This is a genomic window from Streptomyces sp. NPDC051677 (genome assembly GCF_044453465.1).
Taxonomy (GTDB): Bacteria; Actinomycetota; Actinomycetes; order Streptomycetales; family Streptomycetaceae; genus Streptomyces.
Window position 1 is genome coordinate 285,872 of sequence record NZ_JBITCT010000001.1, and the last position, 57,333, is coordinate 343,204.

At 70.8% G+C, this 57,333-nt stretch carries 47 protein-coding genes (2 of these 47 only partly in view); 27 read left to right on the forward strand and 20 right to left on the reverse strand.

The annotated features are described in order from the left end of the window. On the reverse strand, nt 1-1,145 hold the 5' portion of the coding sequence (locus ACIBAF_RS01290) for a CynX/NimT family MFS transporter (RefSeq protein WP_399461012.1). 121 nt of this gene lie to the left of the window's left edge; 1,145 of the gene's 1,266 nt are visible here — the first part of the coding sequence; the start codon lies at nt 1,143-1,145; the stop codon falls past the left edge of the window. Nucleotides 1,146-1,256: 111 nt separating this feature from the next. Between ACIBAF_RS01290 and ACIBAF_RS01295 the strand changes: the two genes are divergently transcribed. Beyond that, complete coding sequence (locus ACIBAF_RS01295; protein WP_399461013.1) at nt 1,257-1,934, forward strand: FadR/GntR family transcriptional regulator; 678 nt, start codon at nt 1,257-1,259, stop codon at nt 1,932-1,934. Nucleotides 1,935-1,954: 20 nt separating this feature from the next. After that, the gene (locus ACIBAF_RS01300) at nt 1,955-2,701 is read left to right on the forward strand and encodes an alpha/beta hydrolase (protein WP_399461014.1); all 747 of its coding nucleotides are present in this window, start codon (nt 1,955-1,957) and stop codon (nt 2,699-2,701) included. Nucleotides 2,702-2,703: 2 nt separating this feature from the next. Here the strand turns inward: ACIBAF_RS01300 and ACIBAF_RS01305 are convergent, their stop codons facing one another. After that, the gene (locus ACIBAF_RS01305) at nt 2,704-4,044 is read right to left on the reverse strand and encodes a DUF2252 domain-containing protein (protein ID WP_399461015.1); all 1,341 of its coding nucleotides are present in this window, start codon (nt 4,042-4,044) and stop codon (nt 2,704-2,706) included. Between the two features lie 323 nt (nt 4,045-4,367). On the opposite strand from ACIBAF_RS01305, the gene ACIBAF_RS01310 reads away from it, so the two are divergent. Further along, entirely contained in the window at nt 4,368-5,564 is a 1,197-nt protein-coding gene (locus ACIBAF_RS01310; protein ID WP_399461016.1) for a winged helix DNA-binding domain-containing protein, read from the forward strand. Nucleotides 5,565-5,909: 345 nt separating this feature from the next. Here ACIBAF_RS01310 and ACIBAF_RS01315 read toward each other — a convergent pair whose 3' ends face one another. Further along, entirely contained in the window at nt 5,910-6,224 is a 315-nt protein-coding gene (locus ACIBAF_RS01315; protein WP_334580752.1) for a hypothetical protein, read from the reverse strand. Between the two features lie 140 nt (nt 6,225-6,364). Here ACIBAF_RS01315 and ACIBAF_RS01320 point away from each other — a divergent pair, with 140 nt between their 5' ends. The 9 genes from ACIBAF_RS01320 to ACIBAF_RS01360 all read left to right on the forward strand — a co-directional run bounded on the left by ACIBAF_RS01320 (nt 6,365) and on the right by ACIBAF_RS01360 (nt 16,384). Further along, nucleotides 6,365-6,724 carry an arsenate reductase family protein gene (locus ACIBAF_RS01320; protein WP_399461017.1) on the forward strand — a complete coding sequence of 120 codons (360 nt, stop codon included), beginning with the start codon at nt 6,365-6,367 and terminating at the stop codon, nt 6,722-6,724. Nucleotides 6,725-6,828: 104 nt separating this feature from the next. After that, a complete protein-coding gene (locus ACIBAF_RS01325) occupies nt 6,829-7,647 on the forward strand; it encodes a hypothetical protein (RefSeq protein ID WP_399461018.1) in 819 nt (272 codons plus the stop codon). A gap of 124 nt (nt 7,648-7,771) precedes the next feature. Then, a complete protein-coding gene (locus ACIBAF_RS01330; protein ID WP_399461019.1) occupies nt 7,772-8,476 on the forward strand; it encodes a hypothetical protein in 705 nt (234 codons plus the stop codon). 327 nt (nt 8,477-8,803) lie between these two features. Then, nucleotides 8,804-9,835 carry a glutamine synthetase gene (gene glnII / locus ACIBAF_RS01335; RefSeq protein ID WP_399461020.1) on the forward strand — a complete coding sequence of 344 codons (1,032 nt, stop codon included), beginning with the start codon at nt 8,804-8,806 and terminating at the stop codon, nt 9,833-9,835. A 70-nt stretch (nt 9,836-9,905) separates the two neighbouring features. After that, nucleotides 9,906-11,723, forward strand: coding sequence for a HEAT repeat domain-containing protein (locus tag ACIBAF_RS01340; protein ID WP_399461021.1), 1,818 nt, complete (start codon nt 9,906-9,908; stop codon nt 11,721-11,723). Between the two features lie 295 nt (nt 11,724-12,018). Then, on the forward strand, nt 12,019-12,606 hold the full coding sequence (locus ACIBAF_RS01345; RefSeq protein ID WP_399461022.1) for a winged helix-turn-helix domain-containing protein: 588 nt from the start codon (nt 12,019-12,021) through the stop codon (nt 12,604-12,606). A gap of 103 nt (nt 12,607-12,709) precedes the next feature. Next, complete coding sequence (locus ACIBAF_RS01350; RefSeq protein WP_399461023.1) at nt 12,710-13,984, forward strand: sensor histidine kinase; 1,275 nt, start codon at nt 12,710-12,712, stop codon at nt 13,982-13,984. Next, complete coding sequence (locus tag ACIBAF_RS01355; protein ID WP_399461024.1) at nt 13,969-14,625, forward strand: LuxR C-terminal-related transcriptional regulator; 657 nt, start codon at nt 13,969-13,971, stop codon at nt 14,623-14,625. The genes ACIBAF_RS01350 and ACIBAF_RS01355 overlap by 16 nt, the downstream gene beginning before the upstream one ends. Nucleotides 14,626-14,797: 172 nt before the next feature. Beyond that, on the forward strand, nt 14,798-16,384 hold the full coding sequence (locus tag ACIBAF_RS01360) for a DUF1996 domain-containing protein (protein ID WP_399461025.1): 1,587 nt from the start codon (nt 14,798-14,800) through the stop codon (nt 16,382-16,384). A gap of 65 nt (nt 16,385-16,449) precedes the next feature. On the opposite strand, the gene ACIBAF_RS01365 is transcribed toward ACIBAF_RS01360, so the two are convergent. Further along, nucleotides 16,450-16,893, reverse strand: coding sequence for a hypothetical protein (locus ACIBAF_RS01365; RefSeq protein ID WP_399461026.1), 444 nt, complete (start codon nt 16,891-16,893; stop codon nt 16,450-16,452). An 83-nt stretch (nt 16,894-16,976) separates the two neighbouring features. Here ACIBAF_RS01365 and ACIBAF_RS01370 point away from each other — a divergent pair, with 83 nt between their 5' ends. The 3 genes from ACIBAF_RS01370 (at nt 16,977) to ACIBAF_RS01380 (ending at nt 20,252) form a co-directional block, all read left to right on the forward strand. Beyond that, nucleotides 16,977-17,498, forward strand: coding sequence for a tetratricopeptide repeat protein (locus tag ACIBAF_RS01370; RefSeq protein ID WP_399461326.1), 522 nt, complete (start codon nt 16,977-16,979; stop codon nt 17,496-17,498). A 45-nt stretch (nt 17,499-17,543) separates the two neighbouring features. Next, nucleotides 17,544-19,475: a hypothetical protein gene (locus ACIBAF_RS01375; protein WP_399461027.1), complete on the forward strand. Its 1,932-nt coding sequence runs from the start codon at nt 17,544-17,546 to the stop codon at nt 19,473-19,475. A gap of 87 nt (nt 19,476-19,562) precedes the next feature. Further along, nucleotides 19,563-20,252 carry a TetR/AcrR family transcriptional regulator gene (locus ACIBAF_RS01380; RefSeq protein WP_399461028.1) on the forward strand — a complete coding sequence of 230 codons (690 nt, stop codon included), beginning with the start codon at nt 19,563-19,565 and terminating at the stop codon, nt 20,250-20,252. 19 nt (nt 20,253-20,271) lie between these two features. Here the strand turns inward: ACIBAF_RS01380 and ACIBAF_RS01385 are convergent, their stop codons facing one another. The 10 genes from ACIBAF_RS01385 to ACIBAF_RS01430 form a co-directional block, all read right to left on the reverse strand. Next, nucleotides 20,272-20,634: a 5-carboxymethyl-2-hydroxymuconate Delta-isomerase gene (locus ACIBAF_RS01385; protein WP_399461029.1), complete on the reverse strand. Its 363-nt coding sequence runs from the start codon at nt 20,632-20,634 to the stop codon at nt 20,272-20,274. Between the two features lie 36 nt (nt 20,635-20,670). Next, nucleotides 20,671-22,284, reverse strand: coding sequence for a SpoIIE family protein phosphatase (locus ACIBAF_RS01390; RefSeq protein ID WP_399461030.1), 1,614 nt, complete (start codon nt 22,282-22,284; stop codon nt 20,671-20,673). Nucleotides 22,285-22,354: 70 nt separating this feature from the next. After that, nucleotides 22,355-27,772 (reverse strand): pullulanase-type alpha-1,6-glucosidase, encoded by a 5,418-nt coding sequence (gene pulA, locus ACIBAF_RS01395; RefSeq protein ID WP_399461031.1) that lies wholly within the window; start codon nt 27,770-27,772, stop codon nt 22,355-22,357. 106 nt (nt 27,773-27,878) lie between these two features. Then, on the reverse strand, nt 27,879-29,294 hold the full coding sequence (locus ACIBAF_RS01400; protein WP_399461032.1) for a glycoside hydrolase family 30 beta sandwich domain-containing protein: 1,416 nt from the start codon (nt 29,292-29,294) through the stop codon (nt 27,879-27,881). A gap of 100 nt (nt 29,295-29,394) precedes the next feature. Next, entirely contained in the window at nt 29,395-30,780 is a 1,386-nt protein-coding gene (locus ACIBAF_RS01405) for an alpha-amylase family protein (RefSeq protein WP_399461033.1), read from the reverse strand. Nucleotides 30,781-30,928: 148 nt separating this feature from the next. Continuing rightward, nucleotides 30,929-31,705, reverse strand: a complete 777-nt coding sequence (locus ACIBAF_RS01410; protein WP_399461034.1) for an Fpg/Nei family DNA glycosylase — start codon at nt 31,703-31,705, stop codon at nt 30,929-30,931. A gap of 579 nt (nt 31,706-32,284) precedes the next feature. Further along, the gene (locus ACIBAF_RS01415; RefSeq protein ID WP_399461035.1) at nt 32,285-34,027 is read right to left on the reverse strand and encodes a glycoside hydrolase family 13 protein; all 1,743 of its coding nucleotides are present in this window, start codon (nt 34,025-34,027) and stop codon (nt 32,285-32,287) included. A 281-nt stretch (nt 34,028-34,308) separates the two neighbouring features. Further along, nucleotides 34,309-35,217 (reverse strand): sugar ABC transporter permease, encoded by a 909-nt coding sequence (locus ACIBAF_RS01420; RefSeq protein WP_399461036.1) that lies wholly within the window; start codon nt 35,215-35,217, stop codon nt 34,309-34,311. Between the two features lie 13 nt (nt 35,218-35,230). Further along, nucleotides 35,231-36,235 carry a carbohydrate ABC transporter permease gene (locus ACIBAF_RS01425; protein WP_399461037.1) on the reverse strand — a complete coding sequence of 335 codons (1,005 nt, stop codon included), beginning with the start codon at nt 36,233-36,235 and terminating at the stop codon, nt 35,231-35,233. Nucleotides 36,236-36,354: 119 nt separating this feature from the next. Next, a complete protein-coding gene (locus ACIBAF_RS01430; RefSeq protein ID WP_399461038.1) occupies nt 36,355-37,632 on the reverse strand; it encodes an extracellular solute-binding protein in 1,278 nt (425 codons plus the stop codon). Nucleotides 37,633-38,033: 401 nt separating this feature from the next. Between ACIBAF_RS01430 and ACIBAF_RS01435 the strand changes: the two genes are divergently transcribed. Both ACIBAF_RS01435 and ACIBAF_RS01440 read left to right on the forward strand, forming a co-directional pair. Beyond that, entirely contained in the window at nt 38,034-39,068 is a 1,035-nt protein-coding gene (locus tag ACIBAF_RS01435; RefSeq protein WP_399461039.1) for a LacI family DNA-binding transcriptional regulator, read from the forward strand. 131 nt (nt 39,069-39,199) lie between these two features. Continuing rightward, nucleotides 39,200-40,036 (forward strand): phosphatase PAP2 family protein, encoded by an 837-nt coding sequence (locus tag ACIBAF_RS01440; RefSeq protein WP_399461040.1) that lies wholly within the window; start codon nt 39,200-39,202, stop codon nt 40,034-40,036. 96 nt (nt 40,037-40,132) lie between these two features. Here ACIBAF_RS01440 and ACIBAF_RS01445 read toward each other — a convergent pair whose 3' ends face one another. Continuing rightward, a complete protein-coding gene (locus tag ACIBAF_RS01445) occupies nt 40,133-41,050 on the reverse strand; it encodes a LysR family transcriptional regulator (protein WP_399461327.1) in 918 nt (305 codons plus the stop codon). A gap of 89 nt (nt 41,051-41,139) precedes the next feature. Here ACIBAF_RS01445 and ACIBAF_RS01450 point away from each other — a divergent pair, with 89 nt between their 5' ends. Further along, nucleotides 41,140-42,093: a DMT family transporter gene (locus ACIBAF_RS01450; RefSeq protein WP_399461041.1), complete on the forward strand. Its 954-nt coding sequence runs from the start codon at nt 41,140-41,142 to the stop codon at nt 42,091-42,093. A gap of 185 nt (nt 42,094-42,278) precedes the next feature. Here ACIBAF_RS01450 and ACIBAF_RS01455 read toward each other — a convergent pair whose 3' ends face one another. Then, complete coding sequence (locus ACIBAF_RS01455; RefSeq protein WP_399461328.1) at nt 42,279-45,272, reverse strand: bifunctional [glutamine synthetase] adenylyltransferase/[glutamine synthetase]-adenylyl-L-tyrosine phosphorylase; 2,994 nt, start codon at nt 45,270-45,272, stop codon at nt 42,279-42,281. Between the two features lie 193 nt (nt 45,273-45,465). On the opposite strand from ACIBAF_RS01455, the gene ACIBAF_RS01460 reads away from it, so the two are divergent. Then, a complete protein-coding gene (locus ACIBAF_RS01460) occupies nt 45,466-45,972 on the forward strand; it encodes a VOC family protein (protein ID WP_399461329.1) in 507 nt (168 codons plus the stop codon). Between the two features lie 43 nt (nt 45,973-46,015). Continuing rightward, nucleotides 46,016-46,939 (forward strand): alkaline phosphatase family protein, encoded by a 924-nt coding sequence (locus tag ACIBAF_RS01465; protein ID WP_399461042.1) that lies wholly within the window; start codon nt 46,016-46,018, stop codon nt 46,937-46,939. 146 nt (nt 46,940-47,085) lie between these two features. On the opposite strand, the gene ACIBAF_RS01470 is transcribed toward ACIBAF_RS01465, so the two are convergent. Next, the gene (locus ACIBAF_RS01470; RefSeq protein ID WP_079662771.1) at nt 47,086-48,447 is read right to left on the reverse strand and encodes a glutamine synthetase family protein; all 1,362 of its coding nucleotides are present in this window, start codon (nt 48,445-48,447) and stop codon (nt 47,086-47,088) included. Nucleotides 48,448-48,850: 403 nt separating this feature from the next. Between ACIBAF_RS01470 and ACIBAF_RS01475 the strand changes: the two genes are divergently transcribed. Then, entirely contained in the window at nt 48,851-50,059 is a 1,209-nt protein-coding gene (locus ACIBAF_RS01475) for a globin domain-containing protein (protein WP_399461043.1), read from the forward strand. Nucleotides 50,060-50,099: 40 nt separating this feature from the next. Here ACIBAF_RS01475 and ACIBAF_RS01480 read toward each other — a convergent pair whose 3' ends face one another. Next, the gene (locus tag ACIBAF_RS01480) at nt 50,100-50,678 is read right to left on the reverse strand and encodes a hypothetical protein (protein WP_399461044.1); all 579 of its coding nucleotides are present in this window, start codon (nt 50,676-50,678) and stop codon (nt 50,100-50,102) included. 198 nt (nt 50,679-50,876) lie between these two features. Here ACIBAF_RS01480 and ACIBAF_RS01485 point away from each other — a divergent pair, with 198 nt between their 5' ends. Beyond that, entirely contained in the window at nt 50,877-51,098 is a 222-nt protein-coding gene (locus ACIBAF_RS01485; protein ID WP_327314594.1) for a CarD family transcriptional regulator, read from the forward strand. A gap of 369 nt (nt 51,099-51,467) precedes the next feature. Here ACIBAF_RS01485 and ACIBAF_RS01490 read toward each other — a convergent pair whose 3' ends face one another. Next, a complete protein-coding gene (locus ACIBAF_RS01490) occupies nt 51,468-51,734 on the reverse strand; it encodes a DUF6959 family protein (RefSeq protein WP_399461045.1) in 267 nt (88 codons plus the stop codon). A gap of 83 nt (nt 51,735-51,817) precedes the next feature. Between ACIBAF_RS01490 and ACIBAF_RS01495 the strand changes: the two genes are divergently transcribed. Further along, a complete protein-coding gene (locus ACIBAF_RS01495; protein WP_399461046.1) occupies nt 51,818-52,006 on the forward strand; it encodes a hypothetical protein in 189 nt (62 codons plus the stop codon). A gap of 41 nt (nt 52,007-52,047) precedes the next feature. Here ACIBAF_RS01495 and ACIBAF_RS01500 read toward each other — a convergent pair whose 3' ends face one another. Further along, a complete protein-coding gene (locus ACIBAF_RS01500) occupies nt 52,048-52,494 on the reverse strand; it encodes an RrF2 family transcriptional regulator (protein ID WP_399461047.1) in 447 nt (148 codons plus the stop codon). 251 nt (nt 52,495-52,745) lie between these two features. Between ACIBAF_RS01500 and ACIBAF_RS01505 the strand changes: the two genes are divergently transcribed. From ACIBAF_RS01505 to ACIBAF_RS01520, 4 genes are all read left to right on the forward strand, one after another. Beyond that, nucleotides 52,746-53,411 (forward strand): DUF3105 domain-containing protein, encoded by a 666-nt coding sequence (locus tag ACIBAF_RS01505; protein WP_399461048.1) that lies wholly within the window; start codon nt 52,746-52,748, stop codon nt 53,409-53,411. An 11-nt stretch (nt 53,412-53,422) separates the two neighbouring features. After that, nucleotides 53,423-54,025 carry a DUF305 domain-containing protein gene (locus ACIBAF_RS01510; RefSeq protein WP_399461049.1) on the forward strand — a complete coding sequence of 201 codons (603 nt, stop codon included), beginning with the start codon at nt 53,423-53,425 and terminating at the stop codon, nt 54,023-54,025. 458 nt (nt 54,026-54,483) lie between these two features. After that, nucleotides 54,484-55,452 carry a hypothetical protein gene (locus ACIBAF_RS01515; protein WP_399461050.1) on the forward strand — a complete coding sequence of 323 codons (969 nt, stop codon included), beginning with the start codon at nt 54,484-54,486 and terminating at the stop codon, nt 55,450-55,452. Nucleotides 55,453-55,642: 190 nt separating this feature from the next. Beyond that, nucleotides 55,643-57,333 carry the 5' portion of a protease pro-enzyme activation domain-containing protein gene (locus ACIBAF_RS01520; protein WP_399461051.1) on the forward strand. 253 nt of this gene lie beyond the right edge of the window, so the window shows 1,691 of its 1,944 coding nt (coding positions 1-1,691); the start codon lies at nt 55,643-55,645; its stop codon lies beyond the right edge, outside the window.

Here is a 57,333-nt window from a genome sequence, read left to right on the forward strand (position 1 = left end):
ACGACGGGTCCCGGCATCGAGAGCAGATAGCCGAAGCTCTGCACGAACCCGGAGAGCCGGACCACGGTGGCGCTGTCCCGGCCGCGCATGCTGATCATCGTCAGGGCCAGGGGGAAGGAACAGTTGGCGACGCCGAGCAGGAACGCCCACAGCCAGGGCGCGTCGGCGGGCGCGGCCCACAGGCCCGCGTAGCCGGCCAGTCCGCACAGGCCGATGGCCGCCGCGATCCCGCTCTGGTCGCGCAGTCTCCCGGCGACTGCGGACAGGGCGAAGGACAGGGGGACCCCGAGGAGCGAGGTCCCGGAGAACAGCAGGCCCGCGGTCCCGGCGGACAGTCCGGCGTCCCGGAACATCTGGGGCAGCCAGCCGATGATGATGTAGGCGGAGCTCGCCTGGAGCCCGAAGTAGGCCGTGAGCGCCCAGGCGGTGGGGTCACGGGAGATCCGGCCCCCGGCCGCAGCATCCGCCGCCGCACCCCTCGCCGCCGCATCCGCCGACCGCTGTGCCGCGTCCCGGGCCGGCCCGTGGTGGCGGGCGAGGGCGAGCCAGGGAGGGACGGCCACGGCGGCCAGGACCGCCCAGGCCCCGAGGCCGTACCGCCAGTCGCCGCCGAACGCCTCGGTCAGCGGAACGGTGACGGCGGCGGCGCTGGAGGCGCCGACGTTCAACGCCATGGAGTACAGCCCGGTCATCGCGCCCACCCGGTCGGGGAAGCGCTGCTTGACGACGGCCGGGAGCAGCACGTTGGCGATGGCGATGCCCGCCAGCGACAGGGCGGTCAGGACGACGAACAGGACGGTGCCGGCGGCGAACGGCCGCAGCGCGAGGCCGACCGTCAGCACCGCCGCGCCGGCCGCGATGGCGCCGCTCGCCCCGTACCGCCGGGCGAGCGCGGGGGCCGTCGAGCCGATCAGCGCGAAGCAGACGGCGGGGATGGAGGTCAGCAGTCCGGCGACCGTGCCGCTCATGGCGAGGGTGTCGCGGACCTCTTCGAGGACGGGCCCGAGGCTGGTGACCCCCGGGCGCAGGTTCAGCGCCGCGAGTACGAGGGCCACCACCGTCAGCCGGCGCGTCCCCCGGGAAGTGCTGAGGGAAGCTGCCTGGCCGGTGCGCGAGACGCGGTTCTTGAGCTCATCCTTCGGCATGGACCTCATCGTAGACTCATCCCATGACTCGATGTCTAGTGTTTTCGTCATCCAGTTGTAGGACGACTTTTACGCGGAGTCGTAGGATGAGTGCTGACATAGACTGACGGGATGAATCTGGATCCCGTTCGTCGAGAAGCGCTCTCGGACAAGGTGATCGCCCAGCTGCGGCGGCAGATCACCTCCGGAGCCTGGCCGGTGGGCTCACGCATCCCCACCGAGACGGAGCTGGTCGAGCAGCTCGGAGTGGCCCGCAACACGGTGCGTGAGGCGATCAGGGCCCTGGCGCACACGGGTCTGCTGGACATCCGCCATGGCTCCGGCTCCTATGTGCGGGCGACCAGCGAACTCGCCGGCATGATGCGGACGCGCTTCGCGAAGGCCCACACCGATGACGTCGCCGAGGTGCGCGGCGCCCTGGAGATCCGTGCCGCGCGGCTGGCCTCCGCGCGCCGTACGCCAGAGGACCTGGAGCGGCTCGACGCGCTGCTGGTCCAGCGGGAACAGGCCTGGTCGGCCGGTGACCGGGTCGGCTTCGTCAACGCGGACGTGGCGTTTCACCTGGCCGTCGTCTCGGCGTCCCACAACACGGTCCTGGCCGAGCTGCACGCGGACCTCGGCGAGGTGATCCGGGACTCGCTCCTGGACCACTTCGGCGACGCGTTGCGCCCCGAGCAGTTCCAGGACCACGCCCGTCTCGTCGACGCCATCCGCGCCCGCGACAGCGACAAGGCGGCGTACGAGTCCGGCTCCTACATGGACTGCGCTCCCACACAGTCCGGCGAATAGACGCGGCCTACGCTCGGCGCATGAGCGAACTGACCTCTTTCACGCACGAGTTCGACGGTGAGCGACTCAGCGGCGTCCACGGCGGCGGTGAGGCTGACGGCGGTGGTCCGGGGGGCGCCACCGCCGTCGTGCTGCACGGTGCGGGCAACGGCAGCAAGGAGCGACTGCTGCCGCTGGTCCGGGAGTTCGCGGCCCAGGGGCGCCGTGTCCTCGCCTTCGACTTCTCCGGGCACGGCGAAAGCAGCGGCGCGCTAGGGGAGTTGAGCCTGCGCCGACGCTTCGAGCAGGCGGTCTCGGTGATCGACGCGCGCGTTCCGGCGCCCGCACCGCTGGCGCTCGTCGGGTTCAGCATGAGCGGACAGACGGTGGCCGACCTCGCCGCGTATTACGGCCCCCGGGTGACGGCCCTGGGGCTGTGCTCGCCCGCGGTGTACGCGGCGCAGGCGTGGGAGGCGCCGTTCGGGCGGGGGGACGGGGAGTTCAGCGCGATCATCCGACGGCCCGGGAGCTGGCGGGAGGCGCCCGCGCTCGGCGTGCTGCGGGCGTACGAGGGACGGGCGGTGCTCGCCGTGCCGGGCGCCGACGCGGTGATCCCGCCGGAGGTGACCGCGGCCGTCCAGGACGCGCTCGCCGCCCGCGCCCGGTACACGAGGTTCGAACTCCCCGACGCGGGCCACCGTCTGGGACTGTGGTTCCACGACCATGCCGACGACCGGCGGGAGTTCGTGACGCCCCTGCTGAAGCAGCCGCAACCGACGCGGAGTTGACCTCAGACTCCCGGCGTGGCCGTCACCACCCGCGCGTCGATCGCCGCGGCCAGCGCCGTCTGGTCGGCGACGGTCTGGGTGGCGTAGGCGAGGGCGAAGTCGGCGACGGCGCGTTCGAAGGTGTCGGAGCCGCCCAGGTAGCCGGCGATGGCCAGACGGTCGCCGGAACGGGCGTGCGCGCGGGCCAGGGCGGTGCCGCACAGCCGGGCGTAGATCAGGAGGTCGGCCGGGGACATCCCGGCGACGTCGGCGGAGCCCTTCATGTCACGCAGTTGGCGCCAGTAGAAGGCGCGGCCCTGCGGACCGGTCATCCAGCCGAGGAAGATGTCGCTGGCGGCCTGCAGCAGCCGCTGCCCGGTGACGACCCGGTGACCGGGATGGACGTAGGGCCCGGTCGGCAGGTGTTCCTCCAGGACGGACGCGCGGGCCTCCTTGACCTGCAGGAACAGCGGATCGTCGGTGTCGCGGCCGGTGAGCAGCACGACGAAGCAGCGCATGCCGACGCTGCCGACCCCGACGACCTTGCGGGCGGCGTCGACGAAGTGGTAGCGGTCCAGCAGCGCGCGGCGCTCCTCGGCGAGGGTGGACCGGTAGTCGCTGAAGATCTTCCGCAGGGAGGCGCCGTCGGAGGCGCCGGCCGGTTCGAGCAGCGGCGGGTCCTGGATGAGGCGGCGGCGCCCGTCGACGACCTCGGTGAGCTTGTCGAGGGCCTGCAGGCTGGTGCGGCGGCGGGCCCGGGTGAGGCTCGCCTCGACCCTTCTGCGCCGTCGGGCGGAGCGCAGCAGGGGCGCCAGCTGGTCGGCCTCGATGCGCTCGTGCCAGACGGCGAGCTCGCCGAGCCGGGACAGCCGCCGTATGCCGGTGCGGTAGGCGGCCACGGCCTCCAGGGCGGCCCGGTGCACCTTGGTCTCGGGGTGGCCGTTCTCGCGGGCGGCCGTGGCGACGGAGGCGGCGAGCCGTTTGACGTCCCACTCGAAGGGGCCGGGGAACGTCTCGTCGAAGTCGTTGAGGTCGAAGAGCAGCGCCCGTTCCGGGGAGGCGTACACCCCGAAGTTGAGCAGGTGCGCGTCCCCGCACAGCTGGACGGTCAGGCCGGTGTGCGGCTGTGCCGCCAGGTCGGCGGCCATGACGGCGGCCGAGCCGCGCAGGAAGGCGAGGGGCGAGTCGGCCATCCGCCCGTAGCGGACCGGCAGCAGCTCGGGCAGCCGGTCCCGGCCCTGCCGCTCCAGCACGGCGACGGGGTCGGGCCGGTCGACGGGCGGGAGCCAGGCGGCGTGGGCGGAACGGGAGACGCGTCCGCGGGCGTCCCTGCCGCGCCGGGCACGCTCGGCGGGGGCGGTCATCCGGGTCTCCTGCTCATCGCGCCTGCCTCCCGGTCGTCACAGTGCCTGCGGCTTCCTGCTTCGCAGTGAAGGCCGGGAGGGAGGCGCCCGCATGTCGGGTACGGCGAACGGGTGACGACGGCGACGGGCCCGACTGTCAGTGGCGTCGGGCAGGATGCGGACAGGGACTGGGTCGTGTCCGCAAAGTCCCGCCCGGCTCGCGACGCCCGGCACGCACGCTCGCCGCGTTGTGACGCCGCGAGCCCTGCCCTCCGGGCAGCCGGCGCTCCTTTGCGGACACGACCTGGTGCCGGAAGCGGACAGCGACGAGGGGTGGAGGCCGGATGGGTGACGGGCTGCGGTACATCGGGGTGGCGGAGCGGCGGGCCAGACTGGCTCTACGGCACCGGCTGGCCCCCGGGGCGCGGGTCGCGACGCCCGAGGCGGTGGCCGACGCGCTCGTCGCCCTGCACGGCTCGGACCCGGCGACGGTGTATCTGGCGGTCGGCGCCCGCCTCGCCGACGCGGCGGCGCCCGTGCCGGACACGGACCGGGCGCTGTACGTGGACCGGAGCCTGGTGCGCATGCACGGGATGCGGCACACGGTCTTCGTGTTCCCGACGGAGTTGACGGCCGTCGTGCACGCATCGACCGGTCTCGCGGTGGCCGCCCGGGAGCGGGCCTCGCTGGTGAAGGACATGGCGAAGGCCGGCGCGCCGGACGCGGCCTGGCTGAAAGAGGTCGAGGAGTCGGCGCTGGCCGCCCTGGCCCGGCTCGGCCAGGCGACGGCGGCCGAGCTGTCCCGTGAGGAGCCGCGCCTGCGGGAGCAGTTCGTCTACGCGTCGGGGAAGAGCTACGAGGGCGTGCACACCGTGGTGACGCGGCTGCTGAGGGTGCTGGGCGTCGAGGGCAAGGTGGTCAGGGGACGCCCCCTGGGCTCGTGGACGTCGAGCCAGTTCCGCTGGGCCGTGGCCCCCGAGCACCCCGAACTCCCGGTGGCGGACGCCCAGTCGGAGCTGCTGAGACACTGGCTGACGGCATGCGGCCCGGCCACGGAGGCGGACCTCAAGTGGTGGACGGGCTGGCGGGTCACGGACGTCCGGCGGGCGCTGACGGCGATCGGTGCGCGGGCGGTGACCCTGGACGCGGGCACGGGGTACGTCGTCGACGGGGACGAGGAGCCGGTGACCGGCGCCGGGGAACCGTGGGCGGCCCTGCTGCCCGCCCTCGACCCGACCGCGATGGGCTGGCAGGGCCGGGACTGGTACCTCGCGCCGGAGCTGCGCCCCGCCCTGTTCGACTACAGCGGGAACGTGGGGCCGACGGTGTGGTGGAACGGCCGGGTGGTGGGAGCTTGGGCCCAGCGCCCCGACGGGCAGATCGCGTGGCGGATCCTGGACGAGGAGGGCGTGGGCGGCGAGGCGAAGGCGGCGATCGAGGCGGAGGCGGAGCGGTTGGGGGCGTGGCTGGGGGCGACCCGGGTGACCCCGAGGTTCCGGACGCCGGTGGAGAAGGAGTTGGCGGGGCAGCCGGCGGGGTAGGCGGCGGAGCAGACGCCGAGGCAGCCGGCGAGGCAGCCGGCGGAGCAGCCGCCGAGGCAGCCGGCGAGGCAGCCGGCGGAGCAGCCGCCGAGGCAGCCGCCGAGGCAGTCGCCGAGGCAGCCGGCGGAGCAGTCGCCGAGGCAGTCGGCGAGGCAGCCGCCGAGGCAGTCGGCGGAGCAGCCGCCGAGGCAGCCGCCGGGGCAGTCGGCGGGGCGGCTTCCAGGGCCGCGCCGGGGCAGTCGGCGGAGCAGCCGCCGAGGCAGCCGCCGGAGCAGTCGGCGGGGCGGCTTCCAGGGCCGCGCCGGGACCGGGCGCCGTCATGAGCGGCGGCGCCCGGCGCCCGTCTCACCGCGAGTAACGCAACAGCGCCCGCACCATGTGGCACGTCGTGTCCGACGGCGGGTGAACGCCGATCAGCTGCGCCGTGCTGCGGATCTTCTCGTTGCGGGCCTGGTTGGGCATGTAGACCCCCAGGTCGAGCAGGGCGATGGCAAGACGCATCGCCTTGAGGCGGCGGTTGTGCATGACGTACCAGTCGCGCGGACGCCCCGGCGGCAACGGCCGCTTCTCGACGGGCACATAGGGCAGATCGAGCTGGACGGGACGCTTCGCGGTGGACTGGGTCGGCAACGGCTTCGGCTTCAGTGCGGCAGCGGGCACAGGCATCCTCCTGTCGCGGTCAGGGTCCGACCGGCGCCTCCGGCGAACCCTCGAACACTGCTTCTATTCTACTGCCCACCACTGACAAACGCCCCTGATCACAAGGGCTTTCGGCGACCGAGACAGCTACCGTGTGACGCATGGAAATCTGGATCAACCCCGCCTGTTCCAAGTGCCGCAGCGCCCTCACCCTCCTCGACGCCGAGGGCGCCGACTACACCGTCCGCCGCTATCTGGAGGACGTGCCGAGCGAGGACGAGATCAGGGACGTGCTCGACCGCCTCGGCCTGGAACCCTGGGACATCACCCGCACCCAGGAGGCCGCCGCCGCGGAACTCGGCCTGAAGGACTGGGCGCGGGACGCGAGCGCCCGCGGACGCTGGATCACCGCGCTCGCCGCACACCCCAAGCTCATCCAGCGCCCGATCATCACGGCCGACGACGGCACCGCACTGGTGGCCCGCACGGACGAGGCCGTTCGGGACGCCCTGTCCCGTTAGCCGGTTAGTCGACGCTTCGTCGGTTAGTCAGTGGTTCGTCGGTTAGTCAACGGTTCGTCGGGCGACGGGAGTCGAGGCGTTCCACGCTGTTACCCTCCGCCGCCATGACCTTCGGTGATCAAGGATTCCCGTACGGGCCGCCGGACCCGTACGCCCAGTTCATGGCCGAGCAGGAGCGGATACGCAGGCGTCGGCGGACCCGGCGCACGGCGGTCGCGGGGACCGGCGTCGTCCTCGTCGCCGCCATCGCCGCCGGCGCCGCACTGATCGCGGACGGAGACGGCGGCGGGGACCGGAACGACGTGAGCCGGGCCGCCTCCGCTCCCCCGGCGGCCGGCGCGCCCTCCGTGAACGTCACCCTCCCCTCCGACGCCCCGAGTTCGCTCCCCTCCCTGCTCGCCCGCCCGATCATCCGGCCGGAGCAGGCGTTCCCCTCGACGGGCGTCCGGCTGAAGGACGGCTCCCGGTTCACGCGCGTCGATCTGGCCACCACCACCGACTGCGCCCGGGGCATGTCGCCCGAGCTGGCCCAGCTGATCGAACAGGGCGAGCCCTGCTCCCGGTTGACGGCGGCCCTGTTCACGGACGCCGACCGGCGCTCACAGGTGACGGTCACGGTGCTCAGCTTCGCGCGGGTCGAGGACGCCTCGCGGGTCTTCGCGATGACCTCGATGGACCCGGTGACGTATCAGGTGGTCTCACTCGATCCGCCCCCGGAGGCCGGTCTGCCGACGGTGCCGCCGGGCTCGGCCGGGGTCTTCCGACGGGTGATGACCGTCCGCTCGGTGGTGTTCGCGAACGGGCAGTGGGGCGACGGCGCGGAGACCGGGGAGGCCGAACTCACCGCCCAGACGGAGGGGTTGCTCCGACACGTCAACGACACGGTCGTGGCGTACGAGGACGGCAAGGGCGGAAGGGGGTGACCGCGGCACGCCCCGCACATCCCGTGACGCACGTCACTTTCACTGACTCCTGTAACCGCTGAGTAACCGCGTTCGGTATCTCGTACATAGCGGCGTACGCTCCCCAACCTCTCAGGAGGCGCGCATGTCGCGTAGGAGAAGTCCCGGCACGAAGAAGAAGATCGCGCTGCTGGTGGGCGCGGTGGCGGTGGCGGGAGGCGGCGCCTTCCTCATGGCGAGCACCTCGAACGCCGCGCAGACCCCGCAGAACGCGAAGCCCCTGGCCGCCGCGGACTCCAACGTCTGCCAGGGGCTCGCCACCGCCCTCGGCAACAACCAGAAGTTCATCGACGGGCAACGGGCCGCTCCCGACGCCCAGTCGGCGGCCCGGATCGCCAACCGCGAGGCGGTCATCGCGCAGATCAAGGTTCAGCAGCAGGCGTCCGGTTGCGCCGTTGGGGAGTCGGCTCAGGACTCCCAGACGACGCAGCCTTCGTCGGCGGCCTCCGCCCCCGCGGGAAACACCGGAAACGGAAGCACCGGCAACGCCGGTACTGCGGGAAACACCGGCAGCGCGGGAAACGGCGGTGCCGCCGCCTCGGGCCGGCAGGTCTGCAACGGGTCCACGGTCACCCTCTCCGGAGAGGGCGGTGCCCCGGCCGCGTCGAGTGACCGGTTCCCGGCGGGGACCAAGCTGAAGGTCACCAACCTCGACAACGGCAAGTCCACCACCGTCGAGGTGACCTCGGTCTCCGGCAGCTGCGCCCTGCTCAACAACGCGGCCTTCGAACAGGTCCGTGAGCCCGGAAAGTTCCTCATCCGCCGGGCCGTGATCGAGAAGGTGGGGTGAGCCTCGGGAACGAAGAAACCCACTGAGGCGCCGGCCCACACCGGAGACTCACCCCGGCCGTCGCCTCGTACGTGTCACAGGTCCTGCTGCTCGCGGCCACGAGCAGCAGGACCTGCACGTCCCGGGGCCGAGCGGTGAGCCGGACCACGGCGAGCCGCACCACAGTGAGCCGCACCACAGAACCACCCAGGTAACACGGGGTTCACATTCGAGCAATGATCGGGAAATCGCCTGTTGACAAGCTGCCGGGCAAACAGGCGGCGCCCCAGTGCCGCAGCGCCGCAGCACCCGCAAGTGCGTCAGACACACCCCCGAAGGAAGTGGCCCGTGACCTTCAAGGCTGAGTACATCTGGATCGACGGCACCCAGCCGACCGCCAAGCTCCGCTCCAAGACCAAGATCATCGCGGGTGAGCCCGCCGGTCTGGACGCGCTGCCGATCTGGGGCTTCGACGGGTCCTCCACGAACCAGGCCGAAGGCCACTCCTCGGACCGTGTCCTCAAGCCGGTCTTCACCTGCCCCGACCCGATCCGCGGCGGCGACGACGTCCTCGTCATGTGCGAGGTCCTCAACATCGACATGACGCCGCACGAGTCCAACACCCGAGCCGCGCTGGTCGAGGTCGCCGAGAAGTTCGGCTCCCAGGAGCCGATCTTCGGCATCGAGCAGGAGTACACGTTCTTCCAGGACGGCTACCCGCTCGGCTTCCCCAAGGGCGGCTTCCCGGCCCCGCAGGGCGGCTACTACTGCGGCGTCGGCGCCGACGAGATCTTCGGCCGTGAGGTCGTCGAGGCGCACCTGGACAACTGCCTCGCCGCCGGTCTCGCGATCTCCGGCATCAACGCCGAGGTCATGCCCGGCCAGTGGGAGTTCCAGGTCGGCCCGGTCTCCCCGCTGGAGGTCTCCGACCACCTGTGGGTGGCCCGCTGGCTGCTCTACCGCACCGCCGAGGACTTCGGCATCTCCGCCACCCTCGACCCGAAGCCGGTCAAGGGCGACTGGAACGGCGCCGGCGCGCACACCAACTTCTCCACGAAGGCGATGCGCGAGGGCTACGACGCGATCATCACCGCGTGCGAGTCGCTCGGCGAGGGCTCGAAGCCGCTCGACCACGTCAAGAACTACGGCGCCGGCATCGACGACCGTCTGACGGGTCTGCACGAGACCGCCCCGTGGAACGAGTACTCCTACGGTGTCTCCAACCGTGGCGCCTCGGTCCGTATCCCGTGGCAGGTCGAGAAGGACGGCAAGGGCTACATCGAGGACCGCCGTCCGAACGCCAACGTCGACCCGTACCTGGTGACGCGTCTGATCGTCGACACCTGCTGCTCGGCGCTGGAGAAGGCCGGCCAGGTCTGATCCCCGGCTTTTCCCTGACAGGGGCGCTCACCTTCACGGTGGGCGCCCCTGCTGCGTATCGTGCGCTGCCATGGGGAGCGACGGGGCAGAGCGGCCGGGATCGGTGTACGCGTTCGGACTGGCGCGGGACGTGCCCGCCCTGATGCGGGCGTTGGAGTCCGGCGACACGGCCGAACGCGAGGAGGCGTTGGACTGGCTGGGCTCCGCGATCTGGCGCGGTGAGGAGGAGTTCCACACGGCCACCGCCCGCGCCGTGCCCCGGCTGGCCCGGCTCGCCGTGGAGCTGCCCGGGCACCGGACCGGCCTGCTGGAACTGCTGGGCGACCTCGCGAGAAGTGCCGAGTGGCACGACGGGCGGGAACCGGTCCGGCAGACCGTGGCGGAGGCGCTGCCGCCCCTGCTCCCTTTCGCGCACGACGCCGACACGGACGTACGCAGCGCCATGGTGCTGCTGATCGCCGGGTGCGGCCGGGAGCACGCCCCGCCACTGCTGCCGCTGCTGCGGACCCGGCTCGCCGAGGAGAGCGACCCGCTGGTGCGAGGCCGGGTGGTGACGGCGCTCGCAGTGCTGGAGGACGGTGACGACGGCCGGCTGAACGAGCTGCTGACCGATCCCGAGCCCCGGGTCGTGCTCGCCGCGGCCGAGAACCTGCTGCGCACCGCCGAGCTCCCCCTGCCCGGCGCGCTGGTGGACCACTGCGCGCGGGCGTACGCGGCCGACCCGCACGAGCCGGAGAGGGTCTTGTGGCCCGAGCCCCACAAGCTGTTCACCGACCGGCTGCTGGAGGACCCGGAGGCCGCGCTGCGGGCCCTCGCCGGGGGCGTGCCGCTCGCCCTGGAGATCGCCGACCACTGGCGCGACCGCGAGGCCGACGTGCTGCCCTGGGCGCTGCGCGACATGGAGGGCGAGGCATGGGAGCTGTACCAGCTGGCGCAGCTGACCTGCGCGCTGCCACCCGACCTGCACGCGCGCGTGCGCGCGCACGTACTGCCGTACCTGGCCGCCGACGACCCGGCGGTACGCGCGGCGGCGATCACCGCACTCGCCCCCGCGCAGGAGCCGACGGCCGTCGAAGAGGCCGTGCGGCTCGTCGAGGAGGCACCCGGCCCGTACGACACCGTCCGCGCCGTCACCGCCGTGGCCGACGCGTTCGGGGCACAGGCTCTGCCCGTCGCGCGGGCAGTGGCCCGGCAGTGGAACGGCGCCCACCCGGAGCTGGTCAAGGTGCTGACGCGGTTCCCCGACATGGCGGCGGACGTCGTCGAGGAGCTCACCGAGTTGCTGGCCCGCACCGGCACCGGATACCCGCCGGTGGCGGTGGCCGTGCTGGGGCGGCTGGGCCCCGCCGCCGGCGACGTGGCCGAGCGGGCGCTGCGAGCCTGCGTGATCGAGCGCGAGCACTCCTCGGTCTCGGCGGTCGCCGCGGTGGCCCACCACCGGGTCGGCGGCGACCCCGGCCTGGCCCTGTCCTTCTTCCGGCAGGAGATGAGCGCCGGGTTCGTGGGCCAGGTGATGGACTGGGCCGGTGAACTCGGTCCCGCGGCCGCGCCGTTGCTGCCGTTCATCGAGCCTCGCCTCGCCGCCGACGGCTCGGCCGTCGCCGCCCTGGCCGTCTGGCGCATCACCGGCCGCACGCAGGACACCCTGGACCCCGTGGCCCGGGAGGCGGTCAAGTGGGGGAGGCTCTACGCCGGACTGCCCCACCCCGTGGTGACGCTCACGCAGATGGGGCTCGTACCCCGCTTCGCCGTGGAGCCGCTGCGGCAAGGGGCCGAGGCGTCCCGGCGGCTCGTCCGCGACGGCATGTCCGGCTGGGCCCTGCATCCGGACTACGTCGTCCGCGACGCCGTCCGCGAGCTCCTCGCGACCGCCCGGGTCGTCGACTGACGTCGACCGACGTCGATTTCACACCAGGGAAGCGTCCCAAGCTGTGAGAGGAGGCTCCTGCAACGGGCGGGTGTCTGCTTCAATGGGGCCATGGCCAGCTTCCAGAAGTACACCGCGACGGGTCGCCATGACCTCGAGCCGTTCTGGCCTTCCCGTCAGCACCACGACTTCGACCGGGTGTGTTGCCGCGCGACGAACGCGTCGGCCCTCTAAAGCCGTACACCCCGGCCTTCGGCCGACGCGAGACGACGTACGTCCTTCCCGACGAACCCTCGCGCGAAAGAGCTGACCTCTCATGGCGACCACTCGTTCTCTCTCCTCCGCCGCCCTCCCCTCCCCCGTCTCCTCTGTCTCCCCCGTCCAGAACGCCTCCCGGCACCGACTGCGGGCCGTCGATCCGGACGAGGTGGTGCAGGTCGCGGATCTCCTGCCGCCCGGCGCCACCTGGCTGCCGGCGCCGCAGCACACCCTGCCCAGTCTGCCCGGCCGGCCGCCGATGGTCGGCTACCTGGTGCTGATCCCGGCGGACCAGCAGCAGCCGTTCCAGCCGGTCCCGGTACCGGCGCCCGCGCCGGAGACGGACGCCGGCGAACCCCTCGTACGGATCGACTCCGTGCAGCGCACCGCCGAGGTGGACGGGCGGCAACTCGACCTCACCTACCTGGAGTTCGAGCTGCTCGCGCACCTGGTGGCCCACCCGAACCGGGTGCACACCCGCGACCAGCTCGTCACCACGGTGTGGGGCTACGGCCACGTCGGTGACGGCCGCACGGTCGACGTCCACATCGCCCGGCTGCGCCGCAAGCTGGGCGCGCAGCACCGCCAGTCGATCCAGACGGTGCGCCGGGTCGGCTACAAGTTCACCCCGCCGACCGGACGCTGACCCGCTCTGCCCTCGGGCGCCGCTGGGGTGTACCTGGCACCACCTTCCGACCCGGGGCTTCGGGCCAGTGACCGGCGGCCCGCGGCTCGGACAGACTGCCGTCATGAACACCAACACGAAGAGCGACGGCGGAGGTTCGAGGGCACGGGGGATGATCCTCGCCGCCGGACGGGGGCTCGTGCTGGCCGTGGTGTCGCTGCCGTCGGCCGTCCTGGGCTTCGTCCTGTCCCTCGTCTCGATGGCGCTGATACCGATCGGGGTCGGGCTCGTCACCACACCCTGGGCAGTGAAGGGGGTACGCGCCTACGCCGACCGGCGGCGGGCGCTCGCCGAACGGTGGGGCGGGGTGCGCATCGCGTCGGCCTACCGGCCGCTGCCCGACACCGCCAACCCGTGGACGCGCACCACCGCCCTGTTGCGGGATCCGGCGACCTGGCGGGACCTGAAGTGGCTGCCGGTGGACATGACGGCCGGGTTCGTGACCGCGCTCGCGCCCGCCGTCCTGGTCCTCTACCCGCTGGAGGGGTTCGCGCTGGCGGCCGGGCTGTGGCGGGTGGAGGACGCCTCCGACGGTCCTTACTGGTACACCTTCGTGCCGGTCAGCGGGCAGCTCTCCGCGTTCGCCGCCGCCGCTCTGGGCGCGGTCATCCTCGTCTTCGCCCATCGGTACGCCGTGAGCGCGTTCCAGGGGCACTTCCGCCTCACCCGAGCCATGCTGACCCCGACGCAGGCCGAACTCGCCGAGCGCGTAAGGGTGTTGACCGAGACGCGGCGGGACGCCGTGGACACCTCCGCCGCCGAGCTGCGGCGCATCGAGCGGGACCTGCACGACGGCGCCCAGGCCCGACTGGTCGCGATGGGCATGGACCTCGGCACCGTGGAGATGCTCCTCGACAAGAACCCGGAGAAAGCCAGGGAGCTGCTCGCGCAGGCCCGTCAGTCGTCCGCCGAGGCGCTCGCCGAACTGCGCGACCTGGTGCGCGGCATCCACCCGCCGGTGCTGGCCGAGCGCGGACTGGGCGACGCCGTACGGGCGTTGGCGCTGCGGCTGCCCCTCGCGACGGAGGTGACCGTGGAACTCCCGGGCCGGGCCGAGGCGCCCGTGGAGTCGGCGGCCTACTTCGCGGTGAGCGAGGTGCTCACCAACGCGGTCAAGCACTCCGGCGCCGACCGGATCTGGATCGACCTCCACCACGCGGACGGCTGTCTGCGGATCTCCGTCACCGACAACGGCAAGGGCGGAGCGGTTCTCGGGTCCGGTTCGGGCCTGCCCGGCATCGAGCGGCGACTGGGTACATTCGACGGCGTCCTGGCCGTCAGCTCCCCTGCCGGCGGTCCCACCATGGTGACCATGGAGATGCCTTGCGTGTTGTCCTAGCCGAGGACCTCTTCCTGCTGCGGGACGGTCTCGTCCGGCTGCTGGAGGCCTACGACTTCGAGATCGCCGCCGCCGTCGAGAGCGGGCCCGAACTGGAGCGGGCCCTCGCCGAACTGGAGCCGGACGTCGCCGTCGTCGACGTCCGGCTCCCGCCCACGCACACCGACGAGGGCCTGCAGTGCGCCTTGGCGGCCCGCCGCAAGAAGCCGGGGCTGCCGGTGCTGGTCCTCTCCCAGCATGTCGAGCAGCTGTACGCGCGCGAGCTGCTCGCCGACGGCAGCGGCGCAGTCGGCTATCTGCTGAAGGACCGGGTGTTCGACGCGGAGCAGTTCGTGGACGCCGTACGGCGGGTCGCGGCGGGCGGTACGGCGATGGACCCCCAGGTGATCCAGCAGCTGCTGGCCCGGCGTTCGGGCGACGGGCTGGAGCCGGTGGACCGGCTCACTCCACGCGAACGGGAGGTCATGGAACTGATGGCGCAGGGCCGGTCGAACGCGGCGATCGCCGCCAAACTGGTCGTCACCGAGCGGGCCGTCGCCAAGCACACCGCCAACATTTTCCTGAAGCTGGGTTTGGAGGTCTCGGACGACGACAACCGCAGGGTACTGGCGGTGCTGGCCTATCTGGACCGGGACCGGTGAGCATCGCAACTGGTGTGCGCTGTGGGGGCGTTGGGGGCGGTTTGTCGTACGGACCTCTCATCAATTTCTGAGAAGGCTGAACACCTCTGGGGCGACGTTCGTAAGTGAGGGGGCAGCTTCACTCCTGTCGGGCGCCTCGGTGCTGCCCCGCAAGGAAGTCAGAGGAGTTCAGATGGGACGCAACACACGTAAACGCCGTTCGTCGATGGCTACCAAGGCCATGGCAGCATCGGCGGCCCTAGCGCTCGGCGGGGGCGGGCTGATCTGGGCGAACTTCTACGCCTCGGCAGACGATTCGAACAACTCGGGTCAGAACTCGACCTATGCCGCCACCGCGGCTGCGCAGGTCGCCACGATCTCCTGCCCCGATGTGGGGCAGAAGCTGACGAACGTTCCTGACCGGGCCAAGCAGGGCGTCGCGACCGAGCTCGCGAACCTCGACAAGCAGATCACCGAGGCCTACGCCCGGCTCGCCTCCACGCGCCAGGCCCAGGCGGGCGACTCCGGGTTCGTGCAGAACGCGATCACCGGCCCTCTCAAGGAGAAGCGGGCCGCCACGATCGACCGGATCCGGATCGACATCCAGCGCGTCGGCGGCCAGTTCAACAACCAGCTGAGCCAGCTCGCGGCCTGCACCACGCAGCAGGCGAACACCAACGCCGGCCAGAACAACGGCGGTCAGCAGAACGGCGGCGGCCAGCAGCAGAACGGCGGCCAGCAGCAAAACGGTGGCCAGCAGCAGAACGGCGGCCAGAACAACGGCGGCCAGCAGAACGGCGGCCAGAACAACGGCGGCAACGGCCAGCAGCAGAACGGCCAGGGCGGCAACGGCCCGGTCGCCGCGGACTTCGTGGACATCACGAAGGTCCAGGGCAACGCGCAGCTGGGCGTGGGTCAGAACGGTCTGCCCGCGAACGGCAACAGCGGTTCCAGGGGCACCTTCACCTCGAACTGCGGCACCAACCAGAACAAGAACCACAACACCGACAACGTGATCGTCGCCCCCGGTGTCGCCAACGGCGCCCACCACCTGCACGACTACGTCGGCAACCAGAACAACGACGCCTTCGCGAGCGACCAGGAACTGGCCGGGGCCGGGACCAGCTGCCAGAACCAGGGCGACAAGTCCTCGTACTTCTGGCCGGTCATCCGTGTCCAGGACGGCACGCAGGACTTCGACCAGAACAACGACGGCGGCGGCAAGGAGGGCAACGTCGGCAAGATCCTGCTGCCGGCCCAGGCCCAGCTGAAGTTCGTCGGCAACAAGAAGGGCAACGTCGTCGCGATGCCGACGGCCCTGCGCATCATCACCGGCGACGCCAAGGCCTTCGTCAACGGCAAGGCCAACGCCAACGTGAACTGGAGCTGCACCGGCTTCGAGAACAAGGTGCAGCTGAAGGACCAGTACCCGATCTGCCCGCAGGGCAGCCAGGTCGTCCGTACGACCAACTTCCAGAGCTGCTGGGACGGCAAGAACATCGACAGCGCGAACCACCGCACCCACGTGGCGTTCGCTCAGGCCGACGGCAGCTGCGCCAATGGTTTCAAGGCGATCCCGCAGCTCCAGGTCCGGCTGGTCTACAACGTTCCGGCCCCGAAGCTCCAGAACGGCACGGTGGTGAACCCGTACGCGGTGGACACCTTCCCGGAGAACCTGCACAAGCCGATCACCGACCACAACGACTTCATCAACTTCTTCTCCACGAACCTGATGAACAAGATGGTCAACTGCATCAACAGCGGCCAGAAGTGCAAGTAACACACTGAAAGGCCGGCGGTGAGGTTTCCTCACCGCCGGCCTTTGTGCTGTCCGCGTTACCGCGTTCAGTGACCGGAGTGCGTCGCACCGTCCGAGGCCTCGTGGGAGCCGTGCGCGGAGTGGTCCGTGCCCTCCTCGATGTCCCCGCCGAGCGTCTTGCGCAGCGTCGTCACGGTGCTGGTCTGCTCGCCCACGGCGACCCACTTGCGGCCGACCAGGTAGTGACCGCCGTAGTCCTTGGCCCCGTTGATCCACTCGCGCTGGCCGCGGTCGGTGGCGAACGTCAGCAGGATGAACTTTCCGGCGTCGTTCTTGCAGAGCGCCTGGCGCAGTTCGTCGGCGTCGGTCTGCATGTCGGGCGTGCACTTCACCTCCGATGCGATGTGCTCCAGGCTGCCGGTCGCCGTCTCCGGAACGGCGGCCTCCTCCTTGCCGCCGGAAGCGCATCCCGCCAGCAGCAGCGCCGCCGCGGCGGCCGCCGCGGCGAACATGGGTCGGGTCACCTTCATCTGTTCCTCCCTGCAAGAGCCTCGCTCTGGATACGGCTCCCGCGCGCGGTCCGCTCAAAATACCGGCGCTTCGCCCTGCACGCCTGTGCGAAGGTGGGCCGGTGAACCAAGACTGGGAAGATCGCGTGACCGCCGCCTGGGCCGCCTTCGACGACTACCCCGAGGAGAGGGCGGCGGACTTCCGGGCCGTCGTCGACGCCCTCGTCGCCGAACTCCCCGAGGACAGCCCGCTGGGCCTGTTCGAGCGGGCCTGCGCCTGGGACTCGACCGGCCACAGCGACAAGGCGGCGCCCCTCTACCGGGAGGCGATCGCCCGCGGTCTGAGCGACGTGAGCGGTTACAAGGGCCGTCGGGCGAAGATCCAGCTCTCCAGTTCCCTGCGCAACGTCGGACAGGCCGAGGAGGGCGTCAAGCTCCTCACGCCCGAACTGGACGGCCCCTCCGACGAGTTGGACGACGCCGTGCGCGCCACCCTGGCACTGTGCCTGTCGAGCGTGGGCCGCGACCGCGAAGGCCTGTCCCTGGTCCTCGGCGCGCTCGCACCCCATCTGCCGCGCTACCAGCGTTCGATGGCGAACTACGCGAAGGCGCTCGTGGAGGGCTGAGCCGACCGGCGGTGACCATCCACTGGATCGCTCGTTCTGCTGGACGTGCAGTCACAGGATGTCGCCCCGCGCCCCGCACCCGGTTCCGCCACCGACCTGACCGTCGACGTCGAGCAGGCCGAGGCCGCGCTCGTCGAGCACTACCCGCGTCTGGTCCGGCTCGCCTATCTGGTGCTGCCGCCCGGCCTCGGCCGCGGTCGACGCGTTCTGACCGCCCACGCCCTCGCCCAGCGCGCCCTGCCCCGGCGCCGCGCCTGCGCCCCCGTCATCCCGACCCAGTCCACCGGCCGCGACGGCGACCCCGGGTACGCCTACGTCCGCCTCCAGGTGGTGCGTACGGCGCTGGAGGCGGGGCTGCCGCTGAGGCTGCGGGCATGGCCGAAGCGCGCGCAACTCCCGCCGCTGCTCCCCCAGGTGTGGGGCCTGCGGCTCTTCCCGCGCTCCGGCGGCGCCGACGAACTCGCCCTGGACCAGCGCCTGTCCGCCCTGTCGGGCCCGGCCCGGGCCGCCTATGTCCTGCACGGCCTGGAGAAGCTCCCCGACGACGATGTGCGCGAGGTACTGACCGGGGCCGGCGTCGAGGACGTGGAGGCGGCCCTGCGCGAGGCCGGCCAGGTTCCCGCCGCGCAGTACGCGCTGCTCGACTCCCCCGAGTTCGACGCCTGCTCGCTGCAGGCCCGCCCCACCGATCTGATGCGCCGCCGCCAGCACACCAGGGCGGCGCTCGCCGCCGCGGCGGCCCTCGCGGTGTGCGGCGCCCTGGTCGCGCTGCCCGGCGGCGACTGGGGACCCGACGGGGCGGCCGCCCCGGTGTACGCACAGAACCCGGCCGCCGAGGCCGCACTCGACCCCGGGCGGCTGGTGAAGGTCTCCCCCGCCGCCTGGAAGGCGTCCGCGCGCACCGACTTCTCGGCCTGGCCCGCGCGCGGCCCGCTCACCGGCGACACCGCGCTGCTGCGCCGCGCCCTCGCCGTCTGGGCCCGCCCCGGCGAGAAGGTCCGCCTCTCCGCCACCCCGGACACCCCCTTCGGCGGCCCCGCCGGACCGCCGCAGCTCCTCTACGCCGGCGACGTCGACAACGCGCGCGTGGTGATCCTCTACGACGGTCTGCGCATCGCCCGCTACGCCGAGCCGAAGGACGGCACGGCCGGAGCGGCCCTGGACTTCGCGCGGGTCGACGGCGCGACCGGCGCCGAGGCGAGCGCGCTGGTGCTGGAGAGGGCCGACGGCAACGTCCGCTATCTGACGGCCCCCTGGGTGACGAAGGCCGGCGAGCGGGACCTGTCGAAGCCGGGCGCCGGGGTGATGGAGCTGACGCTGACGGACGGGATCACCTCGCCGCTGGCCAGTCCGGCCACCCAGACCGGCACGTGCACGACGTGGAACGTGCTCCAGCTGAAGGACGCCATCGGCGCCCACCTCCTCAGCGACCTCGGCGAACTCGTCCCCGCCCGCCTCACCGCCGGCCGCCCGGCCGCGCCCGAGGAGGCGACGGACACGGAGGCGCTGCGGACCTGGGCGCCGTATGCCTGCTCGCTGGCCGACGCGCGCGGACAGGGCGTGCGGACGGTCAACGCGTGGGCGTACACCCGGCAGAAGCTGCCCGACGCGAGCGAGGAAGGGTCGGCGGCCTGGGTGTGCACCCGCGCCGAGACCTGGCGGGGCGACGGGAGCCGGGTGCTGGCCCAGTTCCACACGCCGGGCGGGCTGTTCGGGGCGGCCGTGGCGAAGGCCGTGGACGTACCGGCGTGCGGGCCGCGCGACCCGCATGTGCTGGCCGGGGTGCTGTGGAAGTCGAAGCGCGGCGACTGGTACCTGCTCGCGGCCGGCGACAAGGACACGGCGTTCATCCGCTCCACGGGCGGGGTGCACGGGTCCGGGCAGGGCAACCACCTGACGGTCCCGGCGGAGCAGGGCGCCCAGGCCGGCCTGGAGGGCAGGCTGACCGACGGACGGTCGATCAGCGGCCTGCGCTGACGCGGAGCGCGAAAGGCGACGGATCAGGGTGAACACCTGGGCCGGTCCCGTCCGTTCGGGGCCGGATTCGATCGGTAAGGTGTTCGCATGACTACCGGGGTTCGTCGCAGAATGGGAGTCGAGGAACGTCGGCAGCAGTTGATCGGCGTCGCCCTCGAACTGTTCGCCCAGCGTTCGCCCGACGAGGTCTCCATCGACGAGATAGCCGCGGCCGCGGGCATCTCGCGCCCCCTCGTCTACCACTACTTCCCCGGCAAACTCAGCCTGTACGAGGCCGCGTTGAAGCGGGCGTCGGAGGATCTGGCGGGCCGGTTCGCCGAGCCGCACGAAGGGCCGCTCGGCGCCCGGCTGCTCCGGGTGATGCGCCGGTTCTTCGACTTCGTCGACGCGCACGGGCCGGGCTTCTCCGCCCTGATGCGCGGCGGCCCGGCGGTCGGCTCCTCGACGACGAACGCGCTCGTCGACTCCGTACGCCAGGTCGCCTACGAGCAGATCCTGTCGCATCTGGCCATCACCGATCCGCCGCCGCGCCTCGAACTGATCGTCCGCTCATGGATCTCGCTCGCCGAGTCGACCGCGCTGATCTGGCTGGACGGGCGGCGCATCCCGCGCGAGGAACTGGAGATCCAGCTCGTGCACGACTTCGCCGCGCTGACCGCCGTCAGCGCCGCCTACGACGACGAGATGCGCACGCTGCTGCGCCCCGTGCTGGGCGGCGAGCCGGCCGACGGCCCCTTCGGCGACCTGGTCACCCGGCTCATCGCCCTCGCCTCCTGAGTCAGCTGAATCAGCCGAGTCAGCTTTCGTACTTGCGGTAGGACGGGTCGAGGTCACGGACCTCGGCGGAGGCGTGCAGCACGAAACCGTCGCCCGTCACATGCCCGCGCAGCAGCTCCAGCACGGTCTCGGTCAGCTTCGTCTTCGTCTCGTCGGTGCGGCCGGCCAGCAGCCCGAGGGTGACGTGGACGATCGCGTGCCCCAGCTCCTCGGGCTCGTCGTAGCCGAACGCCGTGAAGGGGGCGGGACGGAACAGGGTCTTGCAGGCCTCCGGCTTGGCGGCCGCGATCTCGACCACCGAGGTGTGCAGGGCCCGCGCGAAACCGGCCAGGTCGAAGGCGGGCCCCATCGTGGCCGAGTAGTCGACGGTGATCTGCGGCATGAACACTCCCGGGCTAGGACGAAAACTGGGCTCAGCCTAAGCCGTCAGCCGCAGCGCCAGCATGGCGATGTCGTCGTCACGGTCGTGTCCGAAGTGGGTGAGGAGGGTGTCGCAGAGGGCGTCCAGGCCCGGCATGGCGCCGGTGGCGGCCGCGCGGAGGTGTTCCATCGACACCGCGAGATCGGTGCCCCGGGTCTCGATCAGACCATCGGTGACCATGAGGAGCCGGTCGGTGGGCTCCAGGAACAGTTCGGTGGGCGCCGGGCGGGGCACGCCCAGGCCGAGCAGCGGCCCGGCCGCCTTGGCGTAGTCGGCGCTGCGGTTGTCCCGCACGATCAGCGGCGGGAGGTGGCCCGCGTTGGCGATGCGGGCCCGCCCGGTGCCGGGGTCGATCAGCACCAGGCAGACCGTCGCCGTGACCTCGGGGTGGTAGCGCTGAAGCATCCGGTCGAGGCGCTCGGCGAGCACGGCCGGGTCGCTCTCGTCGACGCAGTAGGCGCGCAGCGCGTGCCGGATCTCCACCATCACGGTGGCCGCCTCCAGCGAGTGCCCGACGACGTCGCCGACCGCGGCCAGCACCCCGTCCTCGGTGCGCAGGGCGGCGTAGAAGTCGCCGCCGATCTCGGTCTCCCGGGACGCGGGCACATAGCGGACGACGACGTCGACGCCCGGCAGCCGGTGCGGCTGCGGCAGGAAGCTGTGCTGCAGGGTGAGGGCGACATGCCGCTCGACCTGGTACATGAGCAGCGGCTCGGCGGCGAGGACGGCGGCCTGCGCGAGCCGGGCCAGCAGGGACTCGTGCTCGGGGTCCACCCGGCGGACCTCGCGGGTGGGCGTGGCCAGACACACCGACGCCCGGCCGTCCTGGGTGGGGATCAGCACCAGCCGGGCGTCGTGCTGCACCCCCGGCCGGAAGAACCCGGCGGGCCACAGCGGCGCGGCCACCGTGGTGATCCGCACGCCCGCCTGCCCATGGGCGAGGCGACGCAGCAGGGCGACCACAGCCCGGTGGGCGCCCGCGTCCGGCAGCGCGAGCGAGGTGCGGTTCCGGGAGGTCCCGCGGTACAGGTCGTCGTCCGGTCCGAGGACGAAGGCGGCGGCGGGCGTGCCGGTGAGCCGTGCGGCGCCCTCGGCGGCGGCGTCGGCGAGTTCCTGCGGGGAACGCGCCGCCTGGATGGTGACGATCGTCTCCGACAGCGACGCCAGCCGCCGCGCCGCCGCCTGGTCGTCGGCCCGCAGCCGCGCGGCCCGCACCGCTGCCCGGACCACCGCGTCGATCTCCTCGGGCGCGGCGGGCATCTCCAGATGGGCCTCGCCGCCCGCCTCCACGCCCTCGGCGCGGTCGCCCGGGGCCGCCTCGCCCGCCGAGAAGTGCACGACCGGCAGCCCGGCCATGTGCGGCCGGGCCTTGAGCCGACGGCACAGCTCGAAGCCGCTCATGTCCGGCAGCCCGACGTCGACGAAGGCCACGTCCGGCAGAGCGCCCTTGCGCAGCCGTACGTCCAGCTCGACGAGCGCCTCGGCGCCGGTGCCGACCGCGACGACCTGGTGGCCCGCCCGGCGCAGCACGGCGCCCAGGGCGAACCGCCCCGCCGCCGTCGGGTCCACGACGAGCACGGTCGCGTCGGTCCGTCTGCCGCTGACGTCCATGTGCCAACCCCGGACTCGCCGATGGAGCAGGCCTGGTTCAAGGCCTGCTCCACCAAGGTAATGCCCTTGTCTAGGGCTTCGTGGGTGAGAACACCGCCACGGTCCGGGCCGGCACGGCGAACGTGCCGGATTCCGCCTCGTACGACGAGGTCCTGACGGTGGCGTCCGGGCCGGCCGCCTGCACCGGGTGCAGTCGGTATCCCGTGCCGGCGAGGGCGCCGACCGTCTGCTTCTGTGCGGTCGGCGTCGCGTTGAACACGACGACCAGGTCACCGAGTTCCATGGTGATGACGCCGGGCGTCTCGTCCTTTCCGGACAGCGGGAAGGACAGCGCCGACTGCACCTGCGCGGCCGTCCGGAGGGAGAACGCCGACTCCGTCGTGCGGATCCGCAGCAGGTCCTGGTAGGCGGCGGAGGTCGCGGTGATCTGCGGGCAGCCCACGCCGACAGAGGTCAACAGGTGCTTGGCGTAAGGCCATTTGGACGCGTTGTCGGCGGCCGGCGGCAGTCCGCGCCCGAAGCCGTTGCCGGCGGTGCAGTTCCAGTGGATCGCGTTGAACCAGTCACCGCTGTCGAAGGAGTTGCGGTCCAGGGACTTGGAGCGCAGCAGGTCGGAGCCCGCCTGGGACAGCGCGGGCCCCTGGGAGAGGGCGGCGGTGGCCAGGGCGACGACCTGCATACGGGAGCGGTCGGAGGCGGAGGTGCCGGCCGGCAGCTTGTAGGCGAGGGCGTCGAACAGGGACTCGTTGTCGTGCGCGTCGACATAAGCGAGGGCGTCGCCGGGCGCGTCCGCGTAGCCGGCCGGGGCGCCGTTGTAGTCGACCTCGGCGCCGGTGACGTCATGCCCGTCGGCGTTGGTGAAACGGTACGCGGCGAGGTTCCCGGACAGGCCGACCTTGATGAGGTCCTGGTAGTGCAGCAGTCGCGCCTTCTGCTGCGCCGAAGTGCCGTTCGCGGTCGAGGGGTTGGGGTCGGTGTAGAGACCGGACGCAAAGCCCTGGACGCCCGGGTCCGCGTCGAAGGGGCCGCCGCCGCGCACGGCGTCACGGGCGCGGTCGGAGAACGTCGCGACACCGGTTCCGGCCATGTTCTTCTGCGTCGCCTGCACGAACCGGGCGTCGTCGGCGACCTCGCCGAAGTTCCAGCCCTCGCCGTACAGGATGATCTTCTTGCCGTCGACGCCGTCCTGGGCGAGGGTCAGCCCGTCGAGCGCCTTGCGCACGGCGAGGATGTTGGCCTTCGGGTGGTGTCCCATGAGGTCGAAGCGGAACCCGTCGACCTTGTACTCCTTGGCCCAGGTGACGACCGAGTCGACGACCAGCTTGCCCATCATGGCGTTCTCGGTCGCCGTGTTCGCACAGCAGGTGCTGGTGGCGACGGACCCGTCGGCGAGCAGCCGCTGGTAGTAGCCGGGCACGACCTTGTCCAGGACGCTGGTCGCCGCCTGGCCGCTCGCCGCGGTGTGGTTGTAGACGACGTCCATGACGACCCGCAGACCGTCCTCGTTCAGCGACTTGACCATCGTGCGGAACTCGACCGTACGGCCCGTGCCGTCCGGGTCGGTCGCGTACGAGCCCTCGGGGACCGTGTAGTGGTAGGGGTCGTAGCCCCAGTTGTAGGCGTCCTTCGCGGCGGTCTTCGCCACGCACTCCTGCTGCTTGTCGGAGTCTGCCGGGTAGGAGGCGAGGTCGCAGTCAGGGGTCGCCTGGTCGGCCTTCTCCTCCGGGACGGTGGCGAGGTCGAAGGCGGGCAGCAGATGGACGTACGACGTGCCCGACTTCGCGAGTTCCCGCAGGTGCTTCGAGCCGTCGCTGTTCCTGTCGGCGAAGGCGAGATAGGTGCCCTGGTCCCTGGCCGGCACGCTGGTGTCCGCGACGGAGAAGTCCCGGATGTGCAGCTCCTGGATCTGGGCGTCCCTCAGCGGTACCGCCTTGGGCTTGGCCAGTTTCGACCAGCCGCTGGGCGCGAGGGACCTGTCGTCGAGGTCGACGACGAGGCTGCGCCCGGAGTTCGCGGTGAGGGCGACCGAGTACGGGTCGGTGACCTTGTTGGTGACGACCTTGCGGACGCTGGGCGCCCACACCTTCACGACGTACCGATAGGGCTTGTTCTTCCAGGACGCCGGTCCGGTGACGGACCAGACGCCGGTGGCGTCGTTCCGCTTCATCGCCTTGAGAGAGCCGTCGAGCTCCAGTGAGACGCTCTGCGCTGTGGGCGCCCAAACGGCAAGCCTGGGACGGCCGTTGTGGAACGTCGGCCCCAGCTCGGCCTTTGTCGCACCCGCGTACACGTCGTCGAGCACGCCGGCGATCTGGACGCCGGTCGCCGCGAGCACGGCGCCGTTCGCGGCCCGCTGGGAGGCGACGATCTGTCCGTCGAGAGCCTGGCGCACCCGGTCGCGGTCGCGCGGGTCGACGGACCAGGCCGGGTAGTCCTTCAGATGCGGGAACTTGGCCTTCTGGGCGTCGGTCAGCGTGGTCTTCGTCAGCCGCAGCCAGCGCTCGTCGTCGCTGGTCAGCGCGCCGTTCTTCACGGCGATCGAGCCGTCGTGGGAGTAGAGCAGCTGGGTGGAGGCGGCGGCGTCGGAGCCGTTCCAGGCAACGGTGTCGCGGTCGATCCAGATCGCCTTGGAGGTGGTCAGGTCGAGCGCGGCGGCGGAGCCCGCGGGCTGCGGCAGCAGGTACTTCTCCTGGCCGTTCAGCAGCCACACCTCGTGGCCGTTCGCGGTGAGGTCCAGCGACTGGTCGGAGGGAAGGTCCTTGTCGTCGCCCTTGTGGAGGATGTAACTCAGGCTCGTGGCACCGTCGGTGAGCGGTACCTCGAAGACCGCGCCGTAGGCGTCGCTCCGCACGGGCTTCAGCGGGTTCGACCACTCGGTGGGGTTCGCGGCGCCCGTCCAGACGTGCAGACCCCAGCCGTCGTAGTTCCCGTCGGCGCGGTGGTAGTGCAGTACGGCCTTCGTGGCGTCCTGAGCCGGATAGTCGTCGGGCCGCTCCGTCCGTACGACGTCCTTGCCCTGCTCGATCCAGACCTCACCGGTCTTCGTGACGTCGATCGTGCGGTCGGCGGAGACGTCCTTGTTGCCCTGCTTGTCGATGACGAGGAAGCCGACGTTCGACGCGCCCGGCTTCAGCTTGACGTAGGCGAAGGCGCCGTATGCGTCACGGCCGACGAAGGGGTGGCTGTCCGGCCAGGTGGTCGCCTCGCCGTCGGCGAGGTCGCCCCAGGCGTACAGGCCCCAGTCGGCGTAGTCGCCGTCGGTGCGCTTGTAGTGGACGATCGCGTAGTCGCGGGAGGAGGCGGTGGGGGTCTCCTCGGCGGGCGGGGCGCCGGTGGTGGAGGCGGCGGTGGCACTCGCCGTGTGACCGGCCGTGTCGACGACGACTGCCTTGTAGCGCAGGGCGGTTCCGGCCGGGACGCCCTTGCCGATGGCCTGCGTGACCTTGTACGGGGCGTGGTCGGCGGAGCCGAGCGTCCGCCACTTGCCGTCGCCGACCTGGGCGGCGAAGACGACGCGGTTGAGCTGACCGCCGTCGACGTCGGCGGTCAGTTCCACGGTGCCGGTGGCGCCGGCGTCGGGGGCCTTGAGGGTGAGGGTCGGTGCGGTGGTCGGCTTGGCGAGCCTGCCCGCCGCCTTGAGGACGATCGCCGAACCGGCCGGGACGGTGACGGTGACCTTCGTGTCCCCGTCAGAGGTCACGTCGTCCGAAGTGCCGTAGATCCCCCGGAACTTCATGCCCGCCGAGCCGGTCGCGAAGGTGGCCGTCTTCGCCTCGCCGGCGTTGTTGAGGGCGACGACGTACTCCTGGCGGGTCCTGGCGTCCGTACGCGAGAACGCGTAGACGCCGGAGCCGTCGGCCGCGTACCGCTGCGTCTGGACGCCGTCCGCCAGGGCGGGGTTGTCCTTGCGCAGCTTGCTGAGCGCGGCGATCTGCCGGTAGAGCGGGGCACGCGTGTCGTACGAGTCGCTCGCGTGCGTACGGTCGGTGCCGATCTCGTCGTCGTCGAGGTAGTCGGCCGTCCTGGACGCGAACATCGTCTGGCGGGCGTCCTTGTCGCCGCCGGAGCCGGTGAAGCCCTGCTCGTCGCCGTAGTAGACGACCGGGTTTCCGCGGCTCAGGAACATGAGCTCGTTGGCGAGCTTGTCCTTGGCCAGCAGCTGGGCGTCCGTGGCCTTCGGGTTGTCCTGGTTCAGGAAGTACCCGACGCGACCCATGTCGTGGTTGCCGAGGAAGGTGACCTGCTCGTACGCGTTGGCCTTGTCGGTCGTGTACTTGTAGTCGTCGCCGAAGACCTTCGCGAGGGACTGGGCGCTGCCGCCCTGGGAGGCGTACTGCCGCGCCGCCTCCTGGAAGGGGAAGTCCAGCGTGGCGTCGAGGCGGCCCTGGGTGACGTACGGCGAAGTGATCGACGTGTCGGCGGAGTAGACCTCGCCGAACATGAAGAAGTTCTTGCGCCCCTGCCTGGACGCGTACGCGTCCAGGGCCGTCGCCCACTGGGTCCAGAAGTCCATGTCGACGTGCTTGACCGTGTCGATCCGGAAGCCGTCGATGTCGAAGTCGCGCACCCAGCGCTCGTAGATCCTCTCCATGCCCCGCACGACCTCGGGACGCTCGGTCCACAGGTCGTCGAGGCCGCCGAAGTCTCCGTACGTGGCGCTCTCACCGGCGAAGGTGGAGTCACCGCGGTTGTGGTACATCGTCGGGTCGTTGAGCCAGGAGGGCACCTTGGCGTTCTTGTCCGCGGCGGCCACGGTGGGCGTGCGCGGGAAGGAGTCGGCGTCGACGGCGGGGAACTTCCTGCGGCCGTCCGCGTAGTCGGCGTCGTCGAAGGGCTGCCCGTCCTTGGTCAGGTACGGGAAGGCGCCCTTGGAGAGGTAGTCGTAGGACTTCTCCTGGTAGTCGACGACATCGGCGGTGTGGTTGGTGATGACGTCGAAGAAGACCTTCATGCCCTTGGCGTGCGCCTTGGAGATGAGGGTTTCCAGTTCCTTGTTGGTGCCGAAGTGCGGGTCGACCTGGGTGAAGTCGGTGATCCAGTATCCGTGATAGCCGGCCGAGGCGTTGCTCCCCGTCCCCTGCACGGGACGGTTCTTGAAGATCGGGGCCATCCAGATGGCGGTGGTGCCGAGGCCCTTGATGTAGTCGAGCTTCTTGGTCAGGCCCTTGAGGTCGCCGCCCTGGTAGAAGCCCTTGTCCGTGGGGTCGTAGCCGGTGGAGAGGCGGGAACCGGTGAGACCGCCCTTGTCGTTCTTCGTGTCGCCGTTGGCGAAGCGGTCCGGCAGGACGAAGTAGAACTGCTCACGGGTGTCGTCGTGCCGGGCCGGTTCCGCGGCGAGCTTCGCGTCGGAGGGCGGTGGCGGCGGGGTGTCCGCCCGGGCGGACAGCGGCTGGACGAGCGCTGCGGCCAGCGCGGTCACGGTGACCGCGGCGACCCGTCCGGCATGCGTGGTGCGGCGCCTGGACGGCACCGGCCATCTCGGTATCACTGACGTGGACTCCTTGCGGTGTACGGCTCTTCGGGTCCGACCCCGCGTGACCGTATCGCCGCCGTAAGGATTACAGCAAGAGTCCTGAAACAGACGGAAAGAACTTTCAGCGTCGGATGGTGTAGGTGACGAGCGAGCGGGCCGGGACGGTGGCCGTCAGTGAGCCCCCGCTGACGGGGACGGCGGCCTGGCGGGCGGTGCTGCTGGAGCCGTTGGTGAGGTACGGGGTCGCGGTCCCGGTGGTGATCCCGGTGTTCTGGAGCTTGAAGGACACCTGGTCGGCCGTGGCGGCCGTGTTCAGCGCCACGACGGTCACCGTGCCGTCGGTGTTGCGGAAGGCCGAGAGCTTCAACGCGCTGTCGGCAGTCGTGGCCCCGATCCGGGTGGCGCCGGGGCGGATGAAGCGGCTGTAGTTGGCCATCGCCCACAGCCGCTTGGAGACGTGGTAGCTGTCGCCGTCCAGCTGGATCAGACCCCGGGTCGCGCCCAGCGAGGCGCCGTACCAGTAGACGTACCCGCTGACGTTCCCCTTGGTGAGGGCGTCGTGGATGGCGGAGGCGACCGTGAAGCCGTCGTAGCCGCTGCCGTCGTCCCAGTTCTCGTTCCAGGTGGCGCCGTTGGGCGACCACTCCGACATCCAGGTGCGTTTGGAGGTCGGCAGTGGGCTGTCGACCGCGCTGGCGTAGTTGTGGCCGGTGTGGGTGCTCACGTAACCGCGGGCGGTCGCGTCGGCCTCGATCGCGCTGGTGTAGGCCTTCTGCTGCGTCCAGCCGAAGGAGTCGCAGCAGGCGACCTTGTACCCGGCCGCCTTCGCGACCGGACCGAAGAACTTCACGTACTCCGTGGCCTGCGCGGGCGTGAGCCGCATCGAGTCGTACGTCGCCGTCCAGTCGGGTTCGTTGGTGAAGCCGATGTCGGTGATGCCGATGCCCTCCTGGCCGTAGAACTTGGCGTACTGGACGAGGAAGTCCGCGTACGCCCTGCGCCAGTCGCCGCTCGCGCAGGCGGCCCCGGCGAGGCCGCACAACGTCCCGCCGCCGGCGTCGGTCCCGTTGGTCTTCATATAGCCGGGCGCGGTCCAGGCGTCGGCGTAGAAGCGGTTCACGCCGTACGCCTTGGCCTCCTTGGCCAGCCACACCTGGCCCTTGTCGTAGCCGTCCCAGGTGTACTTGGGGGTCGCGTTCGGGCCGCCGGGGTCGGTGGGCTGGATGCCCGAGTCGATGCCGAGGCGCAGGATGCTGAGGCCGGCGCCGGTGGTGCGGCTCAGCAGCAGGTCGAGTAACTCCCGCTGGTGCTGGGCCGACAGGCCTTCGGAGCCGTTCATGACGGCGGCCCGGCCGAAATGCTCGGAGAAGCCGAAGCCGTCGATGGGCTGGTGGACGGTGGCGCCGTTGACGGTGGCGGTGCTTGCCGCGGCCTTGGAAGGCAGGTCGGCGGAAGGCAGGTCGGCGGCCGTGACGCTGGCGACGGTGAGCAGGGCTGCCGCGGTGGTCACCGCCCACTTGCTGAGTCTGCGCTGCATGACGCACTCCTGTACGAAGGGGGGTGGGAGCGCTCCCATAGACAGCAGGGAACGTAGGACGACACTCCTTGAGCGTCAATCCCACGTTCCCCTTCCGTGCTCAGCAGCTGGACTTGCCCGCGTAGACCGCCAGCGCCGTGTTGGCGCCGAGGGTGGCCGTGAACTGGCCGTTCGAGGCGATCGTCACGCTCGTGTTGTTCTGCACGTTGCAGTACGTGCCAGCGGGCAGCGAGGTCTGGTACGTCCGGCTCAGGCTGCTCGACTCGTGGTTGATGGCGACGTAGCCCTTGCCGCCCCGCCCGAAGGCGATCGCGTCGCCCCCGTTGTCCCACCAGTTGGTCACCGACTCGCCGCGGGTGGCGTTGCGGAAGGCGACCATGCGCAGGATCTCCGGCCAGGCGTGCTGGCACTTCCAGCCGTTCTGCCAACAGGCGTTCACCGCACCGCCGTTGGGCGGGCCGGCGTCCGTGTCGGACCACTCGTAACCGGAGTTGATGTCCGGGGCGCCGTACGGGTAGGCGAGCATGAAGACGTTGGCGAGGGTGTAGTTCGCGCCGTCCTTGTAGTTGAGGGTGGACCCGTTGCGCTCGGTGTCGTGGTTGTCGACGAAGACACCGGCGACCGAGCTGCTCATGTAGCCCCAGCCCTCGCCGTAGTTCTTCAGGTAGGCGAGGTTCTCGTTGTTGAAGACCCGCTTGAGGTCGTAGGCGTAACGGAACTCCTGGACATCCCCGTTGCCGGTGCACTCGGTCGGCTGGACGGCCTCTCCGCTGCCGTAGATGACCTCCTGTTTCCAGTACGCGTTCGGGTTCGTCAGCCGCGACTTGATGTTGGCGAGGTCGGCGGTGTCGATGTGCTTGGCCGCGTCGATGCGGAAGCCGTCGACGCCGAGGGTGAGGAGGTCGTTCATGTACCCGGCGATGGTCTTGCGGACGTACTCCTCGCCGGTGTCCAGGTCGGCGAGGCCGACGAGTTCGCAGTGCTGGACGTTCCAGCGGTCGGCGTAGTTGGTGACCTGGCTCGTGCAGTCGTCGAAGTCGTAGGAGGAGTACAGGCCGGGGTAGTTGTACTTCGTGTACGAGGACCCGCCGGTCCCGGTGCCGCTGCCCGCCGACATGTGGTTGACGACCGTGTCGACGACGACCTTCACACCCGCCGCATGGCAGGTGTTCACCATGTTCTGGAACGCCGTGCGGTCGCCCAGCCGACCCGCGATCTTGTAACTGACGGGCTGGTACGACGTCCACCACTGCGAGCCCTGTATGTGCTCGGCGGGCGGGGAGACCTGGACGTATCCGTAGCCGGCCGGGCCGAGCGTGTTGGTGCACTCCTTGGCGACCGAGGCGAAGTTCCACTCGAAGAGGACGGCGGTGACGTCCTTGGCGCCGGGCGGGGTGGCGTACGCCGTGGAGGCGCCGGGGGCGAGGACGGCGGCCGCGGCCGCGGCGAGGGCGAGGGCGCCCGAAAGCGTTCTGCTGCTTGCCATGTGGGGTTCCTTCTCCATTGAAGGCTCTTGCTGCAATCTTTCAGAAACCTTGCAGTGGCGTGATGTTAAGGGTCCCGGGGCCAAAAGGGCAGCGGTGGGTGTGAAAGATCTGCAAGAAGTTATGGAGTGAAGCCGCCCTGGTGGCGTGCTACTGGCACTTCGGGCACCACACCGTCCCGCGTCCCGCCGTGCGGGTCCGGCGCAGGGGGCCGCCGCAGCGCGGGCAGACGGGGTGCGGGTCGTCGCGATGGCCGGTGAGCCAGGAGTCCCGGGGCGGGACGCGGCCGGCGGTGACCGCGGAGCGCAGGGTGCGGCGCATGTGGGTATACAGGTGGCCGAGGTCGGCCTCGTCGAGTTCGCTCGCCCGGCTGGTGGGGCGCAGCCTCGCGCGCCACAGGATCTCGTCGGCCAGCAGATTGCCGAGTCCGGCCAGGACGGTCTGGTCGGTGAGGACGGTCTTGACGCTGCCGCGGTGTGCGGTGAGCGCGGCCTCGAAGTCGTCGCGGTCCACCGTCAGCGCGTCCGGGCCCAGGCCGCCCAGCAGCCGGGCGACCTCGGACTCGTCTTCGGCCAGCCACAGGCCTCGGAGTTTGCGCTGGTCGCGGTAGCGCAGCTGCCGGTCGCGGGCCACGGTGAACAGGACGCGGTCGTGTGCCTCGGCCGCGTCGTCGGGGTCGGCGCAGAGCAGTCGGCCGGTCATGCCGAAGTGCAGCATGAGGGTGGGGCCGCCGGTGCGGGCGAGCAGCCACTTCCCGTGCCGCTCCGGTTCGGTGAAGCGGCGGCCTTCCAACGCGTCCCGCAGCCGCCGGGCGCTCACCTCGTGCAGCACGCCCGTGTCCAGCACCTCGACGCGCTGGATTGTCCTGCCCTTCGCGCAGGACCGGAGCACCCTCCGGAATCCCTCGACGTCCGGCAGCTCGGGCATGGCACACGTCCTCCCTCGCACCAGGATCCGCCGGCCCGGCGAACGGGCCGCGGCCCCCTCACACCATGGTGGCTCCTGGCCGGCCCCGGTGCAGCGCGAAGGCCCGCCGTTCCCGGGGAGGGGAACGGCGGCCCCGGGTCGTGTCCGTGAGGCTCAGCACAGTCCGCCCGCAGGGCAGGGCAGGGCTCGCGGCGGCACGGGGGCGCGCGATCGCAGGGCGGAGGGTCGCCCGCACACGGCGACCGCACACGGGCGAGCCCGACGACACCGCCGAGGACCCCGCACGGCCGCACACGGGCGAACCCGATGGCGCGGCCGAGGGCCCCGGACGGCCGTGTACGGGCGAACCCGACGACACCGCCGAGGACCCCGCACGGCCGCACACGGGCGAACCCGATGGCGCGGCCGAGGGCCCCGGACGGCCGTGTACGGGCGAACCCGACGACACCGCCGAGGACCCCGCACGGCCGCACACGGGCGAACCCGATGGCGCGGCCGAGGGCCCCGGACGGCCGTGTACGGGCGAACCCGATGGCGCGGCCGAGGGCCCCGGACGTCCTTACGGTCGTGGAGAGGTCGTCAGGCTGTGGTCCACCACACCGTCGTGTCCCCCGGCACCTTCGCCTCGCCGTCCGTCTCCGCCACCTCGCCGCTGGCGAGCAAAACACGGCCGTACGCCGGGACGCGGACCGACTCACCCGTCGTGTTCGCGACGCACACGAACTCCCCGCGGCGGAAGGCGAGGACGCCCTCCGGGGCCTTCAGCCACTCCACCGCCTCGCCCGCGCCCAGGTCGGGCTCGGAGCGGCGCAGACGCAGGGCCGAGCGGTACAGCTCCAGGGTCGAACCGGCCACGCCCTCCTGGGCCTGGACGCTCAACTCGCCCCAGCCGGCCGGCTGGGGCAGCCAGCTGCCGCCGTCGCCGAAGCCGTACGACGTGCCCTCGCGCGTCCAGGGGATCGGGACGCGGCAGCCGTCGCGGAAGCCGTCCTGGCCGGCGCCGCGGAAGTAGGCGGGGTCCTGGCGGACCTCGTCGGGCAGGTCGACGACGTCCGGGAGGCCGAGTTCCTCGCCCTGGTAGACGTACGCCGAGCCGGGGAGCGCCAGCATCAGCAGCGTGGCGGCCCGGGCCCGGCGCAGGCCGAGCTCGCGGTCGCCCGCCGTGCGGATCTGGGTGCCGAGGCCGGGCGGGTTGGCGAAGCGGGTGGAGTGCCGGGTGACGTCGTGGTTGGACAGGACCCAGGTGGCCGGGGCGCCGACCGGACGCATCGCCTCCAGCGTGCGGTCGATGACCGTCCGCAGCTCCTTCGCGTCCCAATCGGTGCTCAGGTACTGGAAGTTGAAGGCCTGGTGGAGTTCGTCGGGGCGAACGTAATTCGCCGTGCGCTCCACGGTCGGCGTCCAGGCCTCGGCCACGAAGATGCGCCCGCCCGTCTCCCACTCCCGCCCTTGTGGGGAAGGCCCTTCGGGCCCCTTGTTGTTTCCGGAGTACTCGTCCAGGATCAGCCGCCACTGGCGGTAGATCTCGTGGACGCCGTCCTGGTCGAAGAACGGCATGACATCGTTGCCCAGCAGCTTGAGCTGTTCGTGGGAGCCGAGGTCCGGGAGGCCCTCCGCCTTGACCAGGCCGTGGGCGACGTCGATGCGGAAGCCGTCGACGCCCATGTCGAGCCAGAAACGCAGGATGGAGCGGAACTCGTCGCCGACGGCCGGGTGTTCCCAGTTGAAGTCGGGCTGCTCGGGGGCGAAGAGGTGGAGGTACCACTCGCCGGGTGTGCCGTCCGGCTCGGTGATCCGGGTCCAGGCCGGGCCGCCGAAGATGGACTCCCAGTCGTTGGGCGGGAGTTCGCCGTTCCTCCCCTTCCCCGGACGGAAGTGGTAGCGGTCGCGCAGCGGCGAGCCGGGGCCCTCCGCGACCGCCCGCTTGAACCACTCGTGCTGGTCGGAGGAGTGGTTGGGGACCAGGTCGACGATGATCCGCAGGCCCAGGTCGCGGGCGTCGCGGATGAGGGCGTCGGCGTCCAGGAGGTTGCCGAACATGGGGTCGACCTCCCGGTAGTCGGCGACGTCGTAGCCGGCGTCGGCCTGCGGGGAGGCGTAGAAGGGGCTGAGCCACACGGCGTCCACGCCGAGGCCCTGCAGGTACGGGAGGCGGGAGCGTACGCCTTCCAGGTCGCCCATGCCGTCGCCGTCGCTGTCGGCGAAGCTGCGCGGGTACACCTGGTAGATCACCGCGTCCCGCCACCAGTCACGGCGCTTGGCGACGGTGGCGACGGCCGAGGTGGGGGTGGGGGCCGGGGCTGCGGAGGGCTGCTGGCTCATGGCGTCCTTGGTACGTAACGGGATGGAATTCATGGGGAGTCGGGGCCTGACGGCAGGGGGCGGGTGGATGAGGCGGCCGCGGTGTCAGCGGGGTCTGGAGGTCTCCCCTTCGGGGGAGGACACCGCGGCCGCCACCCGCGCGGTCAGGCGCGCGGGAGTCGGGCAGCGCCCCGAAGGGGCGCGGGGGCTGTATCGCTGGGCGGCTCCGCCGCGATGGGAACGACCGGCCACGACGACGCCGCAGACGACCGACGGCCCATCGCGGCCCTCGCAGCGGAGCGTCACCCCTTGGTGCCGCCCGCCGTGAGGCCGGTCACCAGGTTCTTCTGCACGAGGTAGAAGAACACGGCGGCGGGTATCGCGATCAGCACGGCGGTGGCGGCCATGAGGTTGCGCTGGGCGTCGTGCTCGCTGACGAAGGACTGCAGGCCGACGGCGAGCGTGTACTTGTCGTCGCTGAGCATGAACGTCGAGGCGAACGCGACCTCGCTGAACGCGGTGAGGAAGTTGTAGAAGGCGGCCACCGCGAGGCCGGGCTTGGCCAGCGGGAGGATCAGCCGGAAGAAGGTGCCGAAGGGGGTGAGCCCGTCGACGCGGCCGGCCTCGTCGATCTCGAAGGGGATGGTGTCGAAGTACCCCTTGAGCAGCCAGGCGCTGTACGGGATGACCGTCGTGCAGTAGACGAGGATCAGGCCGAGGTAGTTGTCGATGAGCTTCAGGTCGGACAGGATCTGGTACATCGGGACCATCAGCACGGCGACCGGGAACATCTGGGTGACCAGCAGGACCCACATGAACTTCTTGTAGCCGGGGAAACGCATGCGGGACACGGCGTAGCCGGTGGTGGCGGCGATGAGCACGCCGATGGCCGTGGTGCCGAGGGTGACGATGAGGGAGCTCTTCAACCAGTCGAAGAACTTGGTGTGTTCGAGGACGAACGTGTAGTTGTCGAACGTCATCTTGTCCCAGATGCCGCCCGGGTGCAGGTAGTCGTCCTTGTCCGGGCCGAGGGACAGGTAGACGAGCCAGCCGATCGGGAAGAGCGCGATCAGGCTCGCGACGATCAGGACGGCGTGCGAGGCGAGGGAGCCGGCGAGGCTGTTCTCGCCGCGGCGCCGGGCCGGGCGGGGGGTCTTCGCGGAGCGCTGCTCGCGCACGGGGGCGGAGGTCTCGGCTGTGGTGGTACTCATGGGAACTCCTGCCTCAGATCGCGAGCTGCTGCTCGTTGCGGTTCAGCCAGCGGCGGTAGAACGAGGTGAAGACGATCAGGATGGCCAGCAGCAGGATGCCGTAGGCGGCGGACTGTGCGAAGTCACGCGGCTGCTGTCCGAAGCCGAGGTAGTACGCCCAGGTGACGAGGATCTGCGCGTCCGGTGCGGTGGTGCCGAACAGCAGGAAGATCACGGCGAACTGGTTGAACGTCCAGATGACGCCGAGCAGGACGACGGTGGAGCTGACGGACCGCAGGCCGGGCAGGGTGACGTAGCGGAAGCGCTGCCAGGCGCTCGCGCCGTCCATCTCGGCGGCCTCGTACAGGGAGGCGTCGATGGCCTGCAGACCGCCGAGCAGCGAGATCATCATGAACGGCACACCGCACCAGGTGTTGACCATGATCGCGGCGAACCGCTGCCAGAAGGTGTCCTCGAGCCACTGCGGTGACGGCAGATGCAGGGCGTCGAGCACGGTGTTGATGACGCCGCCGTCCGCGAGCATGAAACGCCAGCCGAAGACGGTGACGAACGTGGGCACCGCCCACGGCAGCACCAGGATCAGCCGGTACAGGGTGCGTCCGCGCAGTTTCTGGTTGAGCAGGAGCGCGAGGCCCAGTCCGATGCTGTAGTGCAGGGCGACACAGGCCACCGTCCACACGATCGTCCAGATGAAGTGCGACCAGAAGCGGTCGTAGGCCGTCGGGCCCCACAGGATGTCGGCGTAGTTGTCGAGGCCGATGAACTTGTAGGTGGCGTCGATGTGGTTGACGCCGATGGTGCGCGCGGTGTTGAGGCTGTTGGCGTCGGTGAGCGTCAGGTAGAGGCCGTACACCAGGGGGTACAGGACGAGGACGCCGAGGACGATCGCCACCGGCGCGATCATCGCGTACGCGTACCAGTGCTTGTGGTAGCCGTGCTTCAGGCGCGTGCCCAGCCCGGGCCTCGGCTCACGGTCACCGCGGCGCTTGCCGGTCGCGCGGTCGATGGCGACTGTCATGGTTCGACACCTTCTGGATCTTCACGCTGGATCTTCGAGGGGGGTGTACGGCTCACAGGCCGGTGGCCGCCGGATCCCTCCCCCCACCTCAAGCGGGAGATCCGACGGCCACGCGGGGCTCACTTGCTGAAGTCCGGCACCAGCTTGGCGATGGCGAGTTCAGCGTTGCTCAGGCCCTTGTCGAGGCTTTCCTTGCCGCCCGCGATCTTGGGCAGTTCGGTGTCGAGCGGACCCCACAGGGAGCTGTACTCCGGCAGCGCGGGGCGCGGCTGGGCGGAGGCGAGGACGGCGCCGTAGCCGGCGATGCCCGGGTCGGCCTTGACGGCGGCGGTGTAGGCGTCGTCGCGCGTGGGCAGCGTGGAGTTCTTCTGGGCGATGGTCGCCTGGGACGACGCGGAGGTCATGAAGTTGATGAACTTCAGCGCGGCGGCCTGGTGGGCCTTGTCCGAGCCGGCGTAGACCGAGAGGTTGTGGCCGCCGGTCGGGGCGCCCGCCTTGCCGGCTCCGCCGGCCGGGACGGTGGCGATGCCGAGGTTGGCCTTGTCCTTGAACGCGCTGCCCTTGTAGAAGTTCGTGATCTCCCAGGGGCCCTGGATGATCGCGGCGACCTTGCCGTTGACGAACGCGTCCTGGATGTGGGCGTAGGCGTCGGCGGTGGTGTCGGCCTTGTGCAGGCCAGCGCCGTCGAACAGGCCGAGCCAGGTGCCGTACGCCTTCTTCGCCGCCGCCGAGTTGACGGTGATCTTCTTGGCGTCGGCGTCGACGGTGTTCGTGCCCTCGCCGTAGAGGAAGGGCTGGGCGTAGTAGGCCGCGGTGGCGGAGCCCCAGTAGCCGTCGGCGCCCGTCTTCGCCTTGATCGTGGCGGCGGCGGTCTTCAGCTCGTCCCAGGTCTTCGGGGCGGCGGTGAGGCCGGCCTTCGCGAAGAGGTCCTTGTTGTAGACCAGCGCGAGCGTGTCCGTGACGATCGGCACGCCGTACGTCTTGCCCTCGTACTTGGCCTGCTCGATCAGGTTCGACTTGAACTTGGCCTGGTCCTTGAGGGCGTCGGTGCCGTCCAGCGGCAGGAAGTAGCCCTTCTTGGCGAAGGCGGGGGTCCAGCCGACCTCGGAGCGCAGCACGTCGGGCGCGCCGGAGGCGCCGGCGGCGGTGTCGAACTTGTTCTGGGCCTGGTCGAAGGGCACGTTGACGTACTTGACCTTGACGTCCTTGTTGGCGGCCTCGAACTGCTTGACCAGGGCCTGGTACGTGGGCGCCTCATTGGTGGCGTTGGAGGTGTCCCACCAGGTGATGGTGACCGGCCCGGACGAGTTGTCGCTGCCGCTGTCGTCCCCGCCGCAGGCCGTCGCCGCGAGGGCGAAGGACGCCACCAGCGCGGTGGCCGCTATGCCACGCCGCATGAGTTTCTCCTTGAGGGTGAAAGCCCGTATAGCTCCAGGAAGCGGTCCCGTCCGCCGCCCTGCCTACTCCGACCGCGTCGTTGCCGCCGCCGGGCGACGTGAACGTAACAGCGATGTAAGCGGCACGAAAGACCTTGCAGAAAAAAAGTGCAAGAGATCTCCGAAGTTATCCGCACGTGACCCGTGCGTGACCTCCCCTCGACCGCCGTGAGACCGTAGTTGTCGCGGTTGAGCGGCCTCAGAGCGGGGCACGCGACTGCTGTGCAAGACTCTGCAAGCTCTTGCCGTCACTTTCATGAGGGAGCGCGATGACGCAGCAGCCCGGCGCGGGCCGTTCACCAGGTCGCCCACGGCGCCCGATCGGTGTGCAAGGCAGCACCCGACCGGTACAGTCCACCCCTGTGACCACACGGCTTGCCGACATCGCTGCGCAGGCGGGGGTGAGCGAAGCGACCGTCAGCCGCGTCCTCAACGGCAAGCCTGGCGTCGCCGCCACCACCCGCCAGTCCGTGCTCGCCGCTCTGGACGTCCTGGGCTACGAGCGCCCGGTCCGGCTGCGCCAGCGCAGCGCGGGCCTGGTCGGCCTGATCACGCCGGAGCTGGAGAACCCGATATTCCCGGCCCTGGCCCAGGTCATCGGCCAGGCGCTGACCCGCCAGGGCTACACCCCGGTCCTCGCCACCCAGACCCCGGGCGGTTCCACGGAGGACGAGCTGACCGAGATGCTGGTCGACCGCGGCGTCGCCGGCATCATCTACGTCTCCGGCCTGCATGCGGACACCACGGCCGACATGCAGCGCTACGAGCAGCTGCGCGCCCAGGGCGTCCCCTTCGTGCTGGTGGACGGCTTCTCCCCCAAGGTGCAGGCCCCCTTCATCTCCCCCGACGACCGGGCGGCGATGACCCTGGCGGTCACCCACCTCGTCTCCCTCGGTCACACCCGGGTGGGCCTGGCCCTGGGCCCCAAGCGCTTCGTCCCGGTCCAGCGCAAGATCGAGGGCTTCGTACGGGCCATGCAGGACCAACTGCACCTGAGCGCGGAAACGATCGAGACAGACCTCGTCCAGCACTCCCTCTACACCCTGGAGGGCGGCCAGGCGGCGACCACGGCCCTGATCGACCGGGGCTGCACGGCGATCGTCTGCGCGAGCGACATGATGGCGCTGGGCGCGATACGCGCGGCCCGGCAGCGCGGTCTCGCGGTCCCGCGGGACGTCTCGGTGGTCGGCTTCGACGACTCCCCCCTGATCGCCTTCACCGACCCGCCCCTCACCACGATCCGCAAGCCGGTCCCCGCGATGGGCCAGGCCGCCGTCCGCACCCTCCTGGAGGAGATCGGCGGGACCCCCGCACCCCACAGCGAGTTCGTGTTCATGCCGGAACTGGTGGTCCGTGGTTCGACCGCTTCGGCGCCCGGTGACCGGAATCGTCCGTAGGGCGGAGAAACCAGGGGTTTCCCCCGTACGCCGGTAGTAGACGCGGCAGTCCGCCCGCTGTACAACGTGCGAGGCGAACCCGACCGAGGGATGATCGGGCCAAGAGGGCTCTTCTGGCAGACTTCATGTCCATGGGTGAATCGACTGTGACACCGTTGGAAGGCCGTGACCAGGCCATTCCGTACCCCGTCACGGCCGAGCCCCGGCAGCGTCGACTCGACCGGCTGCGCACCCCCCGCCGCCCTCGCCTCTGGTTCGAGATCCTCCTCATCGGCGTCAGTTACTGGACGTACTCACTGGTGCGCAACGCGGTCCCGGAACAGCGCGCCGAAGCACTGCGCAACACGGACTGGATCTGGCGCGCGGAGCACGATCTGGGCATCGCCGTGGAGGAGTCGGTCAACCACGCGGTGAACTCGGTGACGTGGCTCATCGTGGGCATGAACTACTACTACGCGACGTTGCACTTCATCGTCACGCTGGCCGTCCTGGTCTGGCTCTACCGCAGCCACCCCGGCCGCTACGCGGCAACCCGCCTGGTCCTGTTCGCCACCACGGCGGTGGCCCTGGTCGGCTACTACCTGTACCCGCTGGCACCGCCGCGCCTGATGCCGGGCGGCGACTTCATCGACACGGTGATGGTCCACCAGACGTGGGGCTCGATGGCGTCCGGCGACCTGAAGAACATGTCGAACCAGTACGCGGCGATGCCGTCGATGCACATCGGCTGGTCCGTCTGGTGCGGCCTGACGATCTTCGCCCTGGCCAGACTCCCCTGGGTCCGCATCCTGGGCCTGCTCTACCCGGTGGCGACGCTGGTGGTGATCGTCGCCACGGCCAACCACTTCTGGCTGGACGCGGTGGGCGGCATCCTCTGCCTGGCGTTCGGGTTCGCGGTGGCACGGGTCTGGTACGGGGCTGTGCCCTATGCGCTACCGCGGGTTCCGCAACCGCGAGCGCCACGGTAGGCCGTCCCGGGGTGGCCCGACGGCACGGGCGGCCGAGGCCCTGGCCGAAACGCCGCAGGGCCGAGGACCAGGCCTTCGCCGTAGGCCCCACCGCCCTCATGAACCCAGCAAGGACGACGCACCCGTAGAACTCCCTCCGGCACCCCCGCCCGCATCCCTCAGCGCGTCGATGAAGGCGTCCAACGCGGGCTGGGCGGGCGCGGTCTCCCGAACCACGGCATGAATGACCCGCACCGGCACCGGATCACGCACCTCCCGCACCACCACCCCCGGATGCCGGCTCCCCAGCCCCAGCCGGGGCACGAGACTCACCCCCAGCCCAGCGGCGACGAACCCCTGGGCGGTGACATAGTCCTCGCTCTCGACCACGAACCGAGGCCGAAACCCCACCGCCGCGCACGCATCGAGCTGAGCGTCAAGGCAGGGCCCCGGCCACTCGCTCCCCACGAACCCCTCCTCGGCCAGCTCCCCCAGCCGCACGGTCCGCCGCCCGGCAAGCCGATGCCCACGAGGCAGAACGGCAAGATAGGGATCATCCAGCAGGTGCAGCACCCGCACACCGCTCTGCGGTCCCCCGCCTGCCTTCACCACCAGGGCAAGATCGGCCCGCCCTTCCCGCACCTCGGCCACAGGGTCCTCGGAATCGACCGTCAGCTTCAGGTCCACCCCCACTCCGGGATGCGCCTCCCGCAGCCGAGCCACCGCGGGCGCGACCAGCCCGGCCCCCGCGGTGGCGAAGTACCGCACACCCAGCCGCCCCGTGCGCCCGGCCAACAGGTCGGCGAGCGCGGCCTCGGCCTCGGCGACCTGCCGCCCGATGGCATCCGCGTACTCACTGAGCAGCAGCCCGGCAGCGGTGGGCCGAACCCCCCGCCCCACCCGCTCCAGCAGCTCAGCCCCCACCTCCTTCTCCAGGGCGGCGATCTGCTGACTCACTGCGGACGGCGTGTACCCCAGAGCCCCAGCAGCCCCCGTGACGGACCCACTGCCCACCACAGCCCGCAACACCTGCATCCGTCGCACATCAATCATGCAGCCCACCTTAATGAACCATCCAAAACATTTCACTTGTCCTCAACCCTCAACCGGACGACCGTAGACCCATGCCCTCCACCCTCCGCATGGCGGCACTGGCCCTCTTCTGGGGCTCCGGCTTCCTCTGGATCAAGCTGTCCCTCACCCATGGCCTCACCCCCACCCAGATCACCGTCACCCGCTGCGCCCTGGGGACGGCCGTACTCCTCCTCCTGGCCCGCAGGGCGGGCCAGCGCCTCCCCCGCTCCAAGTCGACCTGGCGCCACCTCGCCATCGCCGCCCTCTTCTGCAACGCCCTCCCCTTCGCCCTCTTCGCCCTGGGCGAGCAGCACGTCGACTCAGGCATCGCAGGCGTCCTCAACGCCACCACCCCCCTCTGGTCCCTCCTCATAGGCATCGTCCTGGGCACGGACCGCCCCCTTCCCCCCACCCGCCTGACCGGCCTCCTCCTGGGCTTCGCCGGCACGCTGGTGATCTTCGCCCCCTGGCGCCAGGAGGGCCTCCTCACCTGGCCCGCCCTGGCCCTCCTCGCGGCAGCAGCCAGCTACGCGGTCGCCTTCGCCTACATGTCCCGCCACCTCACGACCAACGACACCCCCCTGGCCATGTCAGCGGCGCAACTCCTGGCCGCCACAGCCTGGACCACCCTGGCCCTCCCCACGGCGTCCCCCTCCCACCCGGACGCCACCGCGCTCCTCGCCGTCCTCGTACTCGGCGTCCTCGGCACAGGCATGACCTTCTACCTCAACTACCGCCTCATTGCGGACGAGGGCCCCACAGCGGCGGCGACAGTCGGCTACCTGCTCCCCGTGGTCTCAGTAGCCCTGGGCGCAACGGTCCTGGACGAAGACCTGAACCCACGCGTCCTGGCGGGCATGGCGGTAGTACTCCTGGCCGTAGCCCTGACCCGCAAGAACCACGGAAACAAGAAAACGAAGGGACACCACGGGCCCGACGACCCATCCCGCACCCGAGAGACGGCGGGAGCGGGCCGTGGCGGTGCGTCGCAGCCCGTCGCTTAGCTCGTCACTGCCGACAGCACATAGGAAACATGCAGCAGTACGCCCAACACGCGACGGGCTCGACGCACCGCCACGGCCCCGACCCACCCACTGCCGGCCCCCCCCTGCCGGACCCCACCCACTGCCGGACCCCACTCACTGCCGGACCCACCCGAAAGGAAACAGCCGAGCCCCGCCCGACCCGCCTACCCCGCGTAGAACAGCTCGTCCACCACACCCCGAGCCCGCCGCGCGGTACGCCGATAGTCGTCCAGCATGTCTCCGACCCGCCCCGGCCCGTACCCCAAGTACCGCCCCACAGCGACCAGTTCACGAGGATCGGACGGAAACGTGTCCCCGGCCCGCCCCCGCACCAGCATCACCGCGTTGCGCACCCGAGTGGCCAACACCCACGCCTCGTCGAGCGTCGACGCGTCCTCGGCCGAGATCAGTCCGGCCGCGCACGCCGCCGCCAGCGCCTTCCGGGTACGGGTGGTGCGCAACCCCGGCTCCGTGGAGCCGTGCCGCATCTGAAGCAACTGCACGGTCCACTCCACGTCGGAAAGCCCACCCGGCCCGAGCTTGGTGTGCAGCTTGGGATCGACTCCGCGAGGCATCCGCTCCGTCTCCATACGAGCCTTGAGCCGCCGGATCTCCCGAACGGCATCGTCGCCCAGTCCGCCCACCGGATACCGCAACGGATCGACCAGCTCAATGAACCGTCGCCCCAACTCCTCATCCCCGGCGACGAGTTCAGCCCGCAGCAGCGCCTGCGACTCCCAGACCAGCGACCACCGCCGGTAGTAGGCCTCGTAGGACTTCAACGATCGCACCAGCGGCCCGGACTTACCCTCCGGCCGCAGATCCGCGTCCACGAGAAGCGGCGGATCAGCGCTGGGAATCTGCAGCAGCCGACGCATCTCGGAGACGACCTTGTTGGCGGCGTCAGCCGCCTCCCGCTCATCGACGCCGTCCCGGGGCTCGTGCACGAACAGCACATCCGCATCGGAGCCGTAGCCCAGCTCGTGCCCCCCGAACCGCCCCATCCCCACCACCGCGAAGCACGTGGGCAGCGTGTCCCCCCACCCCTCGCGCACGACCGCCCGCAGCGTCCCGGCCAGCGTGGCAGCCGTGAGGTCCGACACGGCCCCGCCCACCAGGTCCACCAGGGCCCCCTGATCGGCCTCGACCGGCTGCGCCTCGGTGCCGTACGAGCCGACGATGTCCGCGGCGGCCGTACGGAACAGCTCACGCCGCCGGACCCCACGCGCCGCGGTGACCGCCTGCACGACCCCCTCGGCCCGCCCCACCGCGGCGAGTATCTCCTGCTCCAGCTGGGCCCGCCCCCGAGGCTCGAGCCCCCCGCCGTCCCCGTCCCCCAGCAGCGCCACCGCTTCCGGCGCCCGCATCAACAGATCGGGGGCGAGCCGCCCGGCGGAAAGGACACGCGCGAGATTCTCCGCGGCCGCCCCCTCGTCCCTCAACAACCGCAGATACCAAGGCGTCTTGCCCAACGCGTCCGACACCTTGCGGAAGTTCAGCAGCCCGGCGTCCGGATCGGCGGAGTCGGCGAACCATCCCAACAGCACAGGCAGCAAAGTCCGCTGAATGGCAGCCTTCCGTGAGACACCGGAAGCCAACGCCTCCAGATGACGCAACGCAGAAGCAGGATCGGCGTACCCGAGCGCGACCAGCCGTTCCCGAGCCGCCTCAGGACTCAACCGGCTCTCGCCGGGGGCGAGTTGGGCAACGGCATCGAGCAGCGGCCGGTAGAAGAGTTTCTCGTGCAGCCGCCGCACCACAGCCGCATGCCGCTTCCACTCCCGCCCCAGTTCCACCACAGGATCGGTCCGCAGCCCGAGCGACCGACCAAGCCGCCGCAGATCGGCCTCGCCCTCCGGAACCAGATGGGTCCGCCGCAGCCGGTACAGCTGGATCCGATGCTCCATGGACCGCAGAAACCGGTACGCGACATCGAGTTGCTCGGCATCGGCCCGCCCGACGTAACCCCCCGCAGCCAGCGCCTGGAGAGCGTCCAGCGTGGTCCCGCTCCGCAACGAGACATCGGCCCGCCCGTGCACCAACTGCAGCAGCTGCACGGCGAACTCGACGTCCCTCAACCCCCCGGGTCCGAGCTTCAGTTCACGCTCGACCTCGGCGGCCGGAATGTTCTCGACGACCCGCCGCCGCATCTTCTGCACGTCGGTGACGAAGTTCTCCCGCTCGGCGGCCTTCCACACCAGGGGTTCGACGGCGGCGACGTACTCCGCCCCCAGCTCCAGATCCCCCGCCACCGGCCGCGCCTTCAACAGGGCCTGGAACTCCCAGGTCTTGGCCCACCGCTGGTAGTACGCGACATGACTGCTGAGCGTCCGCACGAGCGGCCCGTTGCGCCCCTCGGGCCGCAGGTTGGCGTCGACGGGCCAGATGGACCCTTCCACGGTGGTCTCGGAACAGATCCGCATCATGTGCGAGGCGAGCTTGGTGGCGGCCCGCAACGCCTTCCCCTCGTCGGCCCCGCCGACGGCCTCCCCCACGAAGATGACATCGACGTCCGACACGTAGTTCAGTTCATGCCCGCCGCACTTGCCCATGGCGATGACCGCGAGCCGGCACAACGCGGCGTCGTCCGGCGCCGCGGCCCGAGCCAGCCCCAAGGCTGCCCGCAACGTGGCCGTGGCGAGATCGGCGAGCTCGGCGGCCGTCTCGGCGAGATCGGTCGTCCCGCACACGTCACGCGCCGCGATGGACAGCAGACACCGCCGGTAGGCGACGCGCAACAGCACGGGATCGGTGGCCTCGGACAGCCCGCGCTCGAACTCCTCCACCCCGGGATGCAGATCCCGGGGCTCGTACGTGACCAGCGCCTCCCAGTCCCGCGGATGCCGGGCAAGGTGATCGGCGAGCGCGGCGGACGCCCCCAGCACCCCCAGCAGCCGGTCGCGCAGCGGCTTGGCCGCTATCAGCGTGTCGAGCAGCTCCCGCCGGGCGGTGTGCCCGGGCTGCGCCTCCAGCAGCCGGACGAGACCGCGCAGGGCCAGATCGGGATCGGCGGTGCCGCCGAGGGCCTCCAGCAGAAACGGATCACTGCGCACCGGGGACAGCTCGGGCCCGTCCAGGAGCCGCTCGGCGGCGGACGGATCGGTGAAACCGTGCCGCAGCAGCCGTGTGAAGGTACTGCTCCTGCGCCCCGGCGCCATCCAGGCCTCCTCGATCAAGGTCGTCCGCACTTGAGCGTAACCCTCACCCCACGGTGGCGCTCCGGGCCGGTTTCAGGTTCTGTGTTGAGTGGGGAGCCGTACGACGTCCGAAGAGCCAGTCCGAAGAGCCAGTCCGAAGAGTCGCCCGCACGGACCGACAAGGGAGAGCCGCCTCATGAGCACCACCACACCCATGACCATGACCCTCGAAGTGATCCTGCTCCCGGTGTCGGACGTGGACCGGGCCAAGGAGTTCTACCAGGACAAGGTCGGCTTCCACGTCCACCTCGACGGCCAGGTGATGGAGGGCGTTCGGATCGTGCAGCTCACCCCGCCCGGCGCGGGCTGTTCGATCGCCCTGGTGGACGGCCTCCAGGTCCCGACGGGCACCCCGCAGCCGGGCACGTACCACGGCATGCAGCTCTGCGTGACGGACGCGAAGGCGGCGTACGAGGAGCTGACCGCGCGGGGGCTTGAGGTCACCGAACCCCAGCAGTTCGCCCCGCAGGACGGAGCGACCTTCATGTACTTCAAGGATCCGGACGATGGGGGTCCCCCCGCTCGAGCGGAGTTCGAGAGTGGGGGAGGGTGGGCGATCCAGAAGTACCGCCGCCGCGAGACCGAACCCCTGCACAAGGTCCTGGCGGCCCTGGCAGCCCCGTCCGCCCCGACGGACCCCACCGGGCAGCAGCAGCCTTAACACCCACCCGCCGCCCCGCTCCTCACCCCCACCGGAGGCTGATGTGTCCGGCACGACTGGCAGTTCCGGCAGCTCCCCGTACCGCTGGTACCGCCGCAGCCGCCGTGCGGTCGTGGCGTCCGCTCTCGCCCTCACGGCGGTCGCCGCGGGCCTGTGGTCCGGTCTCGGCGGCTCGTCCCCGTCCGCGCGGGCGGTGGCGGGCGTGCCGACCCCGGACCACGTGGTCGTCGTGGTCTTCGAGAACCACGCCTACAGCCAGGTCATCGGCGCCTCCAGCGCCCCGTACATCAACTCGCTCAAGACCGGCGGGGCCAACCTCTCCCAGTCGTACGCCGAGACCCACCCGAGCCAGCCCAACTACTTCGCGCTGTTCTCCGGCTCCACCCAGGGCATCACGGACGACAGTTGCTACTCGCCCGGCTTCTCCTCGGCCGCGAACCTCGCCTCGGAGCTGATCGCGGCCGGCCGCACCTGGACCAGCTACAACGAGACGCTGCCCGGCCAGGGCTCGACGACGTGCAGCAGCGGCGACTACGCCCGCAAGCACAACCCGTGGTTCGGCTTCAGCAACGTCCCGACGTCGACGGCGAAGACCTTCGCACAGTTCCCGACCGACTACTCGACGCTCCCCCACGTGTCCTTCGTCGTCCCCGACCTGTGCAACGACATGCACGACTGCCCGGTGGCGACCGGCGACACCTGGCTGAAGAACAACCTGAGCGCCTACGCCGCGTGGGCCAGGACCCACAACAGCCTCCTCGTCGTCACCTTCGACGAGGACAACCGCCTCGCCGGCAACCGCATCCCGACGGTCCTGTACGGCCAGCCGGTGACGCCGGGTTCGTCCTCGTCGACGAAGTACAACCACTACGACCTGCTGCGCACCCTGGAGGACAGCCAGGACCTGACCGCCCACGCCGGCAACGCGGCCTCCGCGACGGACATCACAGGGATCTGGGCACCATGACCACACAGGGCCGCCGTGTTGTCCCATGATCATCACGCGGGCGCCGCGGTAGACGCCACAGGGCCGACGGCGTCCTCACCGTCGGCCCTGTGCATCGCCGTGCATCGCTGTGTATCGCTTCAGCGAAGACCAGATCTGACCTGCCCCTACAGCACCGGCAGGTTCTTCCGCAGCTCGAACGCGGTCACCTCGGAGCGGTACTCGTGCCACTCCGCGCGCTTGTTGCGCAGGAAGAAGTCGAAGACGTGTTCGCCGAGGGTTTCGGCGACGAGGTCGCTGCGTTCCATCAGGCTCAGCGCCTCGCCGAGGTTCTGCGGGAGCGGCTCGATGCCCATGGCGCGGCGCTCGGCGTCCGACAGGGCCCAGACGTCGTCCTCGGCCCCCGGCGGAAGCTCGTAGCCCTCCTCGACGCCCTTGAGGCCGGCGGCGAGCAGCATGGCGTACGCGAGGTACGGGTTGGCGCCGGAGTCGAGGGAGCGGACCTCGATGCGGGCGGAGCCCGTCTTGCCGGGCTTGTACATCGGAACGCGGACCAGCGCGGAGCGGTTGTTGTGGCCCCAGCAGATGTACGAGGGGGCCTCGCCGCCGGCGCCGGCGGTGCGCTCGGAGCCGCCCCAGATCCGCTTGTAGGAGTTGACCCACTGGTTGGTGACGGCGGCGATCTCGGCGGCGTGCTTGAGCAGGCCCGCGATGAAGGACCGGCCGACCTTGGACAGCTGGTACTCCGCGCCGGACTCGTAGAACGCGTTGCGGTCGCCCTCGAAGAGGGAGAGGTGCGTGTGCATGCCGGAGCCGGGGTGCTCGGAGAACGGCTTCGGCATGAAGGTCGCCTGGACTCCCTGCTCCAGCGCGACCTGCTTCATGACCAGGCGGAACGTCATGATGTTGTCGGCCGTGGAGAGCGCGTCGGCGTAGCGCAGGTCGATCTCCTGCTGGCCGGGGGCGCCCTCGTGGTGGGAGAACTCGACCGAGATGCCCATCGACTCCAGCATGGTGATCGCCTGGCGGCGGAAGTCCATGCCGACGTTGTGCGGGGTGTGGTCGAAGTAGCCGGAGTTGTCGGCCGGGGTCGGGCGGGAGCCGTCGGTCGGCTTGTCCTTCAGCAGGAAGAACTCGATCTCCGGGTGGGTGTAGAAGGTGAAGCCCAGGTCGGAGGCGCGGGCGAGGGCGCGCTTGAGCACGTAGCGCGGGTCCGCGAAGGACGGCGAGCCGTCCGGCATGAGGATGTCGCAGAACATGCGGGCGGTGCCGGGGGCCTCGGCGCGCCAGGGCAGGACCTGGAAGGTGGACGGGTCCGGCTTGGCGATCATGTCCGACTCGTAGACCCGGGCGAAGCCCTCGATCGCGGAGCCGTCGAAGCCGATGCCCTCATCGAACGCCTGCTCGAGCTCGGCGGGGGCCACGGCGACGGACTTGAGGAAGCCCAGCACGTCCGTGAACCACAGCCGTACGAACCGGATGTCGCGCTCCTCCAACGTCCGGAGCACGAACTCCTGCTGTTTGTCCATCTTCCGCTTCCCCATCCTTGCTGGTCAGGCCGCCTGTCTCCCGTCCCACGAAAGAGGCGGTCGGGCACCTGAGCATCACACCACAACACCGTTTCACGCACGTTGCGGACCATGATCGCCTCGGCGACCCGGGCCTGAACGCCGCACGTCCGGCAGATGTACTGCTCTCGCGTCCGGCAGGTGTACCGCCTCACGTCCGGCAGGTGTACTGCTCTGCCGCCCATCTTGCCTGCTCGGACCGACATCCGTAATGCCCGACCTCCCCCGTCTCGATCCACCCGCTTAATTTGCATCTCAGATGCAAGTTTAACTAGCGTGCCGGACAGCCGAGCGACGAGTCGCGCGCCGTGGCGCCGCCGTACCCCGGCGACCCTTGCGCAGCCCCGAATCCCGAGGAGCCCCGATGCTGTCCGAACAGTCCGCAGCCACCGTCCGCGCCACCCTCCCCGCCGTGGGCGCGGCCATCGGCGAGATCTCCGAGCGCTTCTACGCCGGCCTGTTCGCGGCGCACCCCGACCTCCTGCGCGACCTGTTCAACCGCGGCAACCAGGCGGCTGGCACCCAGAGCCAGGCCCTCGCGGGCTCGATAGCCGCCTTCGCCGGCCACCTCGTCGACCACCCGGAGCACCGCCCGGACGCGATGCTCACCCGCATCGCCCACAAACACGCCTCACTGGGGATCGCGCCCGAGCAGTACGAGGTCGTCCGCGAGCACCTCTTCGCCGCCATCGCCGACGTCCTCGGCGAGGCGGTCACCCCGGAGGTCGCGGCGGCCTGGGACGAGGTCTACTGGCTGATGGCGAACGCCCTGATCGCGATCGAGCGCCGGCTGTACGAGGAGAGCGGGTCCGGCGACGGCGGCCAGGGCGGCGGCTCGTGGCGTGAGTGGGAGGTCGTGGAACGCGTCACAGAGACCGCGGACGTCGTCTCCTTCCGCCTGCGGCCGCTCGACGGGGGGCCCGTACGGGACTTCCGCGCGGGCCAGTACGTGTCCGTCCGCACCCAGCTCCCCGACGGCGCCCGCCAGATACGCCAGTACAGCCTCTCCGGCACGCCGGGGTCGGACCTGCGCCGGATCAGCGTCAAGCGCGTGCCGGGCGGCGCGACGACCCCGGCGGGCGAGGTCTCGAACGACCTGCACGCGCGCGTGCGGGAGGGCAGCGTCCTGGAGCTCTCCGAGCCGTACGGCGACCTGGTCCTGGACGACGCCCAGAGCGCCCCGCTCCTCCTCGCCTCGGCCGGCATCGGCGTCACCCCGATCGTCGCGATGCTGGCCCACCTGGCTGCCGCCGGCCACGGCGCCCCGGTCACGGTCGTCCACGCGGACCGCTCCCCCGCGGACCACGCCCTGCGCGCGGACCACGAGACGTACGCGGCGAAGCTGCCCGACGCGTCCGTACACCTCTGGTACGAGCGCGAGGCCCCGGCGGACGCCCGGACCGGGCTGGCCGACCTCACGGACGTCCCCGTCGCACCGGGCACGCGCGCGTACCTGTGCGGCCCGCTGCCGTTCATGCGGGCCGTGCGGGCGCAGCTGATCGAGAAGGGGGTCGCCCCCGCGGACGTGCACTACGAGGTGTTCGGCCCCGACCTGTGGCTGGCCAAGGCCTGACCCGAAACCGGACCCCGAAACCGGATCCGAGGGCCGGACGTCAGGGGTGGATGGGCAGCCCGGGCGGCCGGCCGGGGTCGTAGTGCGCGCGGGCGAAGGCGTCGTCCGCGCGGTGGACGACGTCCGGCAGGGGCGGGGCGGGCCACACGCTCACCCGGTGCTCCTCGACCACTTCGTCCCCCGCGTTCGTCGCGCCGGCGTCCCGCCCTCGCGCCCGGACCCGGACCCGATACCAGCCGGCCCCCGCGACGGCGAAGTTCCCGGCGTCCTCGACGACGTCCCCGCCCCACTTGAACAACCGCAGCACCCCGCTGGTGCTGCAGACGCTCACGTCCACGACGGTCTCCCACTCCCCCTCTCCCCCGTCCTCCTCCCCCTCCCCCTGTGCGTCCAAGGGCGGCTCCTGCGGGCACTGCTCGGTGGTCAGCCGGATCCACCCGGTGTGCGTGCCGGCGAACATCGTCAGGTGCTCAGGCCCCCCGGCGGCCAGACTGTTGCCCTCGAAGATCCGCTCGACGGTGTCGGCGTCGTCGTACTCCGTGAGGAACTCGTCACCCTGGAGGTAGTACTGGCAGTACGAGACGAACATGCGGTCGGAAGTCCAACGTGTGTAGCGCATCCACCAGATGATGCCCGGGCCCTCTGACATCCGGTCGGAGCAGAGCGATCGGCGCGGGCGAGGTCGCCGGGACACGGCCGTGAGCGTCAGGCGTCCGGCCCCGCCCGTCACCTTCCGTGACGGCTCCCGGCACCGATCGGTCGACGTAGTCGCGGACGACCGCAGCGGCCGGACGCGCGCTGGCGCATACTGGAGGCAATGACAAAGCCAGCTGCCCCGAAGCGTTATTTGCCTACCAGCCCCTTCAAGGCTCCGGTCGCGCCGGTTCCCAAGCAGTTCGCCGTGGGGGACCAGGTCACGCATGACATGTACGGCCTCGGCCGAGTGGTCGGCATCGAGGACGGGATCGCGGTGCTCGTGGATTTCGGTTCGGCTCAGGAGCGGATCCTGAGTCCCTACTCCAAGATGAGCAAGCTGTAGAACCGCGGCGCCCGGTCACGGCAGACCGGGTCCCCTCCATGATCCTGTAACGATTGGGAGACCTCTCATCGAACTGACCTCGCTGTTCTCCGCTCCGGAGGGTGCGCCTCGCGGTGCCGCCACGGCATCGCCGCCTCCGGCGACGAACCCCTTCCAAGCCCCGGACTTCGGTGAGAACGAGACGTACTCGTTCGACGATGCGCAGGCATCGGTCCCGGGCGTGGGTACGGCTCCCCACCCGGCGGGCTAGCGCCGAGCACCGTCCGACAACGTCCGAAGGAAGTGATCACGCCCGATGCGGACGCTTCCCGGACGATCGGACGATCAACGGGGAGCAGGTTCAAGGGCTGCCGGACTCAGTACGGCCGCTCAGTACGGCCGCGGGATGTCGTGTTCCTCCAACGCGGTCGCATAGCGCTTCAGCAGGGCGTCGAACCCGGCCAGGAGAAGGCCTGCGGCGTCGCGGGCGTCGCTCAGGTCGCCGCGGTCGCACGCCTCCACCAGCTCGGCCGCGTCGGTGCGGAGGATGTGCAGGGAGTCGCCCTGCACCAGCACCCCGGGGAACCGCCGGCCGGGCAAGCGGACCACGGCGTCGTTGCCGCCGGCGGTGAACAGCTCTGCTTCGATGCGTTCCATCGGGCCATCCAATCCGGCCCGACCGGGTGCTTTCAATGGGGTTGCGCGGCCGGTACGCGCAGCGGCCGCCGAAACGGGGGGCAGTGAGCAGGAGACGCTACGTCGCCAGGGGCGTGCCCGGCGGCTACCGGATCTGGGACAACCGGGGACGCCGTTGGTGGGGCGATCTGTACGAGCTGTGCCCGGACGATCTCCTCACCGAACTCAACGGCCAGGCGAACCCGGAACGGATCACCGCGTTGATGAGGCACTACCGGGCCCGGAAACGATAGGCGGCGTCCGGGGTGCGGACGAGCGCAGTCACTCAGCGCAGTCACTCAGGTCGTCCGGAGATCCCCAGGAGGAGTGGGCCCGTCGGTTCTCGCACGATGTCCGTGATCGTGATCGGGTCCAGGGAAACGAAGAACGCCTCCTGGGCGCGGCGCAGGGCGCCTCGGAGGCGGCAGGCCGAGTTCAGGGGGCAGGGGGTGGCGCCCTCGCAGTCGACGACGTCGCCGTCGCCCTCGAAGGCGCGGACGAGGCCGCCCACCGACGCCGTACGGCCCTGCTCCGTCAGGGCCAGGCCGCCGCCCCTGCCCCGGCGGGCCGCCAGGAGGCCCAGGTGCTGGAGCTCGGCCACGACCTTGGCCGCGTGGGTGTAGGGGACCTCCATCGCGGCCGCGACCTCGCGCGTGGTGGGGGTGGTCTCCGGGTTCTCGTCCGCCACCGCGAGCCTCATGAGGACACGCAGTGCCAGGTCGGTGGATCGCAAGAGCCGCATGGGAGGAAGCGTAGATAATGCGCATCTCCGCTTCAAATTATTCCTCCGGCGTCTTCCCGGCCTCGGGTCCTGTCTCGGGTCCTGTCTCGTTTCCTCCCCTGTCCCTCCCTTGTTCCTCTCGGAATCCGGCTTCTTGGCTGTGACCTGCCTACGAGATCGCCCACCCGCCCCATTACGATCAGCGGACCCGTTGGACAGAAACAGCAGCCTCCCCTCCCGTCCCGCCCCTTTCCCCCAGAAGGACAGGTCTCATGGGTTCCGCAAACAAGACCAACAATGCGACGCGCAAGGCGCGCATAGCGGAGATGCGGCGGGCCGAGCAGGCCCGCGAGCGACGTAACCGGTTTCTCGCCATCACCGGCAGTGTCGTCGCCGTCGCCGCGCTCGTCACCGGCGGTGTGTTCGTCGTGAAGTCGCAGTCCGGCGACGACTCCTCCAGCGCCGCCGACGCCAAGGCCTCGGGGAAGTTCGTCACCGGCTCGGACGGGGTCAAGACGTGGAAGGGGACGCTCGGGCGTACCCACGTCGCCAAGACGGTGAAGTACCCGACCGAGCCTCCGGTCGGCGGGAACCACAACCAGGTCTGGATGAACTGCAACGGCGACGTCTACACCAAGGCGCTCGACAACATGAACGCCGTCCACTCGCTGGAGCACGGCGCGGTCTGGGTGACGTACAACAGCAAGGCGAGCAAGGCCGACGTCGACGCGCTGGCCGCCAAGGTCAAGAAGACGCCCTACACCCTCATGAGCCCGGACGACGCCCAGGCCGACCCGATCATGCTCACCGCGTGGGGCCACCAGCGCACGGTGACGAGTGCGAGCGACGCGAACGTGGACAAGTTCTTCGCGAAGTTCGTGCAGGGCGAGCAGACGCCCGAGCCGGGCGCGGCCTGCACGGGCGGTCTGTCGCAGTGAGGTATGCGGGAGTGGCGGTCGCCGTGGCCGGAGTGCTCGTCGCCGCCGGGGCCGTCACCTACTCCGTCGCCGAGGACGGCTCGTCGGGCGCCGCACCCCCCGCCGTCGACTCCGCCGACGCCGGATTCGCCCGGGACATGGCCGTGCACCACCAGCAGGCCGTCGAGATGTCGTACATCGTGCGGGACCGGACGACCGACGCGGACGTACGACGCCTCGCCTACGACATCGCGCAGACGCAGGCCAACCAGCGCGGCATGCTGCTCGGGTGGCTCGATCTCTGGGGGCTGCCGAAGGTGTCGTCCGACGCGCCCATGACCTGGATGGGCATGGGCGGCATGAGCGACGGCGAGGACGGCGCCCTCATGCCCGGCATGGCCACCAACGCCGAGCTGAAGAAGCTCGGCACGCTCAACGGGAAGCAGGCCGAGGTCTTCTTCCTCCAGCTGATGACCGACCACCACAAGGGCGGTGTCCACATGGCCGAGGGGTGTGTCGCCAAGTGCACCGTGGGCGTGGAGAAGCGGCTCGCCCAGGGCATGGTCGAGGCGCAGCAGTCGGAGATCAAGCTGATGGCCGACATGTTGAAGGAACGGGGCGCCCAAGCGCGCTGAGTCGTGCGGGGTGGTCGGTGTGCCGTGCCGTGGGGCCGTGGGGCCGGGGGCCGTAGGCCGCGTGCCGTGGGCCGTGGGCCGTAGGCCCCGTGCCGTGGGCCGTGGGCCACGTGCCGCGTGCCGTAGGCCGTGGGCCGTGGGCCGTAGGCCGTAGGCCGTGGGCCACGTGCCGCGGGCCGTGGGCCGTGGGCCGTGGGCCGTGGGCCGTAGGCCGTGGGCCGTAGGCCGTGGGCCGTGGGCCGTGGGCCACGTGCCGGGGGCCGTGGGCCACGTGCCGGGGGCCGTGGGCCACGTGGCGTGCGCCGCGTGCCGGGGGCCGTGGGTCATGTGGCGTGCGCCGCGTGCCGGGGGCCGTGGGTCATGTGGCGTGCGCCTTGAGTCTCTTGGGCTTTGTCGGCCGTACTGCTTTCGGGGCGACCGCCGGGGGGCAGCAGAGCCGACCGCGAAGGGGAGGACGATTGCGCGCGCAGGACTCACGGAGTGCCGAGCACGCCGGCCGGGGACGGCAACAGCGGGTCACGCCCCCGGCGGCAGGGCCGGCCGCCGGGTTGCTCGCCCTGCAGCGGCTGGCCGGCAACGCGGCCGTGTCCCGGGCCGTCGCCGTCCAGCGGGCCGGGGCGGGCGACGGCCAGGCCTGGGGCGACAGCGCCCGCTACGCCGAGCGCCCCGTCGAGCATCCGGAATGGCCGCAGTTCCAAGTCCTGATGCGTCAGGCCGGGTTCGAGCGGGACACCCTGGACGCCGTGTGGCAGCTCCTCATGGGCGGCATCCGGCAGCAGGAGGAGCTGGAGACGTCACTCGCCGACCTGCACCTGACACGGTCTCAGCGGCGGGCCCGGCGCTCCGGGAACGACTGGTACCGGGCGGTCATCGACATGGTCGGCGATCATCTGCGGATCTCCACCCCCACCATGGGGCTGTGGTCCGGCGGCCTCGACGTCAACGACTACGCGACCGCCAAGGGCCATACGACGCTGGAGCACTCCAACCTCGGCAGAGTGATCAACAGTCTCCGGCTGCACCCCGACTTCTCCCTCATCGGGCCGCTCTGGAACCTTCTGTCGGTGGCGTTCGTGCAGCGGGCGACCGGGCCCGTGCACGTCTTCCTCCGGGCGCACGATCCCGACAGCGTCCTGCAGGACCAGGAGATACCGCAGTTGCGGAAAATGCAGGAAATGGGCGAGCAGGCCGGGCGGGCGATCACCCTGGTCTGGCATCCGCTGTACACGACGGCCGACGGAACCATCCGCGAGGTCTCGCGCGATCTACGGCTGGTCGACGACGCGCCCTACCCACAGCGGGACTTGTGCGTCGCGGCCCTCTACTCCTACCTGCTCCGTATGCACGACCCCGGCAACCCGCACTCCGCCCGCGCCCACGACGAGATGCACACCCGGCTCCGGCAGAACGGACACCGTCCCACCTGAGACTCCCGGGTGGGACGTGAGGATTTGCAGCCGGACGTAACGCTGCCGAAAGGATCTAAACCCCAAAACGCCGCCGACAGCGGTTACTTGGGGTCTTCTTGGGTTTCGCATTCCCCTGGCATGAACGGTTCAGGGCCAGAGTGGCCGAGGCGAGTGATCTACTCGCGTCGAACCACATACAGGGGGTCCTATGAGATCCAACCGTGCCGCGCTGCGCGCCGCGAGCATGGCAGCGACACTGCCGATGATCGCCGGTGCGCTGGCGCTCGGCATACCCGCGGCGCACGCCGCGGACAGCCCCACCCGTGACACGCTGGCCGGGACCAAGCCGGCGTGGGCCACGGCCAAGGCGGACAAGGGATCGACCGCGGACAGCGCCCAGGTCTCCGCCCGGGTCTACCTCGCGGGACGTGACGCCGCCGGCCTCGCGCAGTACGCGAAGGCGGTTTCCGACCCGAGCTCCGCCGCCTACGGCAAGTACCTTTCCGCCGGGCAGGCGCAGGCCCGTTTCGGCGCGACCGCGGCGCAGGTGGCCGCGGTCAAGTCGTGGCTGACCGCGGCCGGACTGAAGGTGACGGGCACGACCGAGCACTACGTCTCCGTCAGCGGTGAAGTGGCCGCCGCCGAGAAGGCGTTCGGCACCCAGCTGCACAACTACGCCAAGAGCGGCAAGACTTACCGCGCGCCCGCGAAGTCGGCCTCGGCTCCCGCGAGCCTCGACGGCGCCGTCCTGACCGTCACCGGTCTGGACAACGCGCCGCACAAGGCGACCCACAGCGACCAGCTGCCCGGTCCGTCCACGGTGTTCAAGAACTCCGGGCCGTTCTCCTCGTACTACGGCTCGAACACCGCGACCACGCTGCCGGACGCGTACGGCAAGAAGATCCCGTACGCCGTCGAGGGGTACACCGGCAAGCAGCTGCGGGCCGCCTACGGTGCGGGCAAGTACACGGGCAAGGGTGTTCGCGTCGCCATCACGGACGCGTTCGCCTCGCCGACCATCGCCTTCGACGCGCAGACCTACGCGAAGAAGCACGGCGACGCCGCGTGGAAGACCGGCCAGCTGAGCCAGGTGCTGCCCAAGAACTACACGCACACCGGCGCCGACGAGTGCGACGCCTCCGGCTGGTACGGCGAGGAGACCCTCGACGTCGAGGCCGTGCACGCGGTCGCGCCGGACGCGAACGTCACCTACGTGGGCGGCGCGTCCTGCATGGACGACGACCTGCTCGACTCGCTCAGCAAGATCGTCGACAACCACCTGGCCGACATCGTCTCCAACTCGTGGGGCGACATCGAGGCCAACCAGACGCCGGACCTCGCGGCCGCCTACGACCAGGTCTTCCAGTTCGGCGCGGTCGAGGGCATCGGCTTCTACTTCTCCTCCGGCGACAACGGCGACGAGGTCGCCAACACCGGGACGAAGCAGGTCGACACCCCGGCCAACTCGGCGTGGGTGACGGCGGTCGGCGGTACCTCGCTGGCGGTCGGCAAGGGCGACAAGTACCTGTGGGAGACCGGCTGGGGCACCGAGAAGGCCACGCTGTCCGCGGACGGCAAGAGCTGGACCGGCTTCCCGGGCGCGTTCACCTCGGGTGCGGGCGGCGGCACCAGCAAGACGGTCGCCGAGCCCTTCTACCAGAAGGGTGTCGTCCCGGACGCGCTCGCGAAGGCCAACAACGCCGCGGGCAACCGCGTCGTCCCGGACATCGCGGCGATCGCCGACCCGAACACCGGTTTCAAGGTCGGCCAGACCCAGACCTTCCCGGACGGGTCGGAGCAGTACAGCGAGTACCGCATCGGCGGCACCTCGCTCGCCGCTCCGGTGATCGCGGCCGTCCAGGCGCTGGCCCAGGAGGCGCACGGCGGCAAGGCGATCGG

Excerpts from the sequence above, each read along its gene's own strand:
- ACIBAF_RS01295 (WP_399461013.1), top strand. The coding sequence starts at position 1,257 with ATGAATCTGGATCCCGTTCGTCGAGAAGCGCTCTCGGACAAGGTGATC.
- ACIBAF_RS01300 (WP_399461014.1), top strand. The coding sequence starts at position 1,955 with ATGAGCGAACTGACCTCTTTCACGCACGAGTTCGACGGTGAGCGACTC.
- ACIBAF_RS01305 (WP_399461015.1), bottom strand. The coding sequence starts at position 4,044 with ATGACCGCCCCCGCCGAGCGTGCCCGGCGCGGCAGGGACGCCCGCGGA.
- ACIBAF_RS01310 (WP_399461016.1), top strand. The coding sequence starts at position 4,368 with ATGGGTGACGGGCTGCGGTACATCGGGGTGGCGGAGCGGCGGGCCAGA.
- ACIBAF_RS01320 (WP_399461017.1), top strand. The coding sequence starts at position 6,365 with ATGGAAATCTGGATCAACCCCGCCTGTTCCAAGTGCCGCAGCGCCCTC.
- ACIBAF_RS01325 (WP_399461018.1), top strand. The coding sequence starts at position 6,829 with ATGACCTTCGGTGATCAAGGATTCCCGTACGGGCCGCCGGACCCGTAC.
- ACIBAF_RS01330 (WP_399461019.1), top strand. The coding sequence starts at position 7,772 with ATGTCGCGTAGGAGAAGTCCCGGCACGAAGAAGAAGATCGCGCTGCTG.
- ACIBAF_RS01340 (WP_399461021.1), top strand. The coding sequence starts at position 9,906 with ATGGGGAGCGACGGGGCAGAGCGGCCGGGATCGGTGTACGCGTTCGGA.
- ACIBAF_RS01345 (WP_399461022.1), top strand. The coding sequence starts at position 12,019 with ATGGCGACCACTCGTTCTCTCTCCTCCGCCGCCCTCCCCTCCCCCGTC.
- ACIBAF_RS01350 (WP_399461023.1), top strand. The coding sequence starts at position 12,710 with ATGAACACCAACACGAAGAGCGACGGCGGAGGTTCGAGGGCACGGGGG.
- ACIBAF_RS01360 (WP_399461025.1), top strand. The coding sequence starts at position 14,798 with ATGGGACGCAACACACGTAAACGCCGTTCGTCGATGGCTACCAAGGCC.
- ACIBAF_RS01365 (WP_399461026.1), bottom strand. The coding sequence starts at position 16,893 with ATGAAGGTGACCCGACCCATGTTCGCCGCGGCGGCCGCCGCGGCGGCG.
- ACIBAF_RS01380 (WP_399461028.1), top strand. The coding sequence starts at position 19,563 with ATGACTACCGGGGTTCGTCGCAGAATGGGAGTCGAGGAACGTCGGCAG.
- ACIBAF_RS01385 (WP_399461029.1), bottom strand. The coding sequence starts at position 20,634 with ATGCCGCAGATCACCGTCGACTACTCGGCCACGATGGGGCCCGCCTTC.
- ACIBAF_RS01390 (WP_399461030.1), bottom strand. The coding sequence starts at position 22,284 with ATGGACGTCAGCGGCAGACGGACCGACGCGACCGTGCTCGTCGTGGAC.
- ACIBAF_RS01400 (WP_399461032.1), bottom strand. The coding sequence starts at position 29,294 with ATGCAGCGCAGACTCAGCAAGTGGGCGGTGACCACCGCGGCAGCCCTG.
- ACIBAF_RS01405 (WP_399461033.1), bottom strand. The coding sequence starts at position 30,780 with ATGGCAAGCAGCAGAACGCTTTCGGGCGCCCTCGCCCTCGCCGCGGCC.
- ACIBAF_RS01410 (WP_399461034.1), bottom strand. The coding sequence starts at position 31,705 with ATGCCCGAGCTGCCGGACGTCGAGGGATTCCGGAGGGTGCTCCGGTCC.
- ACIBAF_RS01415 (WP_399461035.1), bottom strand. The coding sequence starts at position 34,027 with ATGAGCCAGCAGCCCTCCGCAGCCCCGGCCCCCACCCCCACCTCGGCC.
- ACIBAF_RS01420 (WP_399461036.1), bottom strand. The coding sequence starts at position 35,217 with ATGAGTACCACCACAGCCGAGACCTCCGCCCCCGTGCGCGAGCAGCGC.
- ACIBAF_RS01425 (WP_399461037.1), bottom strand. The coding sequence starts at position 36,235 with ATGACAGTCGCCATCGACCGCGCGACCGGCAAGCGCCGCGGTGACCGT.
- ACIBAF_RS01430 (WP_399461038.1), bottom strand. The coding sequence starts at position 37,632 with ATGCGGCGTGGCATAGCGGCCACCGCGCTGGTGGCGTCCTTCGCCCTC.
- ACIBAF_RS01440 (WP_399461040.1), top strand. The coding sequence starts at position 39,200 with ATGGGTGAATCGACTGTGACACCGTTGGAAGGCCGTGACCAGGCCATT.
- ACIBAF_RS01445 (WP_399461327.1), bottom strand. The coding sequence starts at position 41,050 with ATGCAGGTGTTGCGGGCTGTGGTGGGCAGTGGGTCCGTCACGGGGGCT.
- ACIBAF_RS01450 (WP_399461041.1), top strand. The coding sequence starts at position 41,140 with ATGCCCTCCACCCTCCGCATGGCGGCACTGGCCCTCTTCTGGGGCTCC.
- ACIBAF_RS01455 (WP_399461328.1), bottom strand. The coding sequence starts at position 45,272 with ATGGCGCCGGGGCGCAGGAGCAGTACCTTCACACGGCTGCTGCGGCAC.
- ACIBAF_RS01460 (WP_399461329.1), top strand. The coding sequence starts at position 45,466 with ATGACCATGACCCTCGAAGTGATCCTGCTCCCGGTGTCGGACGTGGAC.
- ACIBAF_RS01470 (WP_079662771.1), bottom strand. The coding sequence starts at position 48,447 with ATGGACAAACAGCAGGAGTTCGTGCTCCGGACGTTGGAGGAGCGCGAC.
- ACIBAF_RS01475 (WP_399461043.1), top strand. The coding sequence starts at position 48,851 with ATGCTGTCCGAACAGTCCGCAGCCACCGTCCGCGCCACCCTCCCCGCC.
- ACIBAF_RS01480 (WP_399461044.1), bottom strand. The coding sequence starts at position 50,678 with ATGCGCTACACACGTTGGACTTCCGACCGCATGTTCGTCTCGTACTGC.
- ACIBAF_RS01485 (WP_327314594.1), top strand. The coding sequence starts at position 50,877 with ATGACAAAGCCAGCTGCCCCGAAGCGTTATTTGCCTACCAGCCCCTTC.
- ACIBAF_RS01490 (WP_399461045.1), bottom strand. The coding sequence starts at position 51,734 with ATGGAACGCATCGAAGCAGAGCTGTTCACCGCCGGCGGCAACGACGCC.
- ACIBAF_RS01500 (WP_399461047.1), bottom strand. The coding sequence starts at position 52,494 with ATGCGGCTCTTGCGATCCACCGACCTGGCACTGCGTGTCCTCATGAGG.
- ACIBAF_RS01505 (WP_399461048.1), top strand. The coding sequence starts at position 52,746 with ATGGGTTCCGCAAACAAGACCAACAATGCGACGCGCAAGGCGCGCATA.